This is a genomic window from Snodgrassella alvi (assembly GCF_002777425.1).
Taxonomy (GTDB): Bacteria; Pseudomonadota; Gammaproteobacteria; order Burkholderiales; family Neisseriaceae; genus Snodgrassella; species Snodgrassella alvi_B.
In genome coordinates this window covers 1-57,671 of sequence record NZ_MDVC01000002.1, presented here as the reverse complement: position 1 = coordinate 57,671, position 57,671 = coordinate 1, and the positions used below count along the sequence as shown (strand labels likewise).

Annotated in this window: 52 protein-coding genes (1 of these 52 running past the window's edge); 15 read left to right on the top strand and 37 right to left on the bottom strand. The window is 43.5% G+C overall.

The window, feature by feature from the left end:
* Positions 1–510, top strand: partial view of a DUF502 domain-containing protein gene (locus BGI33_RS00945; protein ID WP_100089517.1) — the 3' portion only. 207 nt of this gene lie to the left of the window's left edge; 510 of the gene's 717 nt are visible here — the last part of the coding sequence; the start codon falls outside the window, past its left edge; its stop codon occupies positions 508–510.
* 71 nt (positions 511–581) lie between these two features.
* Positions 582–2,390 (top strand): aspartate--tRNA ligase, encoded by a 1,809-nt coding sequence (gene aspS / locus BGI33_RS00940; RefSeq protein WP_100089516.1) that lies wholly within the window; start codon positions 582–584, stop codon positions 2,388–2,390.
* Positions 2,391–2,531: 141 nt separating this feature from the next.
* On the opposite strand, the gene trmA is transcribed toward aspS, so the two are convergent.
* Together trmA and BGI33_RS00930 are read right to left on the bottom strand one after the other, a co-directional pair.
* The gene (gene trmA / locus BGI33_RS00935) at positions 2,532–3,623 is read right to left on the bottom strand and encodes a tRNA (uridine(54)-C5)-methyltransferase TrmA (RefSeq protein ID WP_100089515.1); all 1,092 of its coding nucleotides are present in this window, start codon (positions 3,621–3,623) and stop codon (positions 2,532–2,534) included.
* A 48-nt stretch (positions 3,624–3,671) separates the two neighbouring features.
* Positions 3,672–4,388, bottom strand: coding sequence for an SDR family NAD(P)-dependent oxidoreductase (locus tag BGI33_RS00930; RefSeq protein ID WP_100089514.1), 717 nt, complete (start codon positions 4,386–4,388; stop codon positions 3,672–3,674).
* 431 nt (positions 4,389–4,819) lie between these two features.
* On the opposite strand from BGI33_RS00930, the gene bioB reads away from it, so the two are divergent.
* Entirely contained in the window at positions 4,820–5,869 is a 1,050-nt protein-coding gene (gene bioB / locus BGI33_RS00925) for a biotin synthase BioB (protein ID WP_100089513.1), read from the top strand.
* Positions 5,870–6,425: 556 nt separating this feature from the next.
* Positions 6,426–7,193 (top strand): tRNA adenosine(34) deaminase TadA, encoded by a 768-nt coding sequence (gene tadA / locus BGI33_RS00920; RefSeq protein WP_100089512.1) that lies wholly within the window; start codon positions 6,426–6,428, stop codon positions 7,191–7,193.
* Between the two features lie 44 nt (positions 7,194–7,237).
* On the opposite strand, the gene BGI33_RS00915 is transcribed toward tadA, so the two are convergent.
* The 6 genes from BGI33_RS00915 to lpxK form a co-directional block, all read right to left on the bottom strand.
* Positions 7,238–8,026 (bottom strand): sulfite exporter TauE/SafE family protein, encoded by a 789-nt coding sequence (locus tag BGI33_RS00915; RefSeq protein ID WP_257378913.1) that lies wholly within the window; start codon positions 8,024–8,026, stop codon positions 7,238–7,240.
* A gap of 12 nt (positions 8,027–8,038) precedes the next feature.
* Positions 8,039–8,569, bottom strand: a complete 531-nt coding sequence (locus BGI33_RS00910; RefSeq protein WP_180296947.1) for a CNP1-like family protein — start codon at positions 8,567–8,569, stop codon at positions 8,039–8,041.
* Between the two features lie 129 nt (positions 8,570–8,698).
* Complete coding sequence (adk, locus tag BGI33_RS00905; RefSeq protein ID WP_100089510.1) at positions 8,699–9,346, bottom strand: adenylate kinase; 648 nt, start codon at positions 9,344–9,346, stop codon at positions 8,699–8,701.
* A 54-nt stretch (positions 9,347–9,400) separates the two neighbouring features.
* Positions 9,401–10,168, bottom strand: coding sequence for a 3-deoxy-manno-octulosonate cytidylyltransferase (gene kdsB / locus BGI33_RS00900; RefSeq protein WP_100089509.1), 768 nt, complete (start codon positions 10,166–10,168; stop codon positions 9,401–9,403).
* Positions 10,165–10,353: a Trm112 family protein gene (locus tag BGI33_RS00895; RefSeq protein ID WP_100089508.1), complete on the bottom strand. Its 189-nt coding sequence runs from the start codon at positions 10,351–10,353 to the stop codon at positions 10,165–10,167. The genes kdsB and BGI33_RS00895 overlap by 4 nt, the downstream gene beginning before the upstream one ends.
* 279 nt (positions 10,354–10,632) lie before the next feature.
* The gene (lpxK, locus tag BGI33_RS00890) at positions 10,633–11,688 is read right to left on the bottom strand and encodes a tetraacyldisaccharide 4'-kinase (protein ID WP_100089507.1); all 1,056 of its coding nucleotides are present in this window, start codon (positions 11,686–11,688) and stop codon (positions 10,633–10,635) included.
* A 120-nt stretch (positions 11,689–11,808) separates the two neighbouring features.
* Here lpxK and xseA point away from each other — a divergent pair, with 120 nt between their 5' ends.
* Positions 11,809–13,161, top strand: a complete 1,353-nt coding sequence (xseA, locus tag BGI33_RS00885) for an exodeoxyribonuclease VII large subunit (RefSeq protein WP_100089506.1) — start codon at positions 11,809–11,811, stop codon at positions 13,159–13,161.
* Positions 13,162–14,041: 880 nt separating this feature from the next.
* Here xseA and BGI33_RS00875 read toward each other — a convergent pair.
* From BGI33_RS00875 to lepA, 8 genes are all read right to left on the bottom strand, one after another.
* Positions 14,042–14,905 carry an ATP-binding protein gene (locus tag BGI33_RS00875; RefSeq protein ID WP_100089504.1) on the bottom strand — a complete coding sequence of 288 codons (864 nt, stop codon included), beginning with the start codon at positions 14,903–14,905 and terminating at the stop codon, positions 14,042–14,044.
* A 32-nt stretch (positions 14,906–14,937) separates the two neighbouring features.
* Entirely contained in the window at positions 14,938–15,498 is a 561-nt protein-coding gene (locus BGI33_RS00870) for a class I SAM-dependent methyltransferase (RefSeq protein WP_100089503.1), read from the bottom strand.
* Positions 15,499–15,676: 178 nt separating this feature from the next.
* The gene (gene era / locus BGI33_RS00865) at positions 15,677–16,600 is read right to left on the bottom strand and encodes a GTPase Era (protein ID WP_100089502.1); all 924 of its coding nucleotides are present in this window, start codon (positions 16,598–16,600) and stop codon (positions 15,677–15,679) included.
* A 305-nt stretch (positions 16,601–16,905) separates the two neighbouring features.
* Positions 16,906–17,427 (bottom strand): DUF2867 domain-containing protein, encoded by a 522-nt coding sequence (locus BGI33_RS00860; RefSeq protein WP_100089501.1) that lies wholly within the window; start codon positions 17,425–17,427, stop codon positions 16,906–16,908.
* Positions 17,428–17,559: 132 nt separating this feature from the next.
* The gene (locus BGI33_RS00855; RefSeq protein ID WP_144235320.1) at positions 17,560–18,441 is read right to left on the bottom strand and encodes a hypothetical protein; all 882 of its coding nucleotides are present in this window, start codon (positions 18,439–18,441) and stop codon (positions 17,560–17,562) included.
* A 25-nt stretch (positions 18,442–18,466) separates the two neighbouring features.
* Positions 18,467–19,192, bottom strand: coding sequence for a ribonuclease III (gene rnc, locus BGI33_RS00850; RefSeq protein WP_100089499.1), 726 nt, complete (start codon positions 19,190–19,192; stop codon positions 18,467–18,469).
* A 130-nt stretch (positions 19,193–19,322) separates the two neighbouring features.
* Positions 19,323–20,309, bottom strand: coding sequence for a signal peptidase I (lepB, locus tag BGI33_RS00845; protein WP_100089498.1), 987 nt, complete (start codon positions 20,307–20,309; stop codon positions 19,323–19,325).
* A gap of 3 nt (positions 20,310–20,312) precedes the next feature.
* Positions 20,313–22,103: a translation elongation factor 4 gene (lepA, locus tag BGI33_RS00840; RefSeq protein WP_100089497.1), complete on the bottom strand. Its 1,791-nt coding sequence runs from the start codon at positions 22,101–22,103 to the stop codon at positions 20,313–20,315.
* Positions 22,104–22,385: 282 nt separating this feature from the next.
* On the opposite strand from lepA, the gene BGI33_RS00835 reads away from it, so the two are divergent.
* From BGI33_RS00835 to BGI33_RS14040, 6 genes are all read left to right on the top strand, one after another.
* Positions 22,386–23,051, top strand: coding sequence for a SanA/YdcF family protein (locus BGI33_RS00835; RefSeq protein ID WP_100089496.1), 666 nt, complete (start codon positions 22,386–22,388; stop codon positions 23,049–23,051).
* 148 nt (positions 23,052–23,199) lie between these two features.
* Complete coding sequence (locus BGI33_RS00830) at positions 23,200–24,330, top strand: M14 family metallopeptidase (RefSeq protein WP_100089495.1); 1,131 nt, start codon at positions 23,200–23,202, stop codon at positions 24,328–24,330.
* A 156-nt stretch (positions 24,331–24,486) separates the two neighbouring features.
* The gene (locus BGI33_RS00825; protein ID WP_100089494.1) at positions 24,487–25,551 is read left to right on the top strand and encodes a lysozyme inhibitor LprI family protein; all 1,065 of its coding nucleotides are present in this window, start codon (positions 24,487–24,489) and stop codon (positions 25,549–25,551) included.
* A 682-nt stretch (positions 25,552–26,233) separates the two neighbouring features.
* Complete coding sequence (gene dinB / locus BGI33_RS00820) at positions 26,234–27,304, top strand: DNA polymerase IV (RefSeq protein WP_100089493.1); 1,071 nt, start codon at positions 26,234–26,236, stop codon at positions 27,302–27,304.
* Positions 27,305–27,482: 178 nt separating this feature from the next.
* The gene (gene icd, locus BGI33_RS00815) at positions 27,483–28,721 is read left to right on the top strand and encodes an NADP-dependent isocitrate dehydrogenase (RefSeq protein ID WP_100089492.1); all 1,239 of its coding nucleotides are present in this window, start codon (positions 27,483–27,485) and stop codon (positions 28,719–28,721) included.
* A gap of 189 nt (positions 28,722–28,910) precedes the next feature.
* A complete protein-coding gene (locus BGI33_RS14040) occupies positions 28,911–29,207 on the top strand; it encodes a CHY zinc finger protein (RefSeq protein ID WP_100089491.1) in 297 nt (98 codons plus the stop codon).
* Between the two features lie 18 nt (positions 29,208–29,225).
* On the opposite strand, the gene BGI33_RS00805 is transcribed toward BGI33_RS14040, so the two are convergent.
* The 6 genes from BGI33_RS00805 to ettA form a co-directional block, all read right to left on the bottom strand.
* Complete coding sequence (locus tag BGI33_RS00805) at positions 29,226–29,990, bottom strand: toxin-antitoxin system YwqK family antitoxin (protein ID WP_100089490.1); 765 nt, start codon at positions 29,988–29,990, stop codon at positions 29,226–29,228.
* 110 nt (positions 29,991–30,100) lie between these two features.
* Positions 30,101–31,447 carry an aldehyde dehydrogenase family protein gene (locus BGI33_RS00800; RefSeq protein WP_100089588.1) on the bottom strand — a complete coding sequence of 449 codons (1,347 nt, stop codon included), beginning with the start codon at positions 31,445–31,447 and terminating at the stop codon, positions 30,101–30,103.
* 113 nt (positions 31,448–31,560) lie between these two features.
* The gene (locus tag BGI33_RS00795) at positions 31,561–33,096 is read right to left on the bottom strand and encodes a SurA N-terminal domain-containing protein (protein ID WP_100089489.1); all 1,536 of its coding nucleotides are present in this window, start codon (positions 33,094–33,096) and stop codon (positions 31,561–31,563) included.
* Positions 33,097–33,248: 152 nt separating this feature from the next.
* On the bottom strand, positions 33,249–33,518 hold the full coding sequence (locus BGI33_RS00790) for an HU family DNA-binding protein (protein WP_037405990.1): 270 nt from the start codon (positions 33,516–33,518) through the stop codon (positions 33,249–33,251).
* A 193-nt stretch (positions 33,519–33,711) separates the two neighbouring features.
* Complete coding sequence (gene lon / locus BGI33_RS00785) at positions 33,712–36,159, bottom strand: endopeptidase La (protein ID WP_373884339.1); 2,448 nt, start codon at positions 36,157–36,159, stop codon at positions 33,712–33,714.
* Between the two features lie 211 nt (positions 36,160–36,370).
* Positions 36,371–38,041: an energy-dependent translational throttle protein EttA gene (gene ettA / locus BGI33_RS00780; protein WP_100089488.1), complete on the bottom strand. Its 1,671-nt coding sequence runs from the start codon at positions 38,039–38,041 to the stop codon at positions 36,371–36,373.
* A 145-nt stretch (positions 38,042–38,186) separates the two neighbouring features.
* On the opposite strand from ettA, the gene BGI33_RS00775 reads away from it, so the two are divergent.
* Positions 38,187–38,831, top strand: coding sequence for a DedA family protein (locus BGI33_RS00775; RefSeq protein ID WP_100089586.1), 645 nt, complete (start codon positions 38,187–38,189; stop codon positions 38,829–38,831).
* 47 nt (positions 38,832–38,878) lie between these two features.
* Complete coding sequence (gene mutL / locus BGI33_RS00770) at positions 38,879–40,807, top strand: DNA mismatch repair endonuclease MutL (protein ID WP_100089487.1); 1,929 nt, start codon at positions 38,879–38,881, stop codon at positions 40,805–40,807.
* A gap of 114 nt (positions 40,808–40,921) precedes the next feature.
* Here mutL and BGI33_RS00765 read toward each other — a convergent pair whose 3' ends face one another.
* From BGI33_RS00765 to ubiA, 12 genes are all read right to left on the bottom strand, one after another.
* Complete coding sequence (locus BGI33_RS00765; RefSeq protein ID WP_100089486.1) at positions 40,922–42,505, bottom strand: YdgA family protein; 1,584 nt, start codon at positions 42,503–42,505, stop codon at positions 40,922–40,924.
* A gap of 148 nt (positions 42,506–42,653) precedes the next feature.
* On the bottom strand, positions 42,654–43,448 hold the full coding sequence (locus BGI33_RS00760) for a TrmH family RNA methyltransferase (protein ID WP_100089485.1): 795 nt from the start codon (positions 43,446–43,448) through the stop codon (positions 42,654–42,656).
* The gene (locus tag BGI33_RS00755; RefSeq protein WP_100089484.1) at positions 43,445–44,428 is read right to left on the bottom strand and encodes a tRNA dihydrouridine synthase; all 984 of its coding nucleotides are present in this window, start codon (positions 44,426–44,428) and stop codon (positions 43,445–43,447) included. Before BGI33_RS00755 ends, BGI33_RS00760 begins: the two co-directional genes overlap by 4 nt.
* A gap of 122 nt (positions 44,429–44,550) precedes the next feature.
* A complete protein-coding gene (locus BGI33_RS00750) occupies positions 44,551–45,300 on the bottom strand; it encodes a PhnD/SsuA/transferrin family substrate-binding protein (protein WP_100089483.1) in 750 nt (249 codons plus the stop codon).
* Positions 45,297–45,788, bottom strand: coding sequence for a PAS domain-containing protein (locus BGI33_RS00745; RefSeq protein WP_257378910.1), 492 nt, complete (start codon positions 45,786–45,788; stop codon positions 45,297–45,299). The genes BGI33_RS00750 and BGI33_RS00745 overlap by 4 nt, the downstream gene beginning before the upstream one ends.
* A 239-nt stretch (positions 45,789–46,027) precedes the next feature.
* A complete protein-coding gene (locus BGI33_RS00740) occupies positions 46,028–47,071 on the bottom strand; it encodes a pseudouridine synthase (RefSeq protein WP_100089482.1) in 1,044 nt (347 codons plus the stop codon).
* A 2-nt stretch (positions 47,072–47,073) separates the two neighbouring features.
* Entirely contained in the window at positions 47,074–47,673 is a 600-nt protein-coding gene (gene scpB / locus BGI33_RS00735) for an SMC-Scp complex subunit ScpB (RefSeq protein ID WP_100089481.1), read from the bottom strand.
* A 50-nt stretch (positions 47,674–47,723) separates the two neighbouring features.
* Positions 47,724–48,647, bottom strand: coding sequence for a ribosome biogenesis GTPase YlqF (ylqF, locus tag BGI33_RS00730; protein ID WP_100089480.1), 924 nt, complete (start codon positions 48,645–48,647; stop codon positions 47,724–47,726).
* Positions 48,648–48,736: 89 nt separating this feature from the next.
* On the bottom strand, positions 48,737–49,597 hold the full coding sequence (rapZ, locus tag BGI33_RS00725; RefSeq protein WP_100089479.1) for an RNase adapter RapZ: 861 nt from the start codon (positions 49,595–49,597) through the stop codon (positions 48,737–48,739).
* Entirely contained in the window at positions 49,578–50,540 is a 963-nt protein-coding gene (gene hprK / locus BGI33_RS00720) for an HPr(Ser) kinase/phosphatase (protein WP_100089478.1), read from the bottom strand. The genes rapZ and hprK overlap by 20 nt, the downstream gene beginning before the upstream one ends.
* Positions 50,541–50,552: 12 nt before the next feature.
* Positions 50,553–51,008, bottom strand: coding sequence for a PTS IIA-like nitrogen regulatory protein PtsN (gene ptsN / locus BGI33_RS00715; RefSeq protein ID WP_100089584.1), 456 nt, complete (start codon positions 51,006–51,008; stop codon positions 50,553–50,555).
* A 152-nt stretch (positions 51,009–51,160) separates the two neighbouring features.
* A complete protein-coding gene (gene ubiA, locus BGI33_RS00710) occupies positions 51,161–52,000 on the bottom strand; it encodes a 4-hydroxybenzoate octaprenyltransferase (protein ID WP_100089477.1) in 840 nt (279 codons plus the stop codon).
* A 246-nt stretch (positions 52,001–52,246) separates the two neighbouring features.
* Between ubiA and BGI33_RS00705 the strand changes: the two genes are divergently transcribed.
* A complete protein-coding gene (locus BGI33_RS00705; RefSeq protein WP_100089476.1) occupies positions 52,247–52,711 on the top strand; it encodes a SixA phosphatase family protein in 465 nt (154 codons plus the stop codon).
* Between the two features lie 41 nt (positions 52,712–52,752).
* Complete coding sequence (locus BGI33_RS00700) at positions 52,753–53,109, top strand: YkvA family protein (RefSeq protein ID WP_100089475.1); 357 nt, start codon at positions 52,753–52,755, stop codon at positions 53,107–53,109.
* Positions 53,110–53,166: 57 nt separating this feature from the next.
* Here BGI33_RS00700 and BGI33_RS00695 read toward each other — a convergent pair whose 3' ends face one another.
* From BGI33_RS00695 to aspT, 3 genes are all read right to left on the bottom strand, one after another.
* On the bottom strand, positions 53,167–53,889 hold the full coding sequence (locus BGI33_RS00695; RefSeq protein ID WP_100089474.1) for a glutamine amidotransferase-related protein: 723 nt from the start codon (positions 53,887–53,889) through the stop codon (positions 53,167–53,169).
* Between the two features lie 171 nt (positions 53,890–54,060).
* Positions 54,061–55,653 (bottom strand): bifunctional aspartate transaminase/aspartate 4-decarboxylase, encoded by a 1,593-nt coding sequence (locus BGI33_RS00690; protein ID WP_100089473.1) that lies wholly within the window; start codon positions 55,651–55,653, stop codon positions 54,061–54,063.
* 31 nt (positions 55,654–55,684) lie between these two features.
* A complete protein-coding gene (aspT, locus tag BGI33_RS00685; RefSeq protein WP_100089472.1) occupies positions 55,685–57,385 on the bottom strand; it encodes an aspartate-alanine antiporter in 1,701 nt (566 codons plus the stop codon).
* Between the last annotated feature and the right edge of the window lie 286 nt (positions 57,386–57,671).

The window sequence follows — 57,671 nt, the reverse complement described above, 5'->3', positions numbered from 1 at the left end:
CTGGCTGCGCTTATCATTGTATTTTTTACTGGCTTACTGGCAGCCAATATGCTCGGACGCAGAATATTAGCTGCTTGGGATGCATTTTGGGGGCGCATTCCTGTCGTAAAAAGCATTTATTCGGGCGTCAAGAAAGTATCTGAATCATTATTGTCAGATTCGCGCCAGTCGTTCAAAACACCGGTGTTGATACCTTTTCCGCAGCCAGGCATCTGGACGATCGGATTTGTATCTGGCCATATACCGGATAACATTGCATCTGCCCTGCCACATCAGGCTGGCGACACGCCGGCAAATGAGTACATTTCTGTATATGTGCCAACTACGCCCAATCCTACCGGTGGCTACTATATTATGGTCAATAGTAAAGATGTACGCGAAATCGACATGAGCGTGGACGATGCACTGAAATATGTTATTTCGCTGGGCATGGTACAGCCAGACGAACCCCCACATAAACAGTCATTACAGGCTATTTTCCCGCTACACAAACCAGCCAAACCACACTAGCACCGGGCTTTGACCGGGATGATATTCCTGATGACACAATTAACCGTAATCACTGCAACAAAGGCATTAAAATGCGAACCAACTATTGTGGCTTAATTAACGAGCAATATCTCGACCAGACCGTCACCGTAAAAGGCTGGGTACATCGCCGTCGCGACCATGGTGGTGTAATATTTATTGACTTGCGTGACCGCGAAGGCATCGTACAGGTTGTGATTGACCCTGATACACCAGAGGCATTTACTCTGGCCGATTCTGCCCGTAATGAATATGTACTGAGCATTACTGGCCGTGTTCGTGCACGCCCAGATGGCACCAAAAACGACAAAATGATTTCTGGCGGCATTGAACTGTTAGCCAAGGAAATAGAAATACTCAATACCGCTGCTACCCCTCCTTTCCTGATTGATGACGAGGGCATTAGCGAAAATGTTCGCCTCACCAACCGGATAATCGATTTACGCCGTCCGGTAATGCAGAATAATCTGCGCCTACGCTATCGTGTGGCCATGGCTGTGCGCCGTTATCTGGACAGTCAGGGATTTATTGATATCGAAACACCGATGCTTACCCGCTCTACTCCGGAAGGTGCCCGTGACTATCTGGTACCTAGCCGTGTATTCCCGGGTGAATTTTTTGCGTTACCCCAATCACCGCAATTATTCAAACAGTTATTGATGGTGGCCGGGTTTGATCGTTACTACCAGATTGTTAAATGTTTCCGTGATGAAGATTTACGTGCCGACCGTCAACCTGAGTTTACCCAGATTGACTTGGAGACTTCGTTCCTTAGCGAGAACGAAATCATGGATATCACTGAAAACATGGTTAAACTGGTATTTCAGGAAGCATTATCTGTCGATTTACCCACTTTCCCACGCATGAGCTGGCACGACGCCATGTTCCTGTATGGTTCAGACAAACCGGATTTACGGGTAAACCTGCAATTTACCGAGCTCACTGATGTTATGAAAACGGAAGAATTCAAAGTATTCCGTGCTGCTGCCGACATGAAAAACGGCCGAGTTGTGGCATTGCGTGTACCTAATGGCGCCGGATTAAGCCGCAAGGAAATAGATACTTATACCGAGTTTGTAGGCATCTATGGTGCCAAAGGTCTGGCTTATATCAAGGTTAACGACACCAGCAAGATAAACAATGGCGAAGACAGCGGCTTGCAGTCTCCGATTGTGAAATTCCTGTCTGATAGCGCATTGCAGTCGATTATTGAAAAAACCGGTGCCCAGAATGGCGATATCATTTTCTTTGGCGCAGACAAGGCTAAAGTTGTGAACGAAGCCATTGGTGCCCTGCGTGTCAAAATTGGCCATGAACACGGTGCTGCCAATGGTTACTTTACCGAAGAATGGCGCCCATTATGGGTAGTTGATTTCCCCATGTTTGAATATGATGAGGAAGAACAACGTTGGTCTTCCATGCATCACCCGTTTACTGCACCCAAGACTGGCCACGAAGATTTACTGGTAAATGCACCCGAACAATGCCTTGCCCGTGCTTATGATATGGTATTAAACGGCTGGGAAATCGGTGGTGGTTCCATCCGTATCCATCGTGCTGATATTCAGGAAAAAGTATTTGCTGCACTAAAAATTACACCAGAAGAACAACAGAATAAATTCGGTTTTCTCCTAAGCAACCTGAAATTCGGTGCGCCACCTCATGGTGGTCTGGCTTTCGGTCTGGACCGTCTGGTTACCCTGATGGCTGGTGCTGACTCCATTCGTGACGTTATTGCTTTCCCGAAAACCCAACGTTCACAGGACTTGCTGGTAGATGCACCAAATCATGTAGATGAAAAACAACTGCGTGAATTAGGCTTGCGCTTACGTCAGAAAGCTCAAACTGAAGAACAGAATTAATTGCTTTATTCAATAAAAAACTGCCTGATAGCTGTCAGGCAGTTTTTTTTATCGAAATCATCATTGATGATGAGAGTTAAATCAGAGCGTTTTAAAATTCAGAGCACTGGATTAAACCGACTATTATCAATAATTGATTAATCAACGCTTTTGCAGCCACACACCCGATTCAATATGTGGTGTAAAAGGAAACTGGTCAAACATCGCCGCTCGCTTAACTTCATGCGTAGTTAGAAGTATTTGCAGATTTTCGTGCAAAGTGACAGGATTACACGATACATAAATGATATTGTCAAATTTTTGCAATAATTCAAGCGTTGCCTGATCAATACCAGCTCGTGGCGGATCCACAAAAACCGAGCTGAACTGATAATCAGCCAGATAAATCTGCTCGCTCGCCAAACGCTGGAAAGCCCTGACACCGGTATAAGCCTCAGTAAACTCTTCGGCCGACAGCCGAGCCAAAGCAATATTATTTATCTGATTAGTTTCAATATTCCAACGCGCAGCCTGTACGGAGGTTTTTGATACTTCTGTAGCCAGCACCCGGCGAAAATGGCGGGACAGAGGCAGAGTAAAATTACCATTGCCACAATACAGTTCCAGCAAGTCTCCGCTATTAATCGCTTGCGCCACATTCGTAGCCCAACTCAACATGGATTGACATACTTCTGCATTAGGCTGAGTAAAACCACCTTCTAGCTGCTTGTACTGAAACACCTCATGATTAACAGTTAACCGCTCAATAACATAATCCCGTTCCAGAACTACTTTCTGTCCGCGACTGCGTCCCAAAATCCGAATACCCAGTTCGGCTGCCAATATTCTGGCCGCCTGAACCCAGCTATCGTCCAATTTTTTGTGATAAATCAGCGTTACCAGCGTGTCACCTGCCAGTGTGGTTAAAAACTCAACCTGAAACAGCCGTGCTTTTATCAGCTCATTGGCCTGTATGCTATCCAACAGCTTTGGCATCAGTGAATTAATATTTTCATGAGCAATAGTAAAATTACGCAACTTGCGTACATTACTGGCACTGGCTTTTTCACCCGGCGTAAACATGGCATAACTGCACTCATCCCCATCATGCCAGATGCGAAACTCGGCACGCATCCGGTAATGCGATGCAGGTGAAGTAAAAACCTGCACCGGTGGGAAAGCACAGTCTGCAAATAAATTATCCAGATAAAGTTGTTTATCAGACAGTTGTTGTTCGTAAGCGGCAGTCGTCATGAAATTAACAGGCAAAGCAAAAAAGGAGCTATTATAACAAACCCCTGTTTATTCCCGCACATCACGCTGAGTCTGTTGGCCATAATCTTCGGCTGCAATCATGGCAGCAATTTGTTGTGCCGTATCTTCAGCACTCTGTAACTGATTTTTCGCTTTTAAATTAATAAATTTATGTACCAGCGGAAATTTTTCTACATCGGCAGAACGAATATTCTGCTGCATATTCGTATCCACCACCCCAGGTGCAATGCTGGCAATACGCACGTGCGGATGCTTCTCAGCAGCCACTACCGCTGCATGCTGATCCAATGCAGCCTTGGTAGCACCATAAACACTCCAGCCTGCTATCGCATGGCGGCCAGCGCCGCTACTGATATGAGCAATACGAATGTCGGCTTTGGTGGCAGCCGCAATCACGGCATTGGTTAACAATAATGGCGCAGCAATATTTACCGTTACGGCTGTGATAATTGCATCATAGTCCTGCTGGCCGGCCAGTGCATTTGGTTCCACCATCCCGGCATTATTAATCAGAATTACTTCATTCTTGTTTTCCAGATTATTCTGCCAGCTAGCTGATTGTACTAATGTTGCCATCGCCTCTGCATCAGCAAAATCAATTGCATATTGCAGTAATCGTTCCGGCGGATTGTCCCAGCCATGCCGCGATAGGCCAACAACCCTGATTTCCTGAGCTAAATAGTATTCAGCCAGAGCGCGGCCCAAACCACGACTATGGCCAGTAATAATCACACAATTTTGCATATCAAATTCCTTTTTCAAGATTAACCAGATTTGTAGAGTGACACTGGATATCAGGCAAATCCATGGCCGACGAACATACCGGTAACTACACTACCACTGGCCTTTAAAACCATAACTATTCTAAAACAGCTTGATATATAGCGTAGAAGATTTACAGCAGCGCGGCACAAAACAATCTGTTTATCATTTAAAAAAATATTAGTATATTCAGAATTGATAGCGTATTATCGCAATTTCTGGTACTGGGAGAAAACCAATTCAGACGTATTTTAACTTCAGATAACAAACAGTATAGCACAAACAGAAAACTGCATCCGTCCGTAAATCTATCCCCGTTTCATGTAGATTTTACAACTTAAAATGGTTGGCTATATAGCATTTAATACTATGTTGTATTGCTAATCTCAAGCTTGCTACTAAAGGAAACTATTATGTCCTTGGGCACTATTCGTCATGACTGGGCTCTGCCTGAAGTTATGAAATTATTTCAATTACCTTTTAATGATCTTATTTTTAAGGCTCAAACTGTACACCGACAATACTTCAATTCAAATGAGGTACAGGTTTCAACCTTATTATCAATCAAAACAGGTGCCTGCCCGGAAGATTGCAAATACTGCTCTCAGTCCGGCCATTACAATACAGGATTAGATAAAGAAAAATTACTTGAGGTACAAAAGGTCATAGAAAAAGCCAAAGCAGCTAAAGCAATAGGTTCCACCCGTTTCTGTATGGGTGCTGCATGGAAACATCCTACGGCTAAAGATATGCCTTATGTCTTAGAGATGGTAAAGGGTGTGAAAGCATTAGGCATGGAAACTTGTATGACCTTAGGTAAACTATCACCAGATCAAGCCTATGCCTTGGCCGATGCCGGACTAGATTACTATAATCACAACCTGGATACTTCACCAGAATTTTATACTCATATCATCACCACTCATACTTACAGTGATCGATTACAGACATTAGCTCATGTGAGAGAAGCAGGTATGAAAATTTGCGCAGGTGGTATTCTGGGGATGGGAGAATCAGTTAAAGATCGTGCTAATTTATTAATCCAGTTAGCTAATTTAGCAGAACATCCAGAAAGCATTCCCATTAATAATTTAGTTAAAGTTAAAGGCACACCTCTGGAAAATGAACCAGATATAGACCCGTTTGATTTTATCAGAATGCTTGCTGTCGCCCGTATTATGATGCCTAAATCCTATGTGCGATTATCGGCAGGACGGCAACAAATGAATGAGCAAACCCAAGCACTAGCCTTTTTAGCAGGCGCTAATTCTATATTCTATGGAGATAAATTATTAACAACAGCTAATCCCCAGATAGAAAAAGATCAGGCATTACTTATTAAATTAGGGATTAGGCCAGAACCACGACAAGATTATGGCGATGAAGTGCATCAAGCCGCTATAGAGCAAGCTATTATTGAGCAAGATCAAACTAGTATGTTTAACGATAGTACCAATGCTTAACCACGAGTTATATTTACCTGTTCATCAAGCAAAGCAGAAGATTCATGAGTGAAAATCAATGGCCAATCACTATTTAAAATTAGCTAATCATTCTGATGTAATACAAATTTCTACAAGGTACTAAACGAAGAAGGAAACAAAATACAATTTTACCGAATAGATTTAATCACGCCTCTTTGATGGGCGGGAATTTGTTAAGTGGTGCTGTTTTAGCCTTATCAGTACATTAAATTCCATTAGGCCGGTATTATTAATCAAAACCATATCATCCTTGTTTTCTAGATCGTTTTGCTTGCTGGCCAATTGTCGTCATATGGCCTGAATCTCAGTATCGGCCAAATCAATTACATATTACAGTACTCCTTCCGGCAGCTTGCGCTAGCCATGGTGCATCAGGCAAACAATCTTGATTTTCTGAATCAGATAATATTCAGCCAGCACACGCCCAAACCACCATGATGATCAGTAATTATCACACCGTCTACATATCAAATTCCCTTTTCATGATTGGCCAGATTTATAGTAGGATAACAGGCATCAATCATTCTCTTTGCTTATGAATACGCCACTTACAACACCACCGCTGGCACCTAAAACCATAGCCATTCTTAAACAGCTTGACATACATTGCGTAGAAGATTTGCAGCAGCGTGGTGCTATTACCGCTTTTTTACAGTTTAAAAACATTAGCACCAGTAGTACTGAAAGCGTGTTATGGCAATTTATCGCTTTAGTGGAAAACCGTACCGCGCAGAGCTTTAGCGCCGAAGAGAAAACATTTTGGCGTCAACAGATAAAGCAGCATCCACCTGTAGCCCTGTTTCCGTCTGCAAAAATCATGCAATACTGGATGCAACAGGCATTACATGCAGCGCAGCAGGCACAGCTACTGAATGAAGTGCCGGTAGGTGCAGTTGTGGTATACGAAAATAATCTTATTGGTTATGGCTATAATCGCTGTATTACCGACCATAATGTCAGCCACCATGCTGAAATTCAGGCACTGGCAGCAGCCAGTAGCACGCTGGGCAATTATCGCTTACAAAACTGTGATGTATATATTACTCTGGAACCTTGTGCCATGTGTGCCAGCGCCTTAATACAGGCCAGAGTGAAAAGAGTAATTTATGGTACTGCTGAAACCAGAACCGGTGCTGCTGGCAGTGTGATTAATTTATTTGCCAACCGCCAGCTTAATACGCACACCGCAATTCTGGGCGGTGTACTGGCGGCTGAATCCAAAGAATTATTGCAGCAATTTTTCCGGCACAAACGCCAATCTATTCAAATAACAGATATATCTGCTGGCAGTACAGAGATATAAACAAGCAACTACGACATACTACAAGCATGATATACAAAAATATATTATTTAAAATAAGACATAAGTAAATCACGGCCAAAGCTGCAAATCATAATACATAACACGATAATGAATCCTTTGCGTATTAATTCACTGCCACCAACCATAGCCAGTCTGCTTCCGATTAATCCGCCTGTTAAATTGGCAGCAGCCAGTGGAATTGCCCAATGCCACACCACGTACTGATTTGGAATGAAGAAAGCCAGCGCGGCCAGATTGGTTGTCAGGTTGATGACTTTGGATGAGGCGGTTGCCGTAATGAAATCAAAGGCAAAAAAGCGCACAAATACAAAAGCCAGCAAACTGCCGGTACCGGGGCCCAAAATACCATCATAAAGGCCGATTAATGCCCCCATAAAGAGACCAAAAACATATTCGCGCCGACTAAGATGGCTCCGGCGCTGAACCTGTCCGAGATCTTTTTTGAGAAAAGTATAAACCGCCATCACAATTAAAATAACCAGAATAGACGGTTTCATCCATGCTGTGGGCAGATACACCACAATATGCGAGCCCAGATAGGAAAAAACAAACGCAAGCACAGCTGCTGGCAACAGCATTGCCCATGGTACAGGTATACGTCGAGTGTATTGTACGGCTGCTACCAGCGTACCACTGGCTGATGCAAATTTATTGACACCCATGACAATAGGCACAATGGTATGTTTTGGTAAAGCATTAAAAAGCCCGGGTATCTGCAACAGCCCGCCACCTCCTACAGCAGCATCCATCAAACCGGCACTAAAACCGATGATTAACAGCCTCCAGATATGAGCATCACTGAACCATTCCACGATTAATCCTGTCTAGCGCATGGCGCGGGTAGTAATACGTTGCATTAGTTCCTGCTGATTGCGTGGCAATCCGTCTTCACAGAAAGTCTGATACAGCACTGAGCGTACTTTATCCAGCTCATTCAGGGTGGTACCGATTACTTTCCATTGACTGTTGCGCGGCTGTATCCAGCGTTTATTGACATCATCACCAAATCCAAATACTTTCATACGTCGTGTGGGGCAATGGATGGCTTCGGCAGAGAGATTATTGATACCCTGTTTAGACTGCTGGTTCAGAATATAATGTACTGTATGGTCAGTATTAATATGAATACTGTTCAGCATTAGTTTTGGCTGGCCTGTATAAGTCTGGCTGATATAGAGATCAGCCCACTGTTCGTTACCTGTTGGATAGGCTGGCATCGGCACAGCATGTTCTTCCCATGCCTGATTTTCATCCGGGCCAATATAATGTTCGTTATACAGGGTTTCCTTGCGTGCCAGTGCCAGAGCACATACACCAAGCAGCAAAGTTGCGAACATAGTTTTGGCAATATTCATACCCAAGTCTCCGCGGCTGAATATTTTATCCAGCCATATATGTTTGGAAAAGTATTGGCACATTGTAGCCAAAATTAAAGGCTGCCTGCGATTAAAATTAAATTCGCAACAGACAGCCTGAGTAGAATATTAAAGTTTTAATGCCGCCAGTACCTGAGTCTTAACTGCTTCTACCGGCTGTGTACCATCTACTCGGATATAGTCCGGTGCCGTAGCTCCGTCCTGTTTACCATAAAAATCAATCAGTACTTCTGTCTGTTCGTGGTAAACCTGTAAGCGTTTCTTAATGGTTTCTTCCTGATCATCGTCACGCTGAATCAGTGGCTCACCCGTTTCATCATCAACACCGCTTACTTTTGGTGGATTATAGATTACATGATAAGTACGACCTGAAGCCTGATGCACACGACGGCCTGACAGGCGCTCAATAATCACATCATCCGGTACGGCAATTTCTACTACAGCATCCAGATGCACGCCGGCTTTTTCCATGGCCTCAGCCTGAGCCAGTGTGCGTGGGAAGCCATCAAACAAAAAGCCATTGGCACAATCAGGCTGAGCAATACGTTCTTTAACCAGACCAATAATAATATCATCACGCACCAAACCACCGGCATCCATAATTTTTTTGGCTTCAATACCCAGTGGCGTGCCTGCTTTAACTGCTGCACGGAGCATATCGCCGGTTGAAATCTGCGGGATATTGAACGCAGCGGTAATAAACTGTGCCTGTGTGCCTTTGCCGGCGCCAGGTGCACCCAATAATAAAATTTTCATTTCAACTCCTGAATGTGTCTATATTTTAATTTAATATACTGTAAATAATCATATTTATTTGTGTATATCCGGCCAACTGGCACGTACCCGTTCTAGATCTGCCATCGTATCAACCCCCGCCGCTGGCGCTTGGGGGGTGATCTGTACCGCGATGTTAAAACCATGCCATAACACCCGTAACTGCTCGAGCGATTCAGCCTGCTCTAGTGGGGATGGTGTCAAATCAGAATATTGGTGCAGAAATTGTACCCGATAGCCATAAATACCAATATGACGATATACCGGTATATCTTTCGGCATCATTTCGGCACCGCTGCGCATCAGCTCACGCGGCCAAGGAATGGCTGCGCGGCTGAAATACAATGCATTGTGCTGGCTGTTCAGCACTACCTTAACACAATTGGCGTCAATAAAATCTGCGTAATCAGTTAATAAGTGTGCGGCTGTAGCCATTGGGGCACAGCTTTGCTGTAGCTGTGCGGCCACTGCATTAATCAGTTCCGGTTCAATCAGGGGCTCATCACCCTGCACATTAACTACACAGTCATTTTCGGCCAAATTTAAGATGCTGGCCGCTTCAGCCAGACGTGTGGTGCCGCTTTCGTGGTCTGTGGCCGTTAATACGGCTTCAATACCATGAGCCTGACACGCAGCCTGAATATCTGCATGATCTGTGGCCACAACGACTTTACTGGCTTTACTTGAGCGGGCGCGCTCAGCCACCCGCACCACCATCGGCTTACCATGAATATCAGCTAAAGCCTTGTTTGGCAGGCGGCTGGAAGACAGGCGTGCCGGAATCAATACGACAAAATCACTCATGCGTCGGCTGTACATTCTTCGTCAGATAATTCACGCGCTTCATTTACCAGCATATAGGGAATGCCGTCTTTAACCGGATAAGCCAGCCGCGAAGCCTTACACCACAACTCCTGTTGCTGTGCATGCCATTGCAGTTTTCCCTTACATTGGGGGCATACCAGAATATCCAGATATTTTTGATCCATTTTCTGTCCTTAGTACCACAACAGTGGTAAGCGATATCTATCGTTTTTCATTCAGTCTGATGTCTGAATGAGGCATTGCCAGTTAATAATTTACACATAACATCGATGAATGACTTTACCATATATTGAAATGGCGATACAGGGTACGCTGAAATATTCGGCCTGAAGAGAAATTCCTCGCCTGCAATACCAGCCAAACCAGTCTGTACAATCCATAAATGCTGTGTGAACAATTTACAGAAATTTTACCAGTAGCCAGTGTTTATGGCATCTTTTTCATCACGATAACGTTTTTATTGTAGCAGTACTGCGCAATTGTAATCGCGACTGAATAAATTCAGCCAAATCGGGGCAGATTTGAGCCGAGAGAGGCAAAACCCAGATATTATGTTGCAAAGGCATAGTCAGCTTAACTGCATCCTTTTCGGTAATAAATATCACATCCGCCTCAGGCCAGTCTGCTGGTTTAATCACGGCATGGTCGTCCAACGCAATGGTTTGCTTCAAATCAATGCCTAAAGTTTGTAATGCCTGAAAAAAACGCTCTGGTCGGCCAATAGCAGCGATGGCCGCACAATGCCTGCCTGCAAACTCTATTGCTTGAGCAGTCTGCCGCGGCTGGTTCAGGCAATAAAAATCAGCATAATTTAATGTGCTGTAGCCACACCACTGTGTTTTTAGCATGCCAAACCGCTGTGCTCGCTGCATGGCTATTGCATCGCCCTGGCTGAATATTACGCCATCAACCAGGTGCAAACGGCCAAGTGATTCACGCAACGGGCCATTGGGTAGCAAATCCATTGTTTTACCAATATCCGCCGCTGGAAACACCACAATTTCCATATCCCGCTTGAGAGCATAATGTTGCAGGCCATCATCGCTTAGCAGAAGCTGCAAATCCGGGTGTACCTGTAATAGTGCTTTACCCGCAGCCTCGCGTGTACTGGCAACGGCAATCGGTGCCTGAGTTTGCTGAAACAGCATCAGCGGTTCATCTCCGGCTTCTGAAGCCGTAGTACGGGCATTGATAATTACCGTATCTTTGCTGGAACGCCCATGGCCGCGGCTGATGATACCAACTTTAATCTGCCGCTGCTGCAACGCCTGCACTAATGCAGCCACTAAGGGAGTTTTACCCACGCCACCAACATGAATATTGCCGATTACCACTACTGGGCAAGACAGCCGCTTACTAGGCAATAGCCCGATTCGATAAAGCCAGCGGCGCAGCATCGCTATTATCTGAAAAACCCGTGCCAGCGGCCATAACAGTATGGTCAGCCCTGTCTGTGGATGTTGCCAGTGGCGTTGTATCAAACCGGCTATCCAGCTCATAATTCTGCTCATAAACGACAAAATGGCACTATACCACGGTGTATATACAGAACTGAAACCCAGTAAAAAAGGTCGTATAATATCTACACCACAAAATCACTCGAAATAATGGTGTTTTTTATGTCTGATTTCTTTGCTCCAGCTGCATTAAGTGTCTCGGAACTTAATGCATGTGCCCGGCAATTACTCGAACAGAATCTGGTTGGTTTGTGGATAGGCGGTGAAGTTTCCAATCTTACCCGTGCCGCCAGCGGACATTATTATTTCTCTTTAAAAGATGCCCGTGCACAGGTCAGATGCGTACTATTTAAAGGCGTGGCACAGCAACTTAGCCAGCCTTTACAGGAAGGCGATGACCTTGAAGTAGCCGGAAAAATCAGTATTTACGAAGCCCGTGGTGAATTTCAAATTATCATCAATGCCGTGCGGCATAAGGGCTTGGGACAGTTATATGAAGCTTATGAGCGCCTGAAGCAACAATTAACTGCGGAAGGTTTATTTTCCCCTCAGCGTAAGCGCCTATTACCGCCCCATCCGAAAGTGGTGGGTGTGGTCACCAGTTTGGCCGCAGCAGCTTTGCGTGATGTGGTGACAACTTTACGTCGGCGTCATAGCGGCATCAGCGTGATTGTCTATCCGACTGCGGTACAGGGAGCCGGCAGTGAACAGCAGATTGCATCTGCCATTGCCACTGCCAACGAGCATGCGCAGGCAGATGTACTGATTATCTGCCGTGGTGGCGGCAGTATTGAGGATTTATGGTCTTATAATGAAGAAATTGTAGTACGGGCTGTAGCCGCCAGTACTATCCCTACCGTTAGCGGCGTTGGCCATGAAACCGATTTTACCCTGACCGATTTTGCTGCTGATGTGCGCGCACCTACTCCTACTGCGGCCGCAGAACTGGTCAGCCCGGATATGGCGCAATTGCGACGTACTGTTGCACAATGGCAAACCCGCATTCACCAATTGTTACAACAGCGCTATTACGATGCTTCACAGAAACTCGACTGGGTGGCGCGCCAGTTAAAACACCCGCAACAAAACTGGCAGCAACAGCAGCAGCAACTATCAGACTTGCAACGCCAGTTAAAGCAAAGCATGCAACGTCAGATCAGACAGCAACAGCAAAATCTGTTACAGCAACAGCGCAGCTTAAATAGCTTGCGGCCACAAACTACTCATGCGCAGCAGGCACTCGCCTACCGCAAACAGCAGTTACAGCAATTTTGGCATCATATTCTGCTGCGTGCACAGCAGCGACTACAACAGCAAGCTTCCGTGCTGGAGGCTGTTTCACCATTGCAGATTCTGGCCAGAGGCTATAGCGTAGTAACCAATCAGCGCGGACAGGTTATTAGCGATAGCAGTAAACTGAAAACCGGCCAGTATCTAAATATTCGCTTTGCTGCGGGTGAACGCCGTGTACAGGTGGCTCCGCCCAAAGTTCAGTCTGATTTATTTGATAATTAAGCTTTTGCTGATTTATATAAAGCAGCTTAAAACAAGAAGATAATTATCAAAAGGTAAAACCCATGAAGCGTGGTTTTATACGCTATTTATTCCTTTTCTCTTTTTTTTATATTTCATTCAGGAAGCGTACATGCTGTAAATATTAAAGGACTTTGAAACAATAAAATTTATTTAGATAATAGCGAAATACCATATAGTACTTTTTCAATACAGTTAACAATAAATACCGATGATACCGTAGCGGGACAGTTGTGCTCAATTGCTCATTTTGGTAATAAAATAGATTGTCATATAAAATTCAAATCCCAGCTGGCGAATAATCAAATTAAAGTTCATTTTGATAGTACTTTTGGTGGCAAAGACGGTATAGCAATCATTACTTTACAGAGGCATAATTTAAAATGGAATTTAATTACTGCGCCAAATGGAGAATATTATTTTGACAAGAAAGCCATATTGCATCCTGTAAAGCTTAAGAATTAAATAAACTTATACTGGCAGAATTAACCATGACAAAAATTTGTCTGAAATACAGCGTATTTATTGTCTTTCACTTGTTCCGCAGAAGAACTTACTCGTGATTGTTTATATACCAATAATTATGAATCAGCGAGATATACAATTAAAATAGTTTCTTGTTGTAAAGAAGGAGAATTAGATTGTGATAATGTTTATTATGAAGGAACAAAAAAGAAAGATAAATCTTTTATACAGTTGAAAGGAAAAACAACAAATGATTATTTATATATTGTTCAAGATAATTCATTAACAATATATATAAAAATAAATTATTACAAAAAGATTTATTAAATCTACTACATAATTAATTATATTATTTTTTCAAATTGAAGAACCAATAAAAATCTTCACGCAGAAAAAATCAAACTTTTCTTTCTTGTGGTTCCCGCCCGACCCAGTCACAGACAAATTGCCAAGCCACCCTGCCCGAGCGACTGCCACGACTCTGGCTCCAGTTAAGTGCAGCACGTCTGGCCATGTCATCCAAGTGTAAACCAGCTTCTTCCAGCCAGTTTTCTACTGCCTGCAAATAGGCACTCTGGTCGAATGGATAAAAGCTCAGCCACAAACCGAAGCGATCAGATAATGATACCTTTTCTTCTACCGCCTCCTGTGGATGAACTTCGCCACCACTACCAGTCTGTGCAAGGTTGTCGGCCATATATTCAGGCATCAGATGCCGACGATTGGAAGTAGCATAAACCAGTACATTGTCACAGCGCTGTGACAAGCCACCATCCAGCGTGGTTTTCAGTGCTTTATAAGCATTGTCGCCGTCTTCAAACGACAAGTCATCACAAAAAAGAATAAATTTTTCTGGCCGTTGCGCCAGCATAGTAAGCAACGCGGGTAAAGTGAGCAAATCACTTTTATCCACTTCCACCAAACGTAAGCCCTGAGCAGCATATTGATGCAATAACGCTTTAACCAATGATGATTTACCCGTACCACGCGCACCAGTCATTAATACATTGTTTGCTGGCCGGCCAGCAAGAAACTGTTCGGTATTGCGCACCAGCTGGCGTCGTTGTTCATCTACTGCGGCCAGACAGTTCAGGGCAAAAGTGTGTGGATGGGGCAGGCTTTCCAGAATGCCCTTATTACCCAGCCTATGCCAGCGATAAGCAACCGCCGTCCAGTCTGGCTCCTGAGCTAATGGTGGTAAGATGGCGTCCAGCCGCTGTAATACAGTGGCAGCCAGTTCTATCAGTTCCCTGCGTTTCATCTCTAGTTTCCTTTTGCTTAAACTCGTGGTTTTTATGCATGCTTTTGCAATAACAAAGCGTATGGCGCATTATGCACCCGATTAATAAAAGCATATTTTAATACTGCTATCTGCTGTTGGGGTAAGCTGGCAGCCCATTCATGTACTGCGTGAGCTTCAATTCTGCCCTGCTCATGCCCCGGATATAAAACCGCCGCCAGCACCCCATTAATCGCCAGATGAGCTAATCCGGCCTGAATGGCTTTCAGTGTTGTAGTGGCTGTAGTAGTACAGTTTTTGTCTGCTCCCGGTAAATAGCCCAGATTAAACATGATGGCACTAATTTCACCCTCAATATAATCATCCAGATGCTCATGTCCGGCCTCAATCAGCTCAACCCGTTCACTCATGCCTGCATTGACCAATCTTTTACTGGTTGCTTGCAATGCAGCTTTCTGGATATCAAAGGCCATTACCTTACCCTGTTCGCCAACACATGTGGCCAGAAAAAGAGTATCGTGCCCGTTACCCGCTGTGGCATCTATCACCGTATCGCCAGCCTGCACTACTTGCTGAATACTGGCATGTACAAAGTCCAGAATATTTAAAAGCATAAACCCACTACTATCTGCTAGCTGATGCAGAGCAATGTTTGATTACATTTACAAATAAATACATGTCAAGGATATCAAAATATTTCTATATTAACAAAATATCTGCGCAAACTGAGAAAACTGTTTTCTTGCCTGTACAGCGGCATCTGGGCAGATAAATACTTATATTTATTAAACCTTACATGCCCAATTCACGTAAAAAGCGAATATCGTCAGCCCAGCCGGATTTTACTTTTGCCCAAACCTTTAAAAATACTTTGGTTTCAAACAGCTTTTCCATATCCAGACGTGCTTCAGTGGAAATCTTTTTCAGTTTTTCCCCGCCTTTACCAATCAGAATACCTTTCTGGCTGTCTTTATCCACCAGAACTGCAATATAAATCTGGTATAGCCCATCCTCTTCGGCAAACTGTTCCACTTCAACGTTCATAGCATATGGCAGCTCTTCACCCAGATAGCGAAACAGCTTTTCGCGCACAATTTCCATAGCCAGAAATCGTGCCGATTTATCTGTTACCATATCTTCAGGATAAAGCGGAATTCCCTGTGGCAACATGGGTTTGAGCATATGTACCAGTTGGGCAACACCCAAACCATGCTTGGCACTCACCAGTGCCACCTTGGTAAAAGTAAAAGCCTGCTGTACTTCTTCAATAAAAGCCTGCATAACACTTTGGTCTTTTGCCTTATCCTTATCTATTTTATTAATCACCAGCACCACGGGAATACGCTGCGGTAATTGCTGCAATACTTCGCGATCCGCATCAGAAAAGCGTAATGCCTCAATCACAAAAACAATTACATCCACACCGGCTACTGCTTCAGTCACATTCTGATTCAAACGGTCATTCAGTGCATTACGGTGATAAGTCTGAAAGCCCGGCGTATCAACAAATATTAATTGCGCTTCATTATCGGTATAAATACCATTAACTCTATGGCGGGTAGTCTGAGCTTTTTTACTGGTAATACTGATTTTCTGACCAATAAGATGATTCATTAATGTAGATTTTCCCACATTCGGGCGGCCGACAATGGCAACAAACCCACAGCGAAAATTATCTGACGGGGATGGATAATTGTGACTGGGCACTTCAGACATACGTTCTTTCTAAAAGGTACAAAATAACCACAGCGTGGCTAAAAATAAACTGGAGCATTCCAAAATATGGAATTTAACAAGGCAAAAAAGTCACCAATTCAACGTTGCAAAAACAGATTATAGGCTATGAATCTGCATAGTTAAAAATAGAAACTAGTGTATTCCTGAATAATTGCTTATTCTGCAAGTTTTCTTTACCCATTTTATACCGTATTGTTGCATCATCAGCACATCAGCATTGCCGACGTGCTACACATAAGGCTTAGAGCAAATTACATTTTACAAATTAGACTCTTACAACTTGACTAATCAATATTTTCAAATAGTTTATGGACAATAAACGGATGAAGTATTGAAACAGGCAGCATATATAAACGCCCCCAAAAATTATGATTTCTTACTGATGCAACCAGATAAAGCATGTTTTTACTAGAATTAGAAGTATTCTCAGTAATCCGCAAGCATAGGCAAACGTCCAAATGCGAATCTTTCACAATCAAAGTAAGCTTATCCGCAGTGTCTTCAGTTATGGTAAAAAAATGAGCTGTATTTATCTGGCCGGATTTATACTTGTCCTCATCCAGATTAGTAAACCCTTGTATAGCCCGCACGCCTGCCGGTTTGACAACTATATCCCTAAGATTAAATAACATCCTCAACCATTCAGGCTGATGGGATGTCATCATTTTATAAGCCTCATATGCCGTAATATTTTTACAGATTTCTTTCTTTTGGCAATCCAGATAATCTAATTTTTCTGCAACCAGAGTGACATTACCAGGTAGCTCAGCCAGCGTTTTGGAAATTGCCTTTTGCCTGTTAATCATTTTTTTCCTTATCGATATAAATGCTTAAGTAATCTGAGTGCTTTTACAGGGAGTACCGATTTTCCAGTGAATTGGATGATATTTGCCCATACTGGAATACTTGACACTGGCTAATCAACAGCTCAATTTTCGTTATTGAATAATTGATTTTTTAACAGGAGTATACCTTTTCTCTAGCTTATTCCAATGATATATCATAGATACCTTTTTTGCGTTACCCTTTTCCGGCCACAGAATATCTTTCATTCCTGAATGAGACGTTGACAGAATTCTAATAATATAAACATTTTCATGAAGTTCATGGTCACGTGTACCATCTTCATGCCAGTCTCCTGCATAATTAGCAAAGTGATACGTCGGTGCATTGAAAACTGGCAGTAATTCACCATTAATCACAGCAAATAATGTTACCGATTCATCAAAAGCTCCTCCGCCTGCATAGCCTGTAGATGTATTATGCCGTACACCAAAAGCTAATACATCCGAGCTTAATCGATATGGAGCAAAATCATAACGCCTCGGATTTCCAATAACCTGCTCACCTGAATCATTATTCAGAAGAAAGCCACTGTTTTCCAGATCAGTGCCGCTTTCAATCCATGGCTTAGCCATCAATGAGAAGCCTTTTATCTGATCAAAATGCAACACAGCGATGATTGTTTTACCTTTTTCCAAATAATGACAGTGATCGTTATCATCTTTCTGAATACTTGAACAGGCTATAAAAATATAGGTATCAGGTTGACTTGGCCATGCCTTAATGCCCGCAAAATGCCAGTTTTCCTCACCTGCCTTCTTCGCATCGACTAAAGCCAGAATTTTTTTAAATTCATCTGATTTTGAAAAAAAATCACGGCCAAGATAATCAACTGGCTTTACACCCCCCAGCTCCTCTGCAACAAATTCCCGACCAGCGGAATGGTTAATATTGGGATAGACTTCGTCAAGAGAATACACTGTTTTTGCCCATATACTATGGCTTAGTAACAGGGCAAGAAACCATAAAAATCTCATCTGTATACCGATTATGGTTGATAATTTATTTTTTTCGGATTTTTGCTGACGGAAAATTCTTTTCTAACCAAGCCAGAGCAGTCTGTGCCGTTTGCTGTTCTGCTTCACGTCGGCTATGTCCGGCAGCCTCAGTCTGAAAACCAGTTTCCCCCAAATCACATTGCACAACAAACTGCTGATCATGCACATCACCAATCTGATCTACAATTCTGTATTTGGGCAATGGCATATGCCTTGCCTGTAGGGCTTCCTGTAACCGTGTTTTTGCATCCTTACCACTATTCTGCGGATTGATATGCCGGATTCGTTCTGCATATAAACGGCGTACCACAGCTTCGGCTGTATTGAAATCAGCATCAAAACTCACAGCGGCAAACAATGCTTCCATTGCATCTGCCAATGTGGACGGACGCCTAAAGCCGCCGCTTTTCAATTCGCCGCTCCCCAGCAACAGAGCATCACCTACTTTTAATTCAGTTGCAATTTGTGCCAGTGTTTCCTGATTCACCAGATTAGCACGCATTCTGGACAGTTCACCTTCTGTCAGGCGTGGAAACGCCTCAAACAGCATTTTGGCTACAGAATAATTCAAAATTGAGTCACCAATAAACTCAAACCGCTCATTGTGTAACGCGCTGTAACTGCGATGAGTCAATGCCTGTTGCAATAATTTTGATTGCTTAAAGTGATAGCCAAACATTTTTTGAACATAACCCAAAGCATTTTCATGCCGTACATCAGTTTTTTTCATTTAACCTTCTTTAATAATGAATTAATTATCTTTCAGGCAAGACTCTTTAATCAATCTGTGCTATCAGAATCAATATAGCATTGCCGCATAGACAAAGCGCAAGACTGAATCTTGCGCTTGAAATCAGACATTACTGAATTTTGGTGCCGATTCGTTTCATATCACCCATATTCAGCCATATCAGAAACGCTTTGCCTACAACCAGCCTGTCATCTACAAAGCCCCAGTAGCGACTGTCTTCACTGTTATCGCGGTTGTCACCCATCATGAAGTATTTTCCAGCCGGAACTGTACAACTGAATCCACTGCCATCTGGATAATAGGTACACAACTCACGATTGGGGAAAGACCGTACACCTTGAAGAATAACTGAAGGCTGTTGTGGCATTTTTAACACTTCAACCGATTTATTATCAAGCTGTTCAGTCACTTGCTGAGCCTGAATTGGCATTGTGCCAAAATTGGGTACCTGCTCTGCATAGTTGTATAGCTTCTGCTCATCAATATCGTTGACTACCTTACCATTGATTGTCAGCGTTTTATCCTTATAAGTGACAACATCACCCGGTAAACCAATCACCCGTTTGATATAGTTTATCCGTGTATCTTCTGGATAATTGAATACCATCACATCACCGCGCTCAACTTTGCTTACCGGAATCAGTACATTATTCAGAATCGGCAGGCGAATACCATACACAAATTTATTCACCAGAATAAAATCACCGGAGATCAAACCCGGGCGCATTGAGCTGGATGGAATCTGAAAAGGTTCTGCCACAAAAGTACGCAGTATAAACACCAGCAGAATGATAGGGAAAAAACCACTCATATAATCGGTAAAGTGATTATCGTCCATCTGGCTGGGATTCTTTTTCTGCCGGCGCCGGTGTACAAACCAGGCGATACCGGTGAACAGCACAAATAGTAACAATACTGCGGTAAAACTTATCTGTGTTGATAACAGGCCAAAAGCACCGACCAGCATCAGCAGATAGCCCCATTGCAATGCGCCACTCCATTCACCATTTTCCTCACGCACTTTTGCGCTCTTGAAAAACAGCAGAATACCCAGTACCAGAAGTACTGCTGCACCTATAATCATCGTATTCGACATGTATTAATCTCCAACCTGCAAAATCGCCAGAAAGGCAGTTTGCGGAATTTCCACATTGCCTACCTGTTTCATGCGTTTTTTACCGGCTTTCTGTTTTTCCAGTAATTTTTTCTTGCGGGTAATATCACCGCCATAACATTTAGCCAGCACATTCTTGCGCAGCGCCTTAACATTTTCGCGGGCGATAATCTTACCGCCTATTGCCGCCTGTACAGCAATATCAAACATCTGACGGGGAATCAGTTCACGCATTTTTGCTACCAGTTCCCGGCCGCGATGAACTGAATTACTGCGATGCACAATCAGACTTAGCGCATCAACCTTTTCACTATTCACCAGAATATCCAGTTTCACCAAATCCGCAGCTCTGAATTCAAGGAATTCATAATCCAGTGAAGCATAACCGCGCGAAGTAGATTTCAGTTTGTCGAAGAAATCCATTACCACTTCATTCATCGGCATATCATAAGTCAGCATTACCTGCCGCCCCATATACTGCATATTTTTCTGTACGCCGCGTTTCTGGTTGCATAGTGTCATTACTGCACCTACATATTCCTGCGGCAGCAATATAGTTGCAGTGATAATGGGTTCATAAATCGCATCAAGCGTACCGATGTCCGGCAGTTTGGATGGATTCTCAATTTCAATGCGTTCGCCACTTTTCAGCAACACTTCATATACCACTGTCGGCGCAGTGGTAATCAAATCCATGTCAAATTCGCGTTCTAGTCTTTCCTGCACAATTTCCAGATGCAACAGGCCGAGAAAGCCACAGCGAAAACCAAAACCCAGCGCTTGAGAAACCTCCGGCTCAAATTTCAGCGCCGCATCATTAAGCTGTAATTTTTCCAGCGCTTCGCGTAGCGCATCATAATCGTGGCTTTCTACCGGATAGAGACCAGCAAACACCTGTGGCTGCACCTCTTTGAAGCCGGGTAAAGGTTCACTGGCCGGTTCACGTGCCAAAGTAATGGTATCACCCACTTTAGCCGACCCCAATTCTTTGACCCCAGTGATCAGAAAGCCTACATCACCCGCTTTTAACTCCTGTTTCTGCACAGATTTCGGGGTAAATACGCCTAGCTGTTCGACCTGCGTTTCAGCACCCGTGGCCATGAAGCGGACTTTATCTTTCAGGCGCACGGTACCATCCACCATGCGTATCAGCATCACCACGCCAACATAATTATCAAACCATGAGTCAATAATTAATGCTTTTAATGGTGCATCAGCCTTTCCAGTAGGCGCGGGTACTTTCTTGACAATTTCTTCCAGTACATCTTCAATACCGATACCACTTTTAGCCGAGCAGCGCACAGCTTCCATGGCTTCAATGCCAATAATATCTTCTATTTCTTCGATTACCCGCTCTGGTTCCGCTGCCGGTAAATCAATCTTGTTCAGTACCGGCAGTACCTCTACGCCCAGATCTATTGCAGTGTAGCAATTGGCTACAGTTTGTGCTTCTACACCCTGCGAAGCATCCACCACAAGCAATGCACCTTCACAGGCCGACAGTGAACGCGATACTTCATAAGAGAAGTCTACATGTCCCGGGGTATCAATCAGATTGAGCTGATAAATCTGCCCATCACGCGCCTTATACTGCAAGGCTGCTGTTTGTGCCTTGATGGTAATGCCGCGTTCTTTTTCAATGTCCATGGAATCGAGTACCTGAGCACTCATTTCCCGATTTTCAAGACCACCACAATACTGAATGAAACGATCAGCCAGTGTAGACTTCCCATGGTCAATATGGGCGATAATGGAGAAATTGCGTATATTGTTCATGCAAGCCAATGATTAGTTAATTCAATCAATAGTATCCCAGTATCTTAATACCCGATACCGGAAAACCAGAAATAACTGCTTATTTTAACGGAATGTGCCCAAGTGCGCCGAAGAATTTATAGCAAACAAAAAATTTTTTTATATTAACAAATAAATCAGAATCAATTCACATCAATATCATCTATTTGCTCTTTAACGCCAAACAGACTATATCATTGACATAAATAACCATTATCATTTATTCTGCAAGACGCATTCCAATTAATGCTGAGCTTTAGTTATATGACTATAACTTTATTAAAAAGAATCACTAAATATACCTTTTATAGCATAATAGCCATCATTATTTTTCTGATACTTCTTTATCATTGGGTAAGCAAACAGGCTGCACCTTATACATTCACAGACAGCAATCAACTCAGTCCTCGCACTGTAGGTCTTATATTAGGTACGGCAAAATATCTGCGCAATGGCAAACTAAATCCTTTTTACCAATATCGTATTGAAGGCGCTGTCAAACTTTACCAACAGGGAAAAATTAAACATTTGCTTTTGAGTGGAGACCACTCCCGCAAAAACTACAATGAACCAGAAACTATGCAGCAAGACTTGATTCGAGCAGGTATTCCAGCTTCATCCATGACACTGGATTATGGTGGGTTAAGGACTTTAGACTCTATCCTTCGAGCCGAAAAAATTTTTCAGGTAAACAGTTTTACCATTATTACGCAAAGTTTTCATTGTGACCGCGCCATACTTATTTCCCGAAAACATCAACTAGATGCGCAATGCTATGCAGTAGCCGCTCCAACCGGCAAGAATTATGCAAAAGTAATATTCCGTGAAATCTTAGCACGAGTCAAAGCTGTTAGTGATCTATATATCAAACACAAACAACCCAAATTTTTAGGCAAGCCTGAACCAATATTTTCCTCTGCACAACACTAGCCGACTACTCTGAAAACACCGATAATATAAGCTCGCAGGCGATAACAATACTTTCAACCAGCAAGATATATATTCGACATCGAAAATCAGCTACAAAAAGAATACAATATACCTAATTTAAATTAGTGGCTCATATGAAAGTGGTTTCATGCTTAAAATTAGTACCCAGTTTGATGGCGGCAATATTGAAATTGTAGATGCTCAAAATCCTGACAATATTCAACTGAGATTACCAAAAGACAACGCAGCCAATATTCGTCAATGGTTTTATTTCCGCGTTCAGGGTGTAGCCTACCAGAATCTTCAGCTACACTTTATCAATGCTGCTGAATCTGCCTACCCAGCCGGCTGGGAAGATTATGAGGCAATGTGTTCTTATGATCGCGTCAACTGGTTTCGCGTTCCTACTACTTACGAAAACGGAATACTCAGTATTAATCACACACCATTGGCAAACAGTGTTTATTACGCTTATTTTGAACCGTATTCCTATGAACAGCACCTTAATTTACTTGGCGATTCGCAAAGTAGCGGACTGTGCCAGATAGAAGACTTAGGCAGTACACTGCAAGGACGCGATATTAATTTATTAACTATCGGTAATCAGGCAGCCAGTGATCTGAAAATATGGATTATTGCACGCCAGCATCCGGGCGAAACCATGGCAGAATGGTTTATCGAAGGATTACTCAATCGTTTGCTTGATCATCAGGATTCAACTGCTCGCGCACTATTGGATCAAGCCACTTTTTATATCGTTCCTAATATGAATCCAGACGGTTCTGCATTAGGAAATCTGCGCACTAATGCAGCCGGTGCTAATTTAAATCGTGAATGGTTACAGCCCAGCATGGAGCGCAGCCCAGAGGTTTTGGTAGTTCGTCAAAAAATGCATGAAACCGGCGTCGATTTATTTCTGGATATTCATGGAGATGAATCTATTCCCTATGTATTTCTTTCCGGCAATGAGGGCATACCCTCTTTTGATGAGCGTCTGCATACATTACAGGAACAGTTCAAACATGCCTTTCTGATGGCCAGCCCAGATTTTCAGGATAAATATGGTTATGAAAAACATGCACCGGGCGAGGCAAATCTGAATATGGCTACATCTTATATTGGTGAAACTTTTAAATGTTTAGCCTACACCCTGGAAATGCCATTTAAGGATAACCATCAGTGGCCAGACGATGACTTTGGCTGGAACGGACAGCGTTCTCTGCGTCTGGGTGAAGCAATTCTAAGCCCGATCTATGCGATGCTTGATAGTTTGCGTTAATTTCCACATGTTGTATCCTAAGCTTGAACATGTTTCAGGCTTTTTTTGTATTTTTTAGTAAAATCAAATGATTAAAAATTACATGCGCAGCATAATAAAGCTGGGTTATTTGTAATCATGTTGTCTATATTCATTATCAATGCTTAGGAAACAATCATGAAAAAAAGCATACTTGTGTACAGCATCATCAGTGTTCTTTCTCTGGCCGCCTGTTCACGGGATGATTCAACCTCATCACCGCAATTAAGCTGTAATAGTGAACAGTTACGCAACCAGATTCAGCAAACCCTGCAAACCGGTATTGATAACAATGCGCGCCAGTTTGCCCAAAATGACAGCCGCCAGTTTGTGGATGCTGAAAAAGTAATCGGTGCCAGCCATGAACTGAATATTGCTTTATCAGATGGTAAGTTAGATAAGGACAGTAATGGTAATCCAATTTGCAGCAGTGAATTAAAGATTACGGTACCGGCCAATATCTGGCAGCAAATTCAAACTAATGCACCGCTGTTATTTGGTAAATCAGATTTCATTGCACATCTGAATCAGCAGTTGCAGGGCAATGAAGTTACTCTACATGACAGTGTTTTCACCAAGCCTGTTAAATATGCTCCCGTTGCCAGCAATACCAATGCGGCTTCAGCTACCAGTGCTGCCAGCAATTTCGATCAGGCAGGTATTCAAACATTAGGTACCGTTTTAGGTAATGCTCTGCTGCCGTATGGTATCAAAGATACAGTAGTCATTGCCGGCCATACCTACAATCGCGCTGATGCCATTACTCTGATTACCAATCCTAATGCAAAAGTTTCGCCTATAGACCAGTTAAGTCCGACTGCGCAAATGGCCAGTGCCATTCTTAACGGCCATATACCTGCTATAAACAGCAACAATCAAGCCGATAGCAGCAATAATGCAGGCAAAATTTCAGAAAACAGCAGTAAACCAACCGAGATTACGGCTAATCAATTGCAACTGGCTCGGGATAATAACCGCAACGCCAACAGTGTTATTAATACTCACTGGCGTAATCTTGATGATACTGTACGCAAAACGTTACAGCAGGAAGAACAGAAATGGATAGCTCGCAAGAACAGTCAATGTCAGGAAAAAGCTGCTAAAGCAGACACACCGACTCATGCAGAATTTCTACGGCTGGAATGTGACACACAGATGACTAATGAACGCATTAAGTATCTGAGTGGCTACGCATTACATTAATCCATAATTGCAAACTAGGCACCAGCAATGTTATTTATTGCTGGTGCCTGTTTTTAATCTCGTTAATATAGTTGTACTGTGCTAAAAAATATATTATATATATACGTATATATATAAAGGATTAAAAAATGGCTGGTAAATTATGCCCTAATTGTGCACAATACACATTTTTCTCTACACCTACTGGACGTAAATGTACAAAGTGCGGCTATGAAATGATCATAAGTCCTCATGAAGGTACTGGCGGTAGAGGGTCTAAATGTCCTAATTGCAATAAATTTACTGTTAGAAACAATAAATGTACTAGCTGCGGAGCTAGATTTGAATTACCAAAAAATAGCTAAAACTATAAATTAATGCAATAAACTTAGAATCAAAATTGTATAAAGTGAACGGGAATATTTTTCAAAAAAGATAGTAAAATTGCCATAGCGTTGATGCAGGTAAAATCCTGACATTAATAAAGTAAAACTTGAAAAATGGCAGTACGGTAAGGTAGCTTACATTCTCTATATTGGTTCATATACCAGCGAAAATAGTACAATACAAAAATTATTGGATTCTATTTTATTTAATGAATTGAAAATCATTAAAAATATTAATGAAAATATCAGTTTATCAGTTTCGACCAATACAGAACAGGATAAATTGAAAACATTCATTCTATATCGCACAGGGTAATATGTCAGAACGAAAAATAATCCATATTGATATGGATGCCTTTTACGCGTCAGTAGAATTGCGCGACCGTCCTGAACTAAAGAACAAGCCCGTAGTGGTTGCCTGGGATGGGCCCAGATCGGTTATCTGTGCTGCTTCATATGCTGCACGCAAGTATGGTTTACATTCAGCCATGGCCGTAACCACGGCCAAACGCTTATGTCCTCAGGCAATCTATATTCCACCAGACTTCAGTAAATATCGCGCTGTATCACAGCACATCCACAGTATTTTTAGCCGCTATACTCAACAGATTGAACCTGTATCACTGGATGAAGCTTATCTGGATGTAACCAGCTATCAGGGAATATTACCCTATGCACGTGATATTGCGCGCGAAATACGCGCCGCTATACTGGCTGAAACTGGCTTGACAGCTTCGGCAGGCATTGCGCCCAACAAATTTCTGGCTAAAATTGCTTCCGACTGGCGTAAACCCAATGGCCAGTTTGTTATCGCACCTGCACAGGTTATGGCCTTTTTACACAATCTGCCATTAGGCAAAATTCCCGGTGTCGGTAAAGTTACCGAACAAAAAATGCGCGCCTTAGGCTGGACGACAGTAGGCGATCTGAGTCAGGTAAGCCTATCTGTTTTAGTGCACCATTTTGGCCGCTGGGGTTACCGGCTGTTTGATTTGGCTCAAGGCCGCGATGACCGTGAAGTGACGGCTGAACGCGACCGTCAGCAAATTTCTACTGAAATTACGCTGAATGATAACGAAAATCTGATTGAAATAGCCCATCATCTGCCTGAACTGGCGCAGACGCTGGTTAAGAACATGCAATATAAACAGCTTCAAGGTAGTTGTGTCACATTGAAATTAAAAAATACACATTTTCAGATTTATACCCGCTCCCAAACTTATTCGTCGCCTTTACCAGATGCTCCTGCTCTGATTGCTGCCGGACAGGATTTACTTAAACGCATGCCTAACGACAGCGCCCTATTTCGACTGATAGGTCTGGGTATCAGCCACTTTCATCAGCACGAGTATCAATCCGATTTATGGGCGCCGGGGAACACTTACTAAACAAATTTTGGCCTAAATGCTAACTGTATCTGCATTCTTCTGCCTAAAGCAGATTTACGACTACATCAAACTACATTTCTCTGGCCTAAGTTAACAAAATAAAGGATAATTAGTTTGACAGACTACAAACGGAAGTATGTAGTCACCCATCAGAAAAAGTAACATCACAGGAGTTACCATGAGTCACATTAAAGTGCCGACAGAAGGTCATAAAATCGTTTCCGGTCAAGCCATCCCGAATGATCCTATTATTCCCTTTATTGAAGGCGATGGTATTGGTGTTGACATTACACCAGTGATGAGAGAGGTTATTGACGCTGCGGTAGCCAAAGCTTATAACGGCGCTAAAAAAATCGTCTGGCTGGAAGTTTACGCTGGCGAAAAAGCGACTAAAGTTTATGGTGAAAATGTGTGGTTACCAGATGAAACACTGGAAGCCATCAAAGAATATAAAGTAGCCATCAAAGGGCCGATGACTACCCCTGTTGGCGGAGGTATCCGTTCACTGAACGTTGCTATTCGCCAGCAACTGGATTTATATCAGTGTGTTCGTCCTGTACAGTATTTCACCGGTGTACCTTCTCCACTGAAAGACCCAAGCAAGGTGAACATGGTTATTTTCCGTGAAAATACCGAAGATATTTATGCTGGTATTGAATGGCTGTCTGAAACAGAAGATGCCAAAAAAATAATCAATTTCCTGCAAAACGAAATGGGTGTTACCAAAATCCGTTTCCCGCAAACTTCCAGTATTGGTATCAAACCAGTATCCAAAGAAGGTACACAGCGCCTGACTCGTGCTGCCATCCGTTATGCTATTGATAACGACCGTGACAGCGTTACTTTTGTTCATAAAGGTAACATTATGAAATTCACCGAGGGCGGTTTCCGTGACTGGTCCTATGAAGTGGCTAAAAATGAATTTGGTGCCACTTTAATTGGTGAAGGCCCATGGTGTGAATTCAAGAATCCGAAAACTGGTAAAAATATCGTTATTAAAGATTGTATTGCCGACGCTTTCTTGCAGCAGATTCTGTTGCGCCCGGCTGAATATGATGTGATCGCCACCCTGAATCTGAATGGTGATTACATTTCTGATGCTTTAGCAGCACAGGTAGGCGGTATTGGCATTGCTCCGGGTGCCAATATTTCTGATGAATACGCTGTCTTCGAAGCTACTCATGGTACAGCGCCCAAATATGCTGGTCAGGACAAAGTTAATCCGGGCTCCCTTATTCTGTCTGCTGAAATGATGTTGCGTCATTTAGGCTGGAAAGAAGCAGCAGACTTGGTGAATGCTTCTATTGAAAAAGCCATTGCTGATAAAATCGTTACTTATGATTTTGCCCGCATGATGGAAGGTGCAAAAGAAGTTTCCTGCTCTGCATTCGGCAAGGCTTTAATTGAACGCATGTAATCTAAAGCTACTTAGTCATGACAAACCGAATCTGTTTTAAGGATTCGGTTTTTTTACAATTTCAGCCTTTAGATATATGTGCTTGCGTATAATAATTATGTCGCTTTAGTTGATACTAGCCTGTTAATTGATAAAGCCGGCAATTTCATTATAATATATTCAAATTAAATAGAATTGATAAATAAGAATATGATTTTAGGAATTGAAACTGATTCATGTGGTCGCTGTGTACATTATCATAATGAAAATGATATTGCCGCACTTCAATGTGGCCAATGTAAGCAATATTATGCCTGTTTTAAATGTCATGACCAGCTATGTGACCATCAGTTTGTTCCTATGGTAACTGCAAACAGCAAGCCAGTTATATGCGGTAAGTGCAAAAGTCTTCTGACTTATGAGCAATATCAGCAATATACCTGCCCATTTTGTCAGGCATCATTCAATCCACGCTGTGCATTACATAAGGATATTTATTTTAAATAATTGGTTTAGGAATATTGTTTAATTGTCATCCAGATCAACGATCAAGCCGTCTTCATCCCATTCGGTTTTGCGTATCAATTCGTTTTTTTCAAATATCGATTCACTTTTTTTAGCACCGGAATCATACCAGCTCAGCACTACACCACTTACCTTATTATTATGTATAGCCACATCGGCAAGCAGATGTCCTTTATCATCCCATGTTGTCATGGTTTGAACTACACCCTGATGTACGTTCATATCCTGTTTTATCTGGCCATTTGAATACCAGCGCTGCCAGCGGCCTTCAGCCTTACCATTAACAAAATACAGCTCCCCACGTTTTTGCCCGTTTTCATACCAGCTTAAAGTACGGCCATTCGGCATACCCTTTTGCCAGTTCATTTCAATTGCCTTCTGACCATTGGGATACCAAGTATGCCATTTCCCAACAGGCTTGCCGTTTTTGTAGTCACCCTGTATTTTTTTATGGCCATCTGGATACTGTAGCTGTAATTTGCCTTCTTTCATGGCCGGAATAAACTGTTGCAGTTTATCTATAGGTAAGGCATAGCTATCACTGTATTTGCTTTTAGCCGGATCAGAAAATTCCTGTACATCGATATGATTGCCATTATCATGAAATTGTTGCACATGTTGTACTTCAGACTGTTTTTGAACAACCTGACTATTTGCATCAAAATACACAGTCTTGTGTTTGTGCGATTTAATCTGCCACACTATCGCTATCAGAATGAGTATTATTGCGAGTACGAACCAGTAAAAACGTCTGGCCACATACATGATTTTTATCCCTTTTCACTAAGCAGTGTCATTATTTTATGCAATAAATATTATTTCTATCGTTATTACATTTTTTTTCAAACAGTGCAATCACTATCAGCCTTAGCCACTTATTTTTGCCAGTAAGTTTTAATATTAACAAATTCATAGATACCAAATTCAGACAATTCACGCCCGAATCCAGAATCTTTTACGCCGCCAAACGGTAAACGCAAATCACTGCTGGTATGGCGATTGATAAATACACTCCCTACATTTAACTGTTCGGCAAACTGCCATGCTAAATAGGCATCTTGCGTATAAATACTGGCGCCCAGACCAAAAGGATTGTCATTGGCCAGCTTCAGTGCATGGGCATTGTCTTGCGCACGCAGGATAATAGCCACTGGTCCAAATACCTCTTCATTGTATACGCGACAATCCGGATTTACTTTATCCAATATAGTGGCAGGATAAAACCAGCCAGGCATATCGCTTGGAATTTCACCCCCAAGCAGACATTGCGCACCATGAGCCAGCGCATCCTGTACCTGTGTGTGGACAGCTGTACGTAAATCCTGCCGGTGTAGTGGTGCTAAAGTGGTCGTTGGCAGCCATGGTTCACCCATCTGCAATTGTTGACAATGCTGCTGCAACGCCGCAAGAAAATCTTCTGCAATTTCATTATGAACTATAAGCCGTTTGGCTGCATTGCAGGATTGTCCGGCATCACGAAAACGCGAATAACACGCCTCTGAAGCGGCCTGTTTCACATCTGCATCATTTAATACAATGAATGCATTGCTTCCACCCAGCTCCATGACGCATTTACGCAGATGCCGGCCAGCCAGTGCAGCAAGATAACGTCCTGTCTGAGTAGAACCAGTAAAAGCCAGTGCCTGTGTGTGTGCAATGGCATACTCGATATCATCATTATCTAGCCAAGTCAGTTGTAAAGGTAAGTCATTACCTATCAGATCAAACAGCATCTGGCTGATTTGGCCTACTGAAGGAGCCGGCTTTACCAGACAGGCGTTGCCCGCACATAAAGCCGGAATGGCAAAACGCAGAATCTGCCATACTGGATAATTCCACGGCATAACGGCCAGTACAGTACCCAATGGCTCAAAACGCACCTGACTCAGGCTTGCCTGTGTAGCAATGGTTTTATGTGCCAGTAGTTCAGGTGCCAGATGGGCGTAATAGCGGATTAATGCAATTGATTTACTGATTTCTGCTTCACATTCGCGCAAACAGCGCCCTACTTCAATACAAATCTGATAGGCCAGCTCGGCTTTGGCCTGTTCCAGACGCTGAGCAAAAGCAAGTAAACGGCGGGTACGAGTTTGTACATTTTCGCTGGCAAAGCCATGTTGTTGTCGGGCCAGTTGCTGATACTGTAGCTCGAATTCAGCTTTTGTCAGACTTTTACGGTTGAACAGAACCTCACCCGTAATGGCATGGTAACTGGTATACAACACAACAATCCTTAAACTGCGAAAATATGAATCAGACAGTATGCAACACAATACAGCAGCAGGTTATCAGACGATATTGACCTTATAAAAATTTATAAGGTCAATGATGAAAATTATTGCTCGTCACCAGTTTCCAGTTTCTGTACGCCCTGCTTGATTTTATAACGGCTCTTTAACCACTCCAGATTACTGGTTGCCAGATTTTGCGCCAGACTCTGACTGATCACCTGTTTGGCCTGTGGCAAAACATTACCCATATCCTGTGGTGGCATGATTGCATTAATTTTTACCAGCACCGGATTTTGCTGATCCTTGAGCATGATATATGCTGGTTTGCCATTTGCCGGTTTGGCTTTAATCCAGGATTGGAAATCATCCTTGGACATAAGGGCCACGGCCTGTTGTGGTGTCAGATCAGCACTGGGCGACCATGACAGGTTGGAATTGGTACCTTTATTTACGGCATCCAAAGCCTGTTTGGCTGCTGCTGTGGCAAGCTTTTTGCTTTCTACAGCAACATAATCCTGCTGTACCTGTGATTTAACTTCTGCAAAGGGTGCCTGATGTTCTTTGCGTACATCAAGAGCACGCACTACCCAGTATGTTCCATTGCCAATATCAACCGGTTCAGAGTTGTAGCGTTTAACCAGTACATCATTGCCAAACAAAACATCCTGCAAGGCCTTCGGCATACCACCAGCGCTGGCCATATCACGGGTTATCCAGCCTTGATCAACTTTGTGAATCTGCAAGCCAAGCTTGTCAGTAATAGGTTGTAATGTTTTAGGGTTGTTAAAGGCCAGATCACTGACACTTTCTTTCATTTTGGCTACCTGCGCTACGCCTTTACGAGCCTGAATCTCCTGAGTTAGCTGTGCTTTTACGTCTTCCAGAGCTGGCTTGGGTGCAGAGGCAGAAGTTGGAATCTGGTCATAAGCTTCTTTCAACTCTGCTTCACTGACATTCTCTTTAGCACCCAGTTCGGCGGCAGATAGCTGCACAAATTCGTATTTTACTGCCTGTGGCAGATAATACTGTTTTTTGTTAGCTTCGTAATAAGCTTTCAGCTTGCTGTCGTCTATGGCTACCTTGCTAGCAAAATCTGCTGCGGGAAAAGTGATTGTCTGTGATTGGCGTGCAGCCTGCAACAGATTAACCATCTGCGTTGCCTGTGTATCACTAACCAGATTACCAGCTTTCATCAGATTGAGCATGGTTTGCATGGCATACTGTTGACGCAAACCATTTACTAGCGCTTCTTCAGACATGCCAGCCTGTTGCAGAAATGCACGATATTTGGCTTCAACAAATTTTCCGTTTTCCTGAAAACTCGGATCGGATGCAATAACCTGCTTTATCTGTTCGATTGATACGCTGATACCCATATCATGGGCACCTTGCTGAATATAGGCCTGATCAACGAGACTGTCATAAGCAAGCTGTTTGCTCACTGAGTTGCCGGAGGCATTCTGTAATCGCCGCTGAAAATCATTAACATCATTAACTTTGATTTTAATATCACCAATTTTACTGATGTAATCAGTACCTGGGACAGCCAGCGAATAACCACCTGCAAACACAAAACTCAGGCAAATTACACCCAGAATAATCTGGGCCGGTGTTCTATATTTTTCTACAATGTGGAACATGAGATTCAGTTAACTTTTCTAAAGCAGATAATACTTCCTATTGTAGCGTTTTTTGTTAAGCTAAACCATGCTGTTTGAAGCGCATATGCACAAAAACGACAGACAACAGAAAAGGCGGGATATCCCGCCTTGATGTATTACGCAACCTCAAATTAAAGAGCGTCTTTCAGTGCTTTACCGGCACGGAATTTAGGCGTTTTAGCGGCCTTGATTTCTAATGGTTCACCAGTTTTGGGATTACGTCCAGCACGAGCCGCACGCTCACCAACATAAAATGTACCAAAACCCACCAGTGTTACCGTATCGCCACCTTTCAGTGCATTGGTGACAGCGCTGATCATACCGTCTAGTGCCTTCGCTGCAGAAGCTTTAGATAAATCGGCCTCTTGGGCAATGGCTTCAATCAATTCAGACTTATTCACAATAAAGTCCCTTTCTGTTGTTATGTTCATATGATTTTCAGGTACCACATGTCTGGTAGAGCCTGAACAATACATTACGATTACTTTATAACAAGGCCAAATTCTTTATGTCAAGCATCGATACAGACGCAATGAGTTAAAACAGGCCAAAAACAAAGCCATTCACCAATTAGTGTTGGTGAATGGCTGCATATCAATGTTTTACGGTTTTTGTAGTTGACTTAGTCGTAGACTTGGCTAATACACCCTCTTCTGGAACACTTTGCCAAGGGCTAGGCGGGTATGCCAGTCCCAGATTGAGCACTTCATCAATCCACTGTACCGGATGAATGGTTAGCTTTTCACTGATGTTAGCCGGAATTTCTTCCAAATCTTTAACATTGTCTTTCGGAATCAGTACATGCTTGATACCACCGCGTAAAGCCGCCAGCAGTTTTTCTTTCAGGCCACCAATCGGCAGTACTTCACCCCGCAGGGTGATTTCTCCTGTCATGGCTACATCTGCACGTACTGGAATGCCGGTAAACGCTGAAACCAGAGCCAGAGTGATTGCGCTACCAGCACTGGGTCCATCCTTGGGAGTAGCACCTTCGGGAACATGGACATGAATGTCGTTTTTCTCATAAAAATCGGGTTCAATACCCAGACTTTCAGCTCGGGAACGTACAACACTCCATGCAGCACTCACAGATTCCTGCATCACATCGCCCAGTTTGCCGGTGCGTAGAATATTTCCTTTACCACGGAACTTGCTGGCTTCAATGGTTAAGAGCTCACCACCCACTTCAGTCCAGGCCAGACCGGTAACCTGTCCAACACGATTTTCATTTTCTGCCACACCATAATCAAAGCGGCGCACGCCCAGATAATCATGTAAATTGTCGGCATTGATAATAATTTCTTCCGGTTTGGATTTGGCTTTCTTCCCTTTACCGGTGCCCACTTTCTCTTCTGCAACAGCCTGCTTCATAACCACTTTGCGGCAAATCTTGGCAATTTCACGATCCAGTGAGCGTACACCGGCTTCGCGGGTGTAATAGCGGATAATATCGCGCACAGCAGATTCTTCGATGCGGATTTCACCCTCACGCACACCGTTTTGCTTAGTTTGCTTGGCTACCAGATATTTCATGGCAATATTGATTTTCTCGTCTTCGGTATAACCGGAAAGACGAATAATCTCCATACGGTCAAGCAGTGGCGTAGGAATATTCAGGCTGTTGGATGTAGCAATAAACATCACATCCGACAAATCAAACTCTACTTCTGCATAGTGGTCGGAAAATGAATGATTTTGTTCAGGATCGAGCACTTCAAGTAAAGCACTGGCCGGATCACCGCGAAAATCATTACCTAATTTATCAATCTCATCCAGCAAAAACAGTGGATTTTTTACACCAGCTTTGGCCATGTTTTGCAGAATTTTACCGGGCATGGAGCCAATATAGGTACGACGATGGCCACGAATTTCACTTTCATCGTGTACCCCACCCAGTGCCATGCGCACATATTTACGGCCGGTAGCCTTGGCAATAGATTCACCCAGTGAGGTTTTACCTACCCCAGGTGGCCCAACCAGGCACAGAATAGGACCTTTGAGCTGGTTCATGCGCTTCTGTACGGCCAGATATTCAAGAATGCGCTCTTTTACCTTTTCCAAGCCATAATGATCTGCATTCAGAATCAGATCTGCTTTGGCAATATCCTTGCTGACTTTGGATTTCTTTTTCCATGGTAATTCAAGCAGGGTATCAATATAGTTACGCACGACGGTAGATTCCGCAGACATAGGTGGCATCATGCGTAGCTTTTTGAATTCAGACAGACATTTTTCTTCAGCTTCTTTGCTCATACCAGCCTGACGAATCTGTGCTTCAAGATTAGCCAGATCATCATCTTCTTCGCCAAGTTCTTTCTGAATCGCTTTTACCTGCTCATTCAGATAGTACTCACGCTGCGATTTTTCCATCTGCCGTTTCACTCGGCCACGAATACGTTTTTCCACCTGAAGAATATCCAGTTCGGACTCAAGCAGGTGCAGCAAATGCTCCAGACGTGCGGTGACATTTACCATGGTCAGAATCTGCTGGCGCTGATCCAGTTTTAGCTGTAAATGGGCAGCAATGGTATCAGCCAGCCGGCTTAGCTGTTCAATTCCATGGATAGTAGTTACCACTTCTGCCGGAATTTTCTTGTTTAATTTTGCCAGTTGCTCAAACTGGGATAACAATGTGCGACGCAACGCCTCATCATTATGAGTATCTTCATCAGTATCTTCACATTTAACGATGTGTGCTTCGACATATGGGCCACTTTCATCGATATACTGTACTTGGGCCCGATACAAACCTTCTACCAATACTTTAACGGTACCATCAGGTAATTTAAGCACTTGCAGAATACTGGCTACTGTACCCATAGCATACATATCTTCTGCATGCGGCTCATCAGTATCAGCATTTTTCTGGGCCAGTAAGAATACTGGTTCGTCATGCTCCATTGCTGCATCCAGAGCCGCTATGGATTTTTCCCGACCTACAAACAGGGGCAATACCATATGCGGGTAAACAACAACGTCACGCAGGGGCAACATTGCCATTGTAGTTGGCTGCACTGGAGGAGAATCATAAACTTCAGCCATGTAATGCCTCAATCTTTCCTGAAAATATGCAATAAAATTGAATGTGAAAATGGTGCTGAACCAGCGTTTTTCAAGTACTTTTGCGGTATGGTGACCATTGAAAAGTTTCAATGTTTAGAGCATTAATTATTATGAATGTTAACTATAGAGATTAAGAGAGATAGGCCGGACAAATCTGATTACTAAAATCAGCCTGTCCGGCTTTAGGGTATCAGCGGGTTACTGGTTTGTAACGAATGCGTTTGGGTTTGGCGCCCCCCTCACCCAAACGGCGTTTTTTGTCTGCTTCATATTCCTGATAATTACCATCAAAAAATACCCATCTGGATTCACCTTCAGCCGCCAGAATATGCGTAGCAATGCGGTCAAGAAACCAGCGGTCGTGTGATACCACCAGTACACTGCCTGCAAATTCGAGTAATGCATCTTCCAGTGCGCGCAGGGTTTCCACATCAAGATCATTAGAGGGTTCATCCAGTAATAGTACATTACCACCAGAAATCAGAGTTTTAGCCAGATGTAACCGGCCACGTTCGCCACCAGAAAGTTTACCGACAATTTTGCTCTGGTCACTGCCTTTGAAATTGAATCTCCCCAGATAGGCACGCGCCGGAATTTCAAATTGCCCCACCTGTAAAATATCACGCCCTTCTGCAATCTCATCAAACACGTTTTTATCTTCATGCAGGCCGTGACGACTCTGGTCTACTACTGACATTTTAACAGTCTGCCCAATCTTCACCAGTCCCTGATCTGGCTGTTCCTGCCCGGTAATCAGCTTAAACAATGTGGATTTACCTGCGCCATTGGGACCAATAATGCCAACAATGGCACCCGGCGGAATTTTAAAACTCAAATCATCAATCAGTAATTTGTCGCCAAAACTTTTGCTGACATGCTCAAATTCGATCACTTCATTGCCCAGACGCTCAGCCACCGGTATGAAAATTTCCTGTGTTTCGTTGCGTTTCTGGTATTCATAATTACTCATTTCCTCAAAGCGAGCCAGACGAGCTTTTGATTTGGCCTGACGTCCGCGTGCATTTTGGCGTACCCACTCAAGCTCTTGTTTCATAGCTTTAATACGTGCAGCTTCAGCTTTTGCTTCATGCTCCAGTCGCGCTTCTTTTTGTTCCAGCCAGGAACTATAGTTGCCTTTCCACGGAATACCATGGCCACGGTCTAATTCAAGGATCCATTCAGCGGCGTTATCCAGAAAATAGCGGTCGTGTGTTACAGCAACTACAGTACCGGGGAAACGAACCAGAAACTGCTCCAGCCATTCTACTGATTCAGCATCTAGATGGTTGGTAGGTTCGTCCAGCAATAGCATGTCCGGTTTGCTTAATAACAGTTTGCATAAGGCTACACGGCGTTTTTCACCACCAGACAAATTACCAATGCGCGCATCCCAGTCCGGCAGCCGCAAAGCATCAGCAGCAATTTCAAGCTGATGTTCTATATTGTCGCCGGCACCAGCGGTAATGATAGCCTCCAGACGTGCCTGCTCTTCGGCCAGCGCATCAAAATCAGCATCTGGTTCGGCATAGGCGGCATAAACTTCTTCCAGTTTTTTCTGCGCACCGGCTACATCACCCAGTCCAGATTCCACTTCTTCGCGTACAGTTTTATCAGCATCTAATTGTGGTTCCTGTGGTAAGTAGCCGATTTTGATGCCACTCATTGCAATGGCTTCACCTTCAAACTCGGTATCCACCCCAGCCATGATTTTCAGTACAGTAGATTTGCCTGCACCGTTTAGTCCCAACAGACCAATTTTGGCGCCTGGAAAAAAGGATAGGGAAATATCTTTGATAATCTGTTTTTGTGGCGGCACGGTTTTACTTACGCGCAGCATTGAGTACACATATTGGCTCATAATATCTTCAGTAGATTAAATTTAGTCTATATCAGCCTTAATTGTGGCTGAAGGTTATAAATTTGATTTTAACATGCATATAACTGCTGTCACGGAATGCTTTGCGTTAAAATGCTTCCTTTTGTCTCTCTCGCCATGACTTATGAACATCATCTCCACTCTGATAGATTTTATTTTACATATTGACCAGCATCTACAATTTATTGTTACTCAATATGGTGTATGGATTTATGTTATTCTATTCGTTTTGATTTTTTGCGAAACTGGATTGGTGGTTACGCCTTTTCTGCCGGGTGATTCCTTGTTATTCGCGGCTGGCGGAATAGCAGCTGTTGGCGAGATGAATGTCCATTTGATGGTGGTACTGTTGCTGGCAGCAGCAATTATTGGTGATGCGGTAAATTTCTCAGTTGGAAAGAAATTCGGTGCGCTTCTGTTTGCCAATCCACAATCTCGGCTATTCAGGCAGGTTTATCTACACAAAACGCAGGCATTTTATGCAAAACATGGTGGAAAAACCATTATTATTGCGCGTTTTGTACCTATTGTACGAACATTTGCGCCCTTTGTGGCCGGTATGAGCCATATGCATTATGGTCATTTTCTACGTTACAACTGTATTGGTGCTATTGTCTGGGTAGTGCTGTTTTCCTATGCCGGCTATTTTTTTGGTAATCTGCCATTTATTAAGCAGAATCTTTCTCTGGCACTGGTTATAATTATTGCCATTTCTTTTTTACCGGCCATTATTGAGATTCTGCGGCACAGGCAGACAGCATACAAAAACAATTAGATATTTAATTTTATTCTGCTGCTAATTTCAAAACTTACAGGCAAGATATGAGCCAGATACATCTGTTACCCGATCATTTAATTAATCAAATAGCAGCCGGAGAGGTGATTGAACGTCCGGCCAATGCGCTTAAAGAAATTATTGAAAACAGTCTCGATGCCAGAGCCAGCCATATTGATATTCAGCTAGAAGCCGGTGGCATTAAACGCTTGTCTGTAACTGATGACGGACAGGGCATGAGCGAGACAGACGTACCACTTGCCTTGCATCGTCATGCCACCAGCAAAATTAGCACACTGGAGGATCTGGAAAAGGTAGTTAGTATGGGGTTTCGCGGTGAAGGGCTGGCCAGTATTGCTTCAGTAAGCCGCCTGACTTTAACCAGCCGCACTACTACTGCCACCCACGCTACCCAGATTTATGCAGAAGATGGCAAGCTGAGTGCTGTCAAGCCGGCAGCACACGCTTCAGGCACTACAGTAGAAGTTGTTGAACTTTTTTTCAATACACCGGCCAGACGCCAGTTTCTTAAATCACCAAGCACCGAGTTTGCTCATTGCCGTACCATGGTAGAACGTCTGGCTTTAGCACATCCTGATGTAGCTTTTGAATTACAGCACAACGGCAAGAATATATTCACGCTACCGGCACAATCCCTTTCTGAGCGCTGCACCGCCATTATGGGAGCAGATCTTACCGCAGCCAGCCTAAATGTGGATGAAGCAATAAATGACATGCGTTTACATGGTCTGATTAGCAAACCGACTTTTGCGCAAGGAAAAACCAGTCAGCAATACATTTTTGTCAATCAGCGCTTTGTACGTGACAAAATCATTTTACATGCAGTAAAACAGGCTTATAACGATGTTTTGCATCAAGCATTAACACCGGCATTTGCGCTTTTTCTTACGCTACCGCCTACAGATGTCGATGCGAATGTGCATCCCACCAAAACCGAAGTGCGTTTCCGGCAGAGTCAGGCTGTGCACCAGTTGATTTTTCATGCTTTGAATAAATGTCTTGCCGCCACCAATGCTACTCAGACTGAATCCATTTCTCAGCCAGCCGCAGTACTGGCGGATATCATGCACAAACAGCCAGCCAGTGTACAACAACTGTTTCCTGCACAAGAAAAAACTGACTCAAAACAGGCACCGGCGCCCTATCACCGTAGCCATACACCAGTACAGCGCAGCTTAAGTTTAAAAGAATCCCAAGCTGCCCTGAATACTTATGCTGAACTGTATAGGCCAGAAACAACATCAGTGGCAGACAAGGTTGCTACTGCTGATGCTGAAAAAATTGATAGTGAACTGGCAAACTGGGAACAGGTGCGGGGTATTTCTGCTGCACAAGTGCCGGTACAAACATCGGTAAATGAAACAAATGCGCCCCCGCTAGGCTACGCCATTGCACAACTACTGGATATTTATATTCTGGCACAGGCTGAAGAAGCATTGATTCTGGTAGACATGCATGCCACTGCCGAGCGTGTAAATTATGAAAAGATGAAGCAACAACGCGATGCTAATGGCAAGGTAAGCAGTCAGACATTGCTGATTCCCGTTCGCTTTACTGCCAGCCATGAGGAAATTGCTTCGGCAAACGAGTATGCTACCACCTTGCATGATTATGGTCTGGATATTACCATTGAAAATAATCAGCAACTGGTGGTTCATACGGTACCGGCAATGCTGGTTAAAAGTGACATTCAGCAACTGGTACAGCAGGTACTGGCTGACTTGATGACCATTGGCAGTAGTGATGTGATACGGGAACGTGAAAATCGTATTCTGTCTACTTTAGCCTGTCATGGTTCTGTACGTGCCGGGCGTAAATTGACACTACCGGAAATGAATGCTTTGCTGCGGGATATGGAACAGACTGAACGGGCAAATCAATGTAATCATGGTCGTCCTACGTGGGTAAAATTGCGTTTGCAGGATTTGGATGCCCTCTTTTTACGCGGACAGTAATATTTTGCCAGTGTTTAGTGACGCTATGCTGACCAGCAGTATTCATTGACTTGATATTTATTATAAAACCCTCTTAATCAATTGATTAAGAGGGTTTTGTGATTTCATTACTGCTTAGTGAGTATTGGCAGCTTCTGGTGCTGAGGCAGCTGGCAATTCAGCATAATCAGGTTCATTCTCTGGTTCAGGTTCAATATTCCATATTTTGCCATTCAGATAAATTTTACCATTGATTAATTTAAGATGTGTTTTCACAATACCATTGGTTACCTGTATGTAACCACGTGCCTGCATGGATTTAATCGCACTATCAATCATCAGGCGGATTGTCTGGTCAATATCTTCCAGAGCTTCAGCACCGCCGGCACTGGCATCCACCGTAAACAGCGCCCGTGCCTGACTGATGGCAAAATTTTCCATAATGGCCTGAGGAATAGCGAAATCCATTTCTGCTTCGGTTTTATTCAGCATCAGTCCCAGTTGCTGCATATCGGAAGCAAGCAGGCTTTTGAAACCCAAACTACCATGTATATCAATCAGTCCTTGCGGCATTTGCAGTTTAAAACTGTTGAGTTTGAGAAGTGGGTCATGAGTAAATAAACCCAGTCCTTCATTGCGCACTGCCTCTACTATTGCTGCGCGTAGCTGCTCATTATTCAGATTCTGGCTTGATAGCTGAGTAATTTTATTATTGATTGCTACCAGACTGGCCGCATCCAGATGCTCAGCCGAGGCATCGATATCCAGCGGACCATAAATATCATTACCATACTGCAATTTGGCAAAGCCAAATTTACCATTACTGTTAATCCATTGATCTTTTTCTTCAGTAGAGGTGGCCAGTTTCAAATCTTGAATGATAATTTTGGTAGGCATGCTGTTGCCAGCCGGGCTGATGAAGGCACCAATCTGTAAGTTGGTTACCAAATTAACCAGTTGATCCAGACGGATAGTATTGTCTGTGGTATCGTTCCAGGTAAAGGTAATGGCCTTGATACGCAAATCGCTGTTACCTAAAGCGAGTGAGGTTTTACCGTGTTCAGTATGGCTATTAAGCTGCAAATCCTGATAGGAAGCACGTCCTTTGCTGGCAAGAACCATATCCAGCCCGGGGCTGACGGTATGGCTGTCATAACTGTTAAAGTCTTCAGCATAATCAATCGTTGATTCCAGCCCCTGCCAGTTGATTTTGATACCAGACAATTCTTCGTAATTGAATTTTGGTATCGCAACATGCATTTGTCCGCTGCCGCCGAGATTAATCGTATTTTCCAGTCTAACTGGTGCTTCCTGCCCGAAAAAACGCGCCAGAATCTGCTGAGCTTGCGGAGTGAAACGCAATTCGGTTTCTACATGCGCGCGTACTGGATGAATACTGCCTGCAAATAAACCATGCTGTACATGATTAACCAGAGTAATTGGCTGTTGCAGTACTGTACGCACATTATCGGGTAACTGCTGCTGCACTCCGGCAAAGAAACTTGGCTTAAAGCGTATCTGCATGGTTTCTGTGGAAGTAAACCAGCCACGTTGATAGCTTTGTTTATCAATCACTAGAAAAGGACTTTTGGCCAGTAAAGCGCGTTGTTGATCCAGACTTTGCTGAGCCTTAGCTCCTAAATAATAAGGCAAAGCCAGTGCAATAAGCAGTATAACTGCCAAAATGGCAGCGATGATTGTTACAATTCGTTTATTCATGCTCGAAATGTCTTATATATCCACATTCTGGAAGATTTGCAGGATAACATCAAACTGGCCGTTTGTCCGCCGTGTTTGCCTGTGATAACACCTTATTTCAGGGTTAAAGACAATCAAAACAGCCAGTTCAATAAAAAATATTAATTATCTAGCATCCTGCCTGTAGCCGCTGTCGCTGTTGTTCAAATAAACAGACAGTTGCAGCCATGGCTACGTTGAGTGATTCTGTTTGCCCGCTCATCGGAATAATCACGTGTCTGGATGCAGTTTGTAGTATTTTTGCACTCAAACCACTGCCTTCATTACCAAACAGCCAGCCAGCAGGCTGAGTCAGATTCAATGCATAGATACTTTTGGCCGATGTGCTTAATGCAGTAGCATACAATGGCCAGGTGTAATCAGCACACCAGGCAGCTAAATCTGTAACAGTTTGAATATTCAGATAAGCGTGCGCACCCATTGCTGCACGCAATACTTTGGGTGACCAAACATCAACACTGTCTTTGCTCAGGACAATATTATCAATACCGGCAGCCAGCGCACTGCGTAAAATTGTACCCACATTGCCAGGGTCTTGCACTCGCTCTAACAGCACGACATCCTGAATTTCTGTTGCAGCGGTATTTTCTGGTAACTGTACTATTGCAACAGGCTCTCTTGAACTGACTAAATCGCTGATTTTATCCAATAGATTATCAGCAACCAGTACCACTTTCTGCAACGGCATTTTTGCTATTAAGGCAGCTATTTCATAGTCATGTTCGCGCAGTTGCGGTACATACAGCGTTTGAATTGAATGCCCTGCCTGCATAAATGTCTGAATAAGGTGTATTCCCTCCAGAACGGCGAGCTGATGCTGACGGCGGTAATTTGATTGAGCAATTAAACGGGCTAAATGTTTAAGTTCACTATTGCTGGCAGATTGAATAATTTTATGCTTCATCCAGTAATCTGGCTTTCTGTTTGCTGTTGACTAAGAATCTGGCTGATATCTGCAATGGTAGTCAGAGTACGTAATTGAGTAAATAACTGCCCGGCTTCTGGATAGGTTAATTTTAGCATTGCCAGCCACTGTTTTAACCTTGCTACCGGATAGTTAGCATTGGTGGCAGCTTTACTGCAACAGCAGTCAAAAAAATCATTAACCCACGGCAGAATTTCTGGCCATGACAAAGAAGGAATTATTTTTCCCTGATTATAAGCGGCAATTTGTCGGGCTAAATCAGGCCGCTGAACGGCACCACGCCCCAGCATCACATCCGTACAGCCGCTGACAGAACGAATTTGCTGATAATCGGCCAGAGTAAATACATCGCCATTTGCAATAACAGGAATGCTAATAGCCTGCCTGATACGGGCAATCCATTCCCAGTGTGCAGGCGGCCGATATCCTTCAGTTTTGGTACGCGCATGAACGGTAAGCTCTCCTGCCCCACCCTGTTCTATGGCTTGAGCACAGGCCAGTGCCAAATCTTTATTCTCATAACCCAGACGCATTTTCGCACTGAGCATGATTTCAGCAGGCAAATTCCGGCGCACAGTAGCCACTATCTGCTCTATTTTTTCAGGATACTGTAAAAGGATTGCCCCACCCTGATGCTGGTTAACAGTGGGTGCCGGACAGCCAAAATTTAAATCAATATGCGTAGCACCCAGCTCAACCACTTTTCGGGCGTTCTGCGCCATGTTTTCAGCATGGCTGCCCAATATTTGTACTACTACGGCAGTCCCAGCATGAGTCTGATTAGTATGTGTCAGTTCTGGCATGTATTTTAGCCATATGGAACGCCCATGTACGGTATGAGTAATACGGACAAATTCAGTGACACAAATATCAAAGCCGCCGATACGGGTTAACAAATCGCGCATGGGTGCATCAATCAGCCCCTGCATGGGTGCCAAAAATAATCTGGGCGAATTCATTTTTGCTTGCAAACTAGCGTGACTCACACGAATAACCATTACTCAACTATAAAAAATAACGCAACCTGTTTTCATCAACAAGTTGCGTTTTCAATTATAAAATAAAAATGGTTGCGACAGGTTTAATCGCGTAATGTTTCAATCAGGTCAATCAGCAATTCAGCTTCTTCTTTCTTCAATACAGCAAACCCGTCATTCAAGCCTAAATCTTCCAGTAACATTGCACCAGCTGGCGTTTCATGTATGGAGCTAAATGCATTCTGTAATGTTTCAAGCATACCGGCATTACGAGGATGCAGCAAAATCACGTGATATAAGTCATTGATTTTACTTTCAATCATTAGATTTAAACGGCTACGGGTGATTGAGGTTAATTTATAGTAAGCAGATGACATAAACAGACCGATATCCGCCTCATGCTGAATCAGTCCGCGGGCTACTGCTGAGCATGATTCACTTTTAATCCATGTAAGGTCATTCTCTTCTATATCTACTGCTTCCATTAAGCGCAGAGCAATCAGCTTAACATCATAATTTTCCGTACACAGAATCGACATGCCGGGCTTAACATCTTTTAGTGATTTAATTTCACTTTCAGCAGCACTGGCAATTACCATTTCATCGAAACAATTTACTGGACGTACTACCGGTAAATAGCCTAACTCACGAATCAGCTTGGCAGCGTCAAATGGGTTGGCATAGATGATATCAACATTATCATTGTCTATTTCCAGCTGTTCTTCTTTAGCATTGGTGGCCATAAACAAATGTACAGGTGCATCTATCAACCGTTGCAGGCGGGTATTGAGAAAGTGCCAGCCTGCATAAAATTCTGGGGGAAAATCAGGTGCAATCAGAAAATTAATAGTCATGAATTACCCTGTTCTTCTTTCATTAGTCCCTCATAGAGACTCTGCATTTCCAATACTTTACTTCGTGAAGGCTTACGCCGCACTGAAGTATAACCCTGAATGACACCATCACGGATATTTGGCACAATAGTGGCATACACCCAGTAAAAGCCTCCATCTTTGCGCAGATTTTTGACATAGCCATGCCATTTGTTTCCTTTTTGCACGGTATCCCATAAATCCTTATAGGCCACTTTCGGCATATCAGGATGGCGCAAAATATAATGCTCAGCACCCATTAGCTCATTACGCGACCATCCGCTCATATGCACAAATACCTCATTGGCATGTGTAATTATACCTTTCAGGTCTGTCGTTGATGTAATCAGACAGCCATCAGGGAACTCTGTTTCTACATCAGTACAATATACGGTGCGTGTTACCCCATCGTAATGTGTCAATTCAAATGTACGGTGCTCAATTTCAGGCACCTGCATTGGTGAAATCATTATGACTCCATTTTCTTGAATATGGACAACTAGACAAACAATACAAAAGTCGATTCAAGGTATATATTGCGCCGATTAGCAAAATAATACAAATTATTTAATCTATTAGTACATAAAACTACAATTTTTATTGACATTAATCAATAAATGCAGAATTTAATGTAAAAAATTTACTACATTTATTAATCGGATATAACATATACTGGGGTAGTTATTTAATTAAATTGCAGGCTATCTACTTATCTTTTTCTTGCAGAATCAGATTGATACAGACCAGCCCATTTCATGATATTAGCTACCTCAAACTCATTAAATTCATAATACTGGCCGCGTTTTAGCCTTTTAGGTAGTGCAATCGGTCCGAAGCGAACCCTAACCAGACGACTCACAGTCAGTCCCTGACTTTCAAACAAACGTCTTACTTCACGGTTGCGGCCTTCTTTAATGATAATGTTGTACCATCTGTTGGCACCTTCACCACCCTGTTCCCACAAATGTTGTGCTTTGGCAATACCATCTTCCAGCTCAACCCCATTGAGCAGGCTTTGTTTTTGTTCATCACTCAGCTCACCGAGAACGCGTACAGCATATTCTCGTTCCACTTCGAAACTAGGATGTGCGAAGCGATTTACCAATTCACCGGAGGTGGTAAGTATCAACAGGCCACATGTATTGATATCCAGACGACCAATCGCTACCCAACGGCTGCTGGCAGTTTGTGGCAGCCGGTCAAAGATACTGACACGCCCCTGAGGGTCATCGCGGCTGACAATTTCACCTTCCTGTTTGTAATACACCATAATACGCGGCAAACGATCAGGCCATTTGATGTTAATAGCTGAGCCGCGCACACAAACTTCATCGTCTGGGGTAATTCTGTCTCCTAACTGAGCCACTTTACCATTAACTCGCACCATTCCTTGGCTAATCCACTGTTCCATTTCACGCCGGGAGCCCACACCTGAAGCAGCAAGTGCTTTTTGTAGACGCACTGGTTCCATTTTTTCCAGATTGATACGCTGTTCTTTCAGTACCCGAGCACGCTGTAGAATTTCCTGATTTGGGGTACGCTGAACCAGTTTTTTGGCGCGCTGAACTTTTACTTTGGTGCCGCCCTGTGCTTCAGGCTGTGAGAATGCAGAGCGTACAGTGGATTCATTTTGGCGCTTAAAAGCAAATTTAGCTTTACCGGCAGTATGTCTGCTGGCAGTAGGCTTACTGCTTTTGTTGGTCACACCATCACGTATCTGGCGCTTGGTTAATTTTTTGTTGGCTTGACTCATAGTTATACTCCTAATCCGTCATCAGACGGTTCTTCTGCGGTGGTTTGAGCCACGGCAGGTTCATTTAAATCGGGTAAAACCAATTCACCCAATTCTGTTAAAGGCGGTAGCTGGCTTAGATTTTCCAGCTGTAAATCACTTAAAAAAGTAGCTGTAGTGGCCCACAAATTTGGCCGCCCCACGCTATCCCGCTGCCCGATAATCTCTATCCAGCCTCGGTCCTGTAAGGTCTGTAAAACATTGCTGGAAACTGTAACACCGCGAATAGCTTCGATATCACTGCGTGTTACTGGTTGCTGATAGGCAATTATAGCTAATGTTTCCAGTACCGCACGCGAATAACGTGGTGTGCGCTGCACATCCAGACTGGCCAACTGCGGATAAGCTGCACTAATTACCTGAAAACGCCAACCCTCTGCACTATGTACCAGATTCAGCGCCCGTTCCTGCCAGCGCTCACGCAGTGCTGACAGTATGTCACCTAATTCTTCTGCTGATAACGGCGGCTCCCTCAAGCTTGCTAATACCTGCTCGCTTAACGCCTCACTTTGGGTCAGTAATGCAGCTTCAATCAATGCTTCGATGGAAACAGAATGATTCATGGTTATGTGTTTCAACGCTTTAAATGCTGTTTTCAATGGACTATGTAAGATTAACCTTTACGAGCTGCTTTTTTGGCTGCCCGTTCAGCTTTAAGCTGCGCTTCGTGCTGCTGTCCCTTTTTCAGCCACACTGCCCATTGATTGGGTGTTTCCAGCGTGATACGGCCAATCAGTCCGTCACGGAAATCTGTAAGCAGGCGTTCAGCAGCTTTCTGGTAATCAATGCGTCCGCCACTTAACAGGGCACCACGTTTTCTACCAATCCAGTCCAGCCAGTTGTCATCACGCCAGTGCGGACTTTCACTCAGGTCAGCCTGATAGCGCTGCTGGAGTAAAGGCAGATAATGCCGGCGCAGATAATCCAGTAATTCCAATGCTACCATTTCTTCATCCAACGCATTACGTCCGACAGCGCCACTGGCGGCCAGATTATAACCAGCTTCTTCAACAATAATTTTTGGCCACAACATCCCGGGGGTGTCATATAACCAGAAATCATCGGCCAGTATCAGCCGCTGCTCAGCTTTGGTGATACCTGGCTCATTGCCAGTTTTAGCACTGCGTTTACCCAGCATGCCATTAATCAGAGTGGATTTACCTACATTGGGAATGCCACAGATAAGCACTCTTAATGGGCGGTCCAAACCATGACGGTTCGGCACCAGAGTGCGGCAGGCTGCAATAATCTTACTGGCTGCCTGTTTTTCTGATGCGTCCAGTGCCAGTACGTTGGTATTGGGCTGGGAACGGTAATCGGCCAGCCATAACTCAGTACGTTCAGGATCAGCCAAATCCTGTTTATTCAGAATTTTCAGTTTGGGTTTGTCTCCAGACAGTTTTGCCAGTAATGGGTTGGCACTAGAAGCCGGTAAACGGGCATCCAGTACCTCAATGACCATATCCACGCTTTTAATCCGTTCGGCAATGGCTTTTTTGGCTTTGTTCATATGCCCGGGATACCATTGAATAGCCATAAACTGTCCTTGTCTGATACACAAAACTCTTATACAAAAAACACACAGGCAGCCTAATTTCAGGCTGCCTGAATAACTCACTGTTCTTATTATACCGTTTTTTCAGAATTATTAGTTAACTCTAACTGCCGGTGCCGCACCAGTACGCAATAGGCATTTAATTGCTGTGCTAAAGCTTCCACGATATAAACTGAACGATGCTGACCACCAGTACAGCCAATACCGATATTAACATAGCTGCGGCTTTCTTTTTCCATCTGCGGTAACCAGCGCAGCAGAAAATCGGCTAACTCTGCAATCATTTCTGCCATCACTGGCTGCTGGGAAAAAAATGTCCTGACGGGTTCATCTAAACCGCTAAAAGGACGCAAGTGAAAATCATAATAGGGATTAGGCAGAAAGCGAACATCAAAGACAAAATCCAGTCCGGCAGGCACGCCATATTTATACCCAAAAGATTCCAGCACTACGCGCATCGGAGCCACGGGCAGATGCAGCCATTGCTGAATCTGCCGGCGCAATTGCGGCACATTCAGCAAAGAGGTATCAATAACATAAGCATATCTTTGTAAAGTGGACATATATTGCTGTTCAGCAGCAACGCTTTCACTTAAGGTTTTGTGTTCCTGTGCCAGAGGATGACTGCGGCGTGTTTCAGAAAAACGGCGAAGCAATACCGCCGCGGAAGAAGTTAAAAACAGCAAATCAACCTGATGTTTTTGAGCACGCAAGCGGGTTACCAACCCCAGCACTTCAACCGGATTAAAGCGAGAGCGTATATCCACACTGACACCTAGCTGTGCCACATCGCTGGCAGCATAGTGTTCAATCAAATCAGGTAAAAGCTTTACCGGCAGATTATCCACGCAGACAAAACCAACATCTTCCAGTAAACGCAAAGCAATAGATTTTCCGGAACCGGATAATCCACTAATCAATACTATCCTCATGATTCACAGCATCCTCTTGCAGCATGGAATTATGACGATCCAGAAATTGCTTGGTACTGTCTTTTCCCCGCATCTGTAAAATGAAATTACTGACAGCAGCTTCTACCAGTACGGCCAGATTGCGCCCAACTGCTACCGGCAAGGTAACACTGCGAATAGATACGTTTAGAATACTTTCTGTTTCACTTTTGATACTCAGGCGGTCTATTCGCTGCATATGACTATCATCTGCCAGTACCAGATTGATTATCAGCTGTAACTGCTTTTTTGGTCGTACGGCAGTTTCACCAAAAATTGCCCGAATATTCAACACACCTAAGCCGCGTACTTCAAGAAAGTCTTTCAACAAGGCCGGACAGCGCCCTTCAAGCGTTTCTGGGCCGATACGATACAGTTCCACTGCATCATCCGCCACCAGGCCATGTCCGCGCGATATCAGTTCCAGCGCCAGCTCGCTTTTTCCCAGTCCGGACTGGCCGATAATCAATACTCCGACTTCAAAAACGTCCAGAAATACACCGTATTTGACTGTAGATGCAGCCAGTACCCGTTGCAGATAGATGCGTAATACATCCATCAGAAAAGGACTTTCCGTCTTGGATGTCAGCAATGGTACATTATGCGTATGGCAATAATCACGCAACATATATGGTACAGGCAAATCATTGGCAACAATAATCAGCGACATAGTTAAATCGAATAATTCATTGAGTGTGGTTTTAATTTCACCAGCCTCAATTTTATTCAGATATTCTACTTCAGCAATCCCGATTACCTGTACCTGATTGGGATGAATGAAATTCAGGTGACCAACCAGTGCCAGTACCGGCTTATCAGCATCAATACTGATACGATTATCCGCACCAGCCGTACCAGCAGACCACGCAAGTTTCAATTTGGTCTGATTGTCATGATATAAGCGCCGTACCGATATACTGGGCATGATAATTCGTCCTTATACCTGTTCTGCTACCAGTATTTCGCGCACACTTTCGGCACTGGTTGCGGATAACAAGGCATTGCGTACTGATTTCTGTGAAAATTTTCCAGCCAGTTCTGATAACACATTCAGATGTCTGGTTGAAGCATTTTCCGGCACCAGCAACACAAATACCATACTAACCGGCTGTTCATCCGGTGCATCAAAGGCGATGGGTGTTTGCAGCCGAAAAAAAGCGCCTACGGTATCTGTCACTGCGCCAGTACGACCATGAGGAATAGCCACGCCCTTACCTAATGCTGTAGAGCCCAGCTTTTCCCGCGCAAACAGACAATTAAACACATCTTCCTGCGAAAGACCTGCCTGTTGAGACAACAACTGACCGGCTTCTTCGAACAGGCGTTTCTTGCTGCTTACGTTCAAATCCAGAACCACATGTGAAACCGGTAAAATATCCCCAATTAAACTCATGCTCATTTTCAATTCCTATCAAATTGCACCATTGGCTGTAACAATCCGGCTAAGGATATATTTACTGCACCGAATAATGTGCAATTTATTCAAATACAATCAAATTACAAAAAATTTTGTTACTTGCCTGTCTCCAATACTGCTCTCAATCTTTACGCTTTACCCAGTAAGTAATGCAGTAATAGCCCAGTAAACCAGATGAGTCCGATCCGGTTATTACGTACAAACATAGTAAAGCATACTTTACGGTCACGGGTACGGATTTTCAGCCACTGCCAATACTGCAAACTGAGTACCAGCGGCAAAGCCAGCCAGTACCAGAAACTGGCATGAATCAGCCAGCCAGCCAGAATCATCAGTACATCAAAGCCTGCATGGCACAGCATAGCCGCAGTAATATCATGTTCACCGAAAGTAATCGCAGAAGTATGAATGCCAATTTTCAGATCATCTTCTTTATCTGCCATGGCATAAATGGTGTCATAAGCCAAAGTCCATAACGTATTGGCCGCCAGTAAAATCCATGCAATCAGCGGCACATGATTGCTAACAGCAGCAAACGCCATCGGAATGCCAAACGAAAATGCCAGACCAAGATATAGCTGTGGTAAGGGAAAAAAGCGCTTGGTAAACGGATACGTTATGGCAAGAAACAGCGCCGGAATACTCATCATCCAGGTCAGCCGGTTCATAGGTAGCAAACATAGCGCCGCCAGAGCACACAACACCATAGTTAATATAATTGCTTCTTTTTTTGTAACTTTTTTTAACGCAAACGGTCGCTGATTGGTGCGTTCAACGGCACCATCAAAATTGCGGTCTGCATAATCATTAATCACACAACCAGCACTGCGCATTAAAAATGTACCAATAGTAAACAACAATACGAGAAGTCCGTCCGGATGGCCATCTGCGGCAATCCATAATGCCCACCAAGTTGGCCACAATAGCAGTAATGTGCCAATTGGGCGGTCTATACGCATTAGTTGCATATAAATATGGAGGCGCTCCACAAGCCGCGAGCACTTTTTGTGCTCCAATTCCCCTTCAACAGAAAATCGATTCACACCAGTCTTTCAATGTTAATGCTTGATTAAAAAACACAAAGATAGTCTGTATAACATTGCCAGAACCATCAAGATGCCACTACTATCATATAGCTGTCTGCAAACCAAACAATTGTAACATAAGCATAACAGCTCACTGTATTTTGATGCCATTATCCGAAAGAGTAAGATATGGATTTAATTTTATGGCGCCACGCCGAAGCTGAAGACAACTGCGATGATCTGGCGCGCAGATTAACAAACAAAGGCCAGCAACAGGCTAAACTCAGCGCCCAGTGGCTACAGCAACATTTGCCTGCCAACTTTCAGGTTTATTGCTCTGAAGCAGTACGGACACAGCAAACTGCAAATTATCTTAAACAGCCTTTATCTGTGCATAAATTACTTAATCCAGACAGCCATCCGCTCAATCTGGCTACATTTCTGCAACAGCAGCCACCAATTGCTACCCAGATATGGGTTGGTCATCAGCCGTGGATTGGCCAGTTTTGTGCCTATCTGCTCAATGGTGTGTGGTTACCACAACAATTCTGGGCGGTAAAAAAATCGGCTTTCTGGTGGTTTGATATCCGTTTTTACCAGCAGCACCATCAGGCTCGTTTAAAAGTAGCCTTGTGTCCCACTGCTTTGAAGTAAACAGTATACAAATAAGCAATTAACACGAAAGCACAGATGCTATGAATTTCTTACCCAAAAGAGTGAATGTTCGCCATTCCTGGTTTAATGAGCAGGGCTTTTTAGCCAAGCTGGCCAAGAACGCCTTGCGTCTGGGCAAACCGGTTGCCGTGCAGCTATATACCTTATATCTGCTGTTTAAATCACCTGAGACACCATTACGCAGCAAAATGTTGATTCTGGGTGCATTAGCCTACTTTCTCAGCCCGATAGACCTGATTCCCGATTTTCTTGGGCCATTCGGATTCACTGATGACATAGCAGTGATTACCATGGTGTGCAGGCAATTACAGACAGTCATTACACCTGCCCTGAAAGAGCAGGCTCTGGCGGCCATTGCACGATTCTTTCCTAAATAAAACACAATAAAATATTAAGCAGAATTTGTTTTTACACCAGATAATTTTCAGCTATCTTCATTGCTGCGTCTGGTATCGCTGCATAAATTTATCGAGAAAAACAAATAGCTGCTGATTCATTGCCGTGTAATCAAACAATTGTATTTCCCGTTCAGATTGTATAAAAGGGTATGTATCTGCATGATGTAAATCAACTCTGGAATGTGCAATCAGTGCATTGATTGCTGCTGTATTCAGCTCCAAATGACATTGAAACCCATATACCAAAGGTGCATAACGCACAATTTGCCGCGGACAACCGGCACTGTAAGCCAGAATTTGTGCCTGTGGTGTTAAGCCCGGCATATCTCCATGCCAGTGCCCTACAATTAACTCCTTACCAAAATGCGCAATAAGTTCATCAGTTAAACCTGCTGAGGTCAGATATATCGGGAAATAACCTATTTCCTTATTGGGACTGTTTTCTACCATTCCACCCAGTGCCTGCCCTATTAACTGCGCGCCCAGACAGATACCCAATACAGCTTTACCTTTGTCAACAGCATTAGTAATCAGTTTTTGTTCTGCATTACTATCAAAATAGCTGCATTCCTTAGTTGAGGTTAAAGGTGATTGCGGGCCACCCATAATAATCAGCATATCCAGATTCACGGCAGAATCTGGCAGTTGTTCGCCAAGATACAGGCGTGAATACGAAATGTGATGCCTTCTGCTTTTTGCCCACTCTTCGCAAGCTGCCGGACCTTCAAAATCTTCGTGAATAATAAAATGTACATGCATTCCTACTCTCCTCCGTGGATTCGAATCAGCTTTGACAAGGCAAAACTATACCGTTTTAACGACCAGATATCGAACCTAAACAGGATTTTATTTGCACATCAGAGCAGGCAAACGCAATAGCACCGTACTTTGAAAAGTACGGTGCTGCTATTTAAGCTACAGTAAAATTAATTACTTGCTAGCTTTAAACTCTTCATGATATTCACCAGCCAGTTTGTGCAGTGAAGCACCGATAGCTTTGTACTGGTATTCATTCAGATTGGCTAAAGATACACGGCCAGATGGGTGGCGAACGGCAAAACCTTTACCCGGCAACAATACTACACCAGACTCATCCGCAATTCTGAACAGTAGTTCATTCGGATTTTTGGTTTTAACAACCCACTCGGCAAATTCATCACCATACAACTGGCGAGCAGTGTCTTCCATATCCACCAGAGTATAGTAATCCACACTGTTTTCATTAAACTCGTGTTTAATACCCAATTGTTTATACATGGCAGCGCTGCGATTGCGAATCAACGCCATCAGAGCATCTTTATACTGTTTCTTGGTATCCATCATTTCGGCCAGAGAGAACAGTACCATCTGTACCTGCTGCGGAGTAGACAAACCAGCGGTGTGGTTCAGTGCCACGGCACGGCTGTCTGCAACCATACGGTCGATCAGTTTCAGTTTTTCCGGTTCAGGAGTAATGGACAGATAGCGTTTATGCAATACCTGACGTTCTTCTTCAGGCAGTTCTGCAATTTTCTTGTCCAGTACATTTTCTTTGGCCATGGCAATTACGCCCAGGCGCCAGCCAGTAGCACCGAAGTATTTGGAGAAAGAATAAACCAGAATAGTGTTGTATGGGCACAGCGTGAACAGAGATTCAAAGTTCTCAGCAAATGTACCATATACGTCGTCGGTCAGAATGATCAGGTCTGGACGTTTTTTCACGATATCAGCAATAATTTGCAGACTGCGATCATCCATTTTCACTGAAGGCGGATTGGATGGGTTAACCAGATAGAATGCCTTGATTGAAGGGTCTTCCAGTTTGCGCAATTCGCTTTCAGGGTACTGCCAGTCCAGTTTCGGATCAGCATTGATCAGCACTTCTTCCAGTTCATAATCGTTCAGTTCAGGGATTTCCAGATAAGGCGTGAAAATCGGTGCACCCAGAGCAATCTTGTCACCGTGACGAATCAAACCATTCTGTTTCAGTGAGCTGAAAATGTATGCCATCGCAGCAGTACCACCTTCTGTTGCAAACAGGTCGATGTCGTCATTACTCATCGTTTTGGCACCCATTTCTTCCAGAATATAGGTTTTAACGATTTCTTCAGACAGACGCAACATACGGTCTGGTACTGGATAATTACAGCCCAGGATACCTTCAGTCATTTCCAGCAGAAACTGATGCTGGTTGTAACCAAGCTGGTCACGTACATAAGACATGGCTTTGCTCAGGAAATCCACACCCGGATTGTGGCGGTTGCGACGGATAAAATCGTCAAAGCGCGCCATCAAATCATCTTTGAAAGGCATACCACCAATATTCTGATCCAGGAAAGAGAAAGAAATTTCAGACTCTTCAGTGGCAAACAGACCTAATTCAAAAAAAGCATTGCGGGGCAAAGTAGCCAGAAAATTAGGATTGCCACGACCAGCATTCAGCATCATCCGATCATTGCGGCTCTGTGCCAAGTCAATCAAATGGTTTTTCAACTCAAATGGACTTAAATTAGCATATTTTTCAAAATCATGTTTTGAAGTCATAACGGTTTCCTCAAGAAATTAAAAGCACATATCAGACAAGAGCCACAATCAATGGTCCTAACAATGTCAGGAACACATTGGCTAATGCATATGTAACGGCAAATGGAGTAGTCGGAATAGCATTACCTGCTTTATCCAGAACTTCACCAAATGCAGGATTGGCACTACGTGAACCTGATAAAGCACCAGCAAACACTGCTGCATTATCATAACGGAGCACATAGCGACCAAAGAAAATAGCCAGAATCATCGGAACCAGAGTAACCACGACACCGATTAAAAACAGAGTCAACCCATGTTCTTTAATAGTCGTAATTGCCTGTAATCCAGACTGCAAACCTACTACAGACACGAAACCAGCCAAACCAAAATCTTTCATAAACTGGGAAGCGGCAACCGGCATATTGCCAAAGGTCTGTTTGCGGGCACGTAGCCAGCCGAAGAACAAACCAGACAACAGCGCACCACCACCAGCACCCAAAGTAATCGGGATATTGCCAACACGAACCACTACCCAACCGATAATCAGGCCAAGCACAACACCCAGACCGTGATAAGCCCAGTCAGTTTTACTGTTAACAGTAATCGGCGCGCCAATAATATGAACGACACGATTAATATCACTGGTAGAACCGTAAATGGTCATCACATCGCCCAGCTTGAATTCTGTATCAGGAGTGATATCCAGCTTTTGACCGTTGCGATGCAACGCAACCAGATAGATACCGTGCTGAATTTCAAAGTCATTGTCACTCAGATGTACTTTAGAACGGATTTCAGCCATGGTTTTATTGGCATACTCAGGATTGCGGAATACCACATCCTTGGTATCAACAATCACTTCCAGACCAGGTTCTGAATCCAGCTCACGGCCAAATAAAGTGCTGACAGAAGTAACAGCTTCACGACGACCAACAATCAGAATAATGTCATCCGCTTTCAGCACAGTAGACGGCGTGCAATCGATCAGATTGCCATGACGTTTAATGCGTTCGATGGTAATACCCAGATTTTCCAGCTCTATATCCTTAATGGTTTTATGAATATCACGTTCAACCACATAGATACGGCCAACCATCTGCGTAATTGCCATCCCCTGATTGCCTTCCAGTGCCATGGCACCTTTCAGTTGCTCAGCTTCGGCAGCTACCGCATCATCGCGAATATCGCGTCCCATCACTTTTGGCAGCACATTCATACAGATAATGATTGCACCCAGTGAACCAAAGATATAAGTTACCGCATAACCAATGGCCACATTAGCCTGCAATTGCTGCAATTGATCTGCTGGCAGCCCCATGTGTGTCAAGGCATCAGCAGCAGTACCCAGAATGGCTGACTGAGTTAAGCCACCAGCAGCCAGACCGGCAGCTAGACCTTTATCGAGATGGAACAGACGTGCCATAATCATCACCGTGATAAAACCGGTAATGGCAATGAACAGCGCCAGAAAGATTTCACGCAGGGTTTTTACGCCCAGTGAACGGAAAAACTGGGGACCACTTTCATAACCCACAGCATAAATAAATAAAGTAAACAGCAATGCTTTAAGACCAGAATCAATGTGAACATTGAGCAGACTTAAAACTACTGCCACCAACAGAGAGCCAGCAACCCCGCCGAGCTGAAACTTACCGAAGCGAAAACTGCCCAGTAAATAGCCCAGACTTAACGACAGAAACAGCAGAATAACCGGCGATTCCTGAATATTAGTCAATACCCAATTCAACATATGTCTACCTTCTCCTGAAAGAACGAAGATTAGTGTGCGCTTGTGCGATTTTAATTTTTGTCTTTATTTTCATGGGTATGAAAATAAATGATAACTTTGGTATTTTGTTAACACCAAAAGCATATAATTAAATTAAATAATCACGTTTAAGTCATATGTAAGAATAATTTCACACTTACCGAAAAAGGAGATATAAGCAAATTTTTCATTGATTTAAAAAGAAAAAAGTTAAGAATCTGTTTAGAAAATTTAATTAATATATTAATAAAATCAAAGAATAAGTTAT

Coding starts and splice junctions, on each gene's coding strand:
- aspS (WP_100089516.1), top strand. CDS start 582: ATGCGAACCAACTATTGTGGCTTAATTAACGAGCAATATCTCGACCAG.
- trmA (WP_100089515.1), bottom strand. CDS start 3,623: ATGACGACTGCCGCTTACGAACAACAACTGTCTGATAAACAACTTTAT.
- BGI33_RS00930 (WP_100089514.1), bottom strand. CDS start 4,388: ATGCAAAATTGTGTGATTATTACTGGCCATAGTCGTGGTTTGGGCCGC.
- bioB (WP_100089513.1), top strand. CDS start 4,820: ATGTCCTTGGGCACTATTCGTCATGACTGGGCTCTGCCTGAAGTTATG.
- tadA (WP_100089512.1), top strand. CDS start 6,426: ATGAATACGCCACTTACAACACCACCGCTGGCACCTAAAACCATAGCC.
- BGI33_RS00910 (WP_180296947.1), bottom strand. CDS start 8,569: ATGAATATTGCCAAAACTATGTTCGCAACTTTGCTGCTTGGTGTATGT.
- adk (WP_100089510.1), bottom strand. CDS start 9,346: ATGAAAATTTTATTATTGGGTGCACCTGGCGCCGGCAAAGGCACACAG.
- kdsB (WP_100089509.1), bottom strand. CDS start 10,168: ATGAGTGATTTTGTCGTATTGATTCCGGCACGCCTGTCTTCCAGCCGC.
- BGI33_RS00895 (WP_100089508.1), bottom strand. CDS start 10,353: ATGGATCAAAAATATCTGGATATTCTGGTATGCCCCCAATGTAAGGGA.
- lpxK (WP_100089507.1), bottom strand. CDS start 11,688: ATGAGCTGGATAGCCGGTTTGATACAACGCCACTGGCAACATCCACAG.
- xseA (WP_100089506.1), top strand. CDS start 11,809: ATGTCTGATTTCTTTGCTCCAGCTGCATTAAGTGTCTCGGAACTTAAT.
- BGI33_RS00875 (WP_100089504.1), bottom strand. CDS start 14,905: ATGAAACGCAGGGAACTGATAGAACTGGCTGCCACTGTATTACAGCGG.
- BGI33_RS00870 (WP_100089503.1), bottom strand. CDS start 15,498: ATGCTTTTAAATATTCTGGACTTTGTACATGCCAGTATTCAGCAAGTA.
- era (WP_100089502.1), bottom strand. CDS start 16,600: ATGTCTGAAGTGCCCAGTCACAATTATCCATCCCCGTCAGATAATTTT.
- BGI33_RS00860 (WP_100089501.1), bottom strand. CDS start 17,427: ATGATTAACAGGCAAAAGGCAATTTCCAAAACGCTGGCTGAGCTACCT.
- BGI33_RS00855 (WP_144235320.1), bottom strand. CDS start 18,441: ATGAGATTTTTATGGTTTCTTGCCCTGTTACTAAGCCATAGTATATGG.
- rnc (WP_100089499.1), bottom strand. CDS start 19,192: ATGAAAAAAACTGATGTACGGCATGAAAATGCTTTGGGTTATGTTCAA.
- lepB (WP_100089498.1), bottom strand. CDS start 20,309: ATGTCGAATACGATGATTATAGGTGCAGCAGTACTTCTGGTACTGGGT.
- lepA (WP_100089497.1), bottom strand. CDS start 22,103: ATGAACAATATACGCAATTTCTCCATTATCGCCCATATTGACCATGGG.
- BGI33_RS00835 (WP_100089496.1), top strand. CDS start 22,386: ATGACTATAACTTTATTAAAAAGAATCACTAAATATACCTTTTATAGC.
- BGI33_RS00830 (WP_100089495.1), top strand. CDS start 23,200: ATGCTTAAAATTAGTACCCAGTTTGATGGCGGCAATATTGAAATTGTA.
- BGI33_RS00825 (WP_100089494.1), top strand. CDS start 24,487: ATGAAAAAAAGCATACTTGTGTACAGCATCATCAGTGTTCTTTCTCTG.
- dinB (WP_100089493.1), top strand. CDS start 26,234: ATGTCAGAACGAAAAATAATCCATATTGATATGGATGCCTTTTACGCG.
- icd (WP_100089492.1), top strand. CDS start 27,483: ATGAGTCACATTAAAGTGCCGACAGAAGGTCATAAAATCGTTTCCGGT.
- BGI33_RS14040 (WP_100089491.1), top strand. CDS start 28,911: ATGATTTTAGGAATTGAAACTGATTCATGTGGTCGCTGTGTACATTAT.
- BGI33_RS00805 (WP_100089490.1), bottom strand. CDS start 29,990: ATGTATGTGGCCAGACGTTTTTACTGGTTCGTACTCGCAATAATACTC.
- BGI33_RS00795 (WP_100089489.1), bottom strand. CDS start 33,096: ATGTTCCACATTGTAGAAAAATATAGAACACCGGCCCAGATTATTCTG.
- lon (WP_373884339.1), bottom strand. CDS start 36,159: ATGGCTGAAGTTTATGATTCTCCTCCAGTGCAGCCAACTACAATGGCA.
- mutL (WP_100089487.1), top strand. CDS start 38,879: ATGAGCCAGATACATCTGTTACCCGATCATTTAATTAATCAAATAGCA.
- BGI33_RS00765 (WP_100089486.1), bottom strand. CDS start 42,505: ATGAATAAACGAATTGTAACAATCATCGCTGCCATTTTGGCAGTTATA.
- BGI33_RS00760 (WP_100089485.1), bottom strand. CDS start 43,448: ATGAAGCATAAAATTATTCAATCTGCCAGCAATAGTGAACTTAAACAT.
- BGI33_RS00755 (WP_100089484.1), bottom strand. CDS start 44,428: ATGAATTCGCCCAGATTATTTTTGGCACCCATGCAGGGGCTGATTGAT.
- BGI33_RS00750 (WP_100089483.1), bottom strand. CDS start 45,300: ATGACTATTAATTTTCTGATTGCACCTGATTTTCCCCCAGAATTTTAT.
- BGI33_RS00745 (WP_257378910.1), bottom strand. CDS start 45,788: ATGATTTCACCAATGCAGGTGCCTGAAATTGAGCACCGTACATTTGAA.
- BGI33_RS00740 (WP_100089482.1), bottom strand. CDS start 47,071: ATGAGTCAAGCCAACAAAAAATTAACCAAGCGCCAGATACGTGATGGT.
- scpB (WP_100089481.1), bottom strand. CDS start 47,673: ATGAATCATTCTGTTTCCATCGAAGCATTGATTGAAGCTGCATTACTG.
- ylqF (WP_100089480.1), bottom strand. CDS start 48,647: ATGGCTATTCAATGGTATCCCGGGCATATGAACAAAGCCAAAAAAGCC.
- rapZ (WP_100089479.1), bottom strand. CDS start 49,597: ATGAGGATAGTATTGATTAGTGGATTATCCGGTTCCGGAAAATCTATT.
- hprK (WP_100089478.1), bottom strand. CDS start 50,540: ATGCCCAGTATATCGGTACGGCGCTTATATCATGACAATCAGACCAAA.
- ptsN (WP_100089584.1), bottom strand. CDS start 51,008: ATGAGTTTAATTGGGGATATTTTACCGGTTTCACATGTGGTTCTGGAT.
- ubiA (WP_100089477.1), bottom strand. CDS start 52,000: ATGCAACTAATGCGTATAGACCGCCCAATTGGCACATTACTGCTATTG.
- BGI33_RS00705 (WP_100089476.1), top strand. CDS start 52,247: ATGGATTTAATTTTATGGCGCCACGCCGAAGCTGAAGACAACTGCGAT.
- BGI33_RS00700 (WP_100089475.1), top strand. CDS start 52,753: ATGAATTTCTTACCCAAAAGAGTGAATGTTCGCCATTCCTGGTTTAAT.
- BGI33_RS00695 (WP_100089474.1), bottom strand. CDS start 53,889: ATGCATGTACATTTTATTATTCACGAAGATTTTGAAGGTCCGGCAGCT.
- BGI33_RS00690 (WP_100089473.1), bottom strand. CDS start 55,653: ATGACTTCAAAACATGATTTTGAAAAATATGCTAATTTAAGTCCATTT.
- aspT (WP_100089472.1), bottom strand. CDS start 57,385: ATGTTGAATTGGGTATTGACTAATATTCAGGAATCGCCGGTTATTCTG.